The sequence below is a fragment of the Chryseobacterium taichungense genome (genome assembly GCF_900109935.1).
Lineage (GTDB): Bacteria > Bacteroidota > Bacteroidia > Flavobacteriales > Weeksellaceae > Chryseobacterium > Chryseobacterium taichungense.
This window is the reverse complement of record NZ_FOBV01000009.1, coordinates 1-57,671: the sequence shown is the minus strand read 5'-3', so window position 1 is coordinate 57,671 and position 57,671 is coordinate 1. Positions and strand designations below refer to the sequence as shown.

At 38.1% G+C, this 57,671-nt stretch carries 44 protein-coding genes and 1 pseudogene (1 of these 45 running past the window's edge); 16 read left to right on the top strand and 29 right to left on the bottom strand.

All coding sequences use genetic code 11. The annotated features are described in order from the left end of the window. The 15 genes from BMW64_RS17085 to BMW64_RS17020 all read right to left on the bottom strand — a co-directional run. Nucleotides 1-449 carry the 5' end (the start) of a PKD domain-containing protein gene (locus BMW64_RS17085; protein WP_090001343.1) on the bottom strand. It extends 2,530 nt beyond the left edge of the window, so only the first 449 of its 2,979 coding nucleotides appear in the window; the start codon lies at nt 447-449; its stop codon lies off the left edge, out of view. A gap of 13 nt (nt 450-462) precedes the next feature. Further along, nucleotides 463-3,252: a hypothetical protein gene (locus tag BMW64_RS17080; protein ID WP_090001341.1), complete on the bottom strand. Its 2,790-nt coding sequence runs from the start codon at nt 3,250-3,252 to the stop codon at nt 463-465. Nucleotides 3,253-3,277: 25 nt separating this feature from the next. Further along, the gene (locus BMW64_RS17075; protein WP_090001339.1) at nt 3,278-6,328 is read right to left on the bottom strand and encodes a baseplate J/gp47 family protein; all 3,051 of its coding nucleotides are present in this window, start codon (nt 6,326-6,328) and stop codon (nt 3,278-3,280) included. An 87-nt stretch (nt 6,329-6,415) separates the two neighbouring features. Beyond that, complete coding sequence (locus tag BMW64_RS17070) at nt 6,416-6,826, bottom strand: GPW/gp25 family protein (RefSeq protein ID WP_090001337.1); 411 nt, start codon at nt 6,824-6,826, stop codon at nt 6,416-6,418. A gap of 118 nt (nt 6,827-6,944) precedes the next feature. After that, complete coding sequence (locus BMW64_RS17065; RefSeq protein WP_228400943.1) at nt 6,945-7,235, bottom strand: PAAR domain-containing protein; 291 nt, start codon at nt 7,233-7,235, stop codon at nt 6,945-6,947. A gap of 5 nt (nt 7,236-7,240) precedes the next feature. Further along, nucleotides 7,241-8,986, bottom strand: a complete 1,746-nt coding sequence (vgrG, locus tag BMW64_RS17060) for a type VI secretion system tip protein VgrG (RefSeq protein WP_090001333.1) — start codon at nt 8,984-8,986, stop codon at nt 7,241-7,243. A gap of 1 nt (nt 8,987) precedes the next feature. Further along, nucleotides 8,988-9,707 (bottom strand): CIS tube protein, encoded by a 720-nt coding sequence (locus BMW64_RS17055; RefSeq protein WP_090001331.1) that lies wholly within the window; start codon nt 9,705-9,707, stop codon nt 8,988-8,990. Continuing rightward, nucleotides 9,707-9,868, bottom strand: coding sequence for a DUF5908 family protein (locus BMW64_RS20760; protein WP_177175315.1), 162 nt, complete (start codon nt 9,866-9,868; stop codon nt 9,707-9,709). Before BMW64_RS20760 ends, BMW64_RS17055 begins: the two co-directional genes overlap by 1 nt. A 197-nt stretch (nt 9,869-10,065) precedes the next feature. Further along, a complete protein-coding gene (locus BMW64_RS17050) occupies nt 10,066-10,533 on the bottom strand; it encodes a phage tail protein (RefSeq protein ID WP_090001329.1) in 468 nt (155 codons plus the stop codon). 2 nt (nt 10,534-10,535) lie between these two features. After that, on the bottom strand, nt 10,536-10,967 hold the full coding sequence (locus BMW64_RS17045; protein ID WP_090001327.1) for a phage tail protein: 432 nt from the start codon (nt 10,965-10,967) through the stop codon (nt 10,536-10,538). Nucleotides 10,968-11,003: 36 nt separating this feature from the next. Then, entirely contained in the window at nt 11,004-12,320 is a 1,317-nt protein-coding gene (locus BMW64_RS17040) for a phage tail sheath family protein (protein ID WP_090001325.1), read from the bottom strand. A 24-nt stretch (nt 12,321-12,344) separates the two neighbouring features. Then, nucleotides 12,345-12,776 carry a phage tail protein gene (locus BMW64_RS17035; protein ID WP_090001323.1) on the bottom strand — a complete coding sequence of 144 codons (432 nt, stop codon included), beginning with the start codon at nt 12,774-12,776 and terminating at the stop codon, nt 12,345-12,347. A gap of 35 nt (nt 12,777-12,811) precedes the next feature. After that, a complete protein-coding gene (locus BMW64_RS17030; protein ID WP_090001321.1) occupies nt 12,812-14,533 on the bottom strand; it encodes a phage tail sheath family protein in 1,722 nt (573 codons plus the stop codon). Between the two features lie 77 nt (nt 14,534-14,610). Then, nucleotides 14,611-16,326, bottom strand: coding sequence for a phage tail sheath family protein (locus BMW64_RS17025; protein WP_090001319.1), 1,716 nt, complete (start codon nt 16,324-16,326; stop codon nt 14,611-14,613). Between the two features lie 44 nt (nt 16,327-16,370). After that, entirely contained in the window at nt 16,371-16,916 is a 546-nt protein-coding gene (locus tag BMW64_RS17020) for a Pvc16 family protein (RefSeq protein WP_090001317.1), read from the bottom strand. Between the two features lie 471 nt (nt 16,917-17,387). On the opposite strand from BMW64_RS17020, the gene BMW64_RS17015 reads away from it, so the two are divergent. The 8 genes from BMW64_RS17015 to BMW64_RS16980 all read left to right on the top strand — a co-directional run bounded on the left by BMW64_RS17015 (nt 17,388) and on the right by BMW64_RS16980 (nt 25,721). After that, nucleotides 17,388-17,708: a hypothetical protein gene (locus tag BMW64_RS17015; protein WP_090001315.1), complete on the top strand. Its 321-nt coding sequence runs from the start codon at nt 17,388-17,390 to the stop codon at nt 17,706-17,708. 34 nt (nt 17,709-17,742) lie between these two features. After that, nucleotides 17,743-19,197, top strand: a complete 1,455-nt coding sequence (locus BMW64_RS17010; protein ID WP_090001313.1) for a contractile injection system tape measure protein — start codon at nt 17,743-17,745, stop codon at nt 19,195-19,197. An 82-nt stretch (nt 19,198-19,279) separates the two neighbouring features. Next, nucleotides 19,280-20,731 carry an ATP-binding protein gene (locus BMW64_RS17005; RefSeq protein ID WP_090001311.1) on the top strand — a complete coding sequence of 484 codons (1,452 nt, stop codon included), beginning with the start codon at nt 19,280-19,282 and terminating at the stop codon, nt 20,729-20,731. A gap of 42 nt (nt 20,732-20,773) precedes the next feature. Then, complete coding sequence (locus BMW64_RS17000; RefSeq protein ID WP_090001309.1) at nt 20,774-23,692, top strand: peptidoglycan-binding domain-containing protein; 2,919 nt, start codon at nt 20,774-20,776, stop codon at nt 23,690-23,692. Nucleotides 23,693-23,694: 2 nt separating this feature from the next. Then, nucleotides 23,695-24,057 (top strand): hypothetical protein, encoded by a 363-nt coding sequence (locus tag BMW64_RS16995; protein ID WP_090001305.1) that lies wholly within the window; start codon nt 23,695-23,697, stop codon nt 24,055-24,057. Between the two features lie 28 nt (nt 24,058-24,085). Then, nucleotides 24,086-24,790, top strand: a complete 705-nt coding sequence (locus tag BMW64_RS16990) for a DUF7587 domain-containing protein (RefSeq protein WP_090001303.1) — start codon at nt 24,086-24,088, stop codon at nt 24,788-24,790. A gap of 10 nt (nt 24,791-24,800) precedes the next feature. After that, nucleotides 24,801-25,163, top strand: coding sequence for a hypothetical protein (locus BMW64_RS16985; RefSeq protein WP_090001301.1), 363 nt, complete (start codon nt 24,801-24,803; stop codon nt 25,161-25,163). Nucleotides 25,164-25,454: 291 nt separating this feature from the next. Further along, nucleotides 25,455-25,721, top strand: coding sequence for a hypothetical protein (locus tag BMW64_RS16980; RefSeq protein WP_143052722.1), 267 nt, complete (start codon nt 25,455-25,457; stop codon nt 25,719-25,721). Nucleotides 25,722-25,948: 227 nt separating this feature from the next. On the opposite strand, the gene BMW64_RS16975 is transcribed toward BMW64_RS16980, so the two are convergent. Together BMW64_RS16975 and BMW64_RS16970 are read right to left on the bottom strand one after the other, a co-directional pair. Then, the gene (locus tag BMW64_RS16975; RefSeq protein WP_090001297.1) at nt 25,949-27,733 is read right to left on the bottom strand and encodes an alkaline phosphatase; all 1,785 of its coding nucleotides are present in this window, start codon (nt 27,731-27,733) and stop codon (nt 25,949-25,951) included. Nucleotides 27,734-27,738: 5 nt separating this feature from the next. Continuing rightward, entirely contained in the window at nt 27,739-28,869 is a 1,131-nt protein-coding gene (locus tag BMW64_RS16970; protein ID WP_090001295.1) for an alkaline phosphatase, read from the bottom strand. A gap of 275 nt (nt 28,870-29,144) precedes the next feature. Between BMW64_RS16970 and BMW64_RS16965 the strand changes: the two genes are divergently transcribed. Continuing rightward, entirely contained in the window at nt 29,145-31,910 is a 2,766-nt protein-coding gene (locus tag BMW64_RS16965; protein WP_090001293.1) for a SusC/RagA family TonB-linked outer membrane protein, read from the top strand. Between the two features lie 23 nt (nt 31,911-31,933). Continuing rightward, entirely contained in the window at nt 31,934-33,670 is a 1,737-nt protein-coding gene (locus tag BMW64_RS16960; RefSeq protein ID WP_090001291.1) for a RagB/SusD family nutrient uptake outer membrane protein, read from the top strand. Between the two features lie 93 nt (nt 33,671-33,763). Here BMW64_RS16960 and BMW64_RS16955 read toward each other — a convergent pair whose 3' ends face one another. From BMW64_RS16955 to BMW64_RS16945, 4 genes and pseudogenes are all read right to left on the bottom strand, one after another. Beyond that, complete coding sequence (locus BMW64_RS16955) at nt 33,764-34,924, bottom strand: FAD-dependent oxidoreductase (protein ID WP_090001289.1); 1,161 nt, start codon at nt 34,922-34,924, stop codon at nt 33,764-33,766. 24 nt (nt 34,925-34,948) lie between these two features. Further along, the gene (locus BMW64_RS16950; protein WP_090001287.1) at nt 34,949-35,707 is read right to left on the bottom strand and encodes a helix-turn-helix domain-containing protein; all 759 of its coding nucleotides are present in this window, start codon (nt 35,705-35,707) and stop codon (nt 34,949-34,951) included. Between the two features lie 123 nt (nt 35,708-35,830). Continuing rightward, nucleotides 35,831-35,929 (bottom strand): annotated as a pseudogene (locus tag BMW64_RS20960) (AraC family transcriptional regulator); the annotation flags it as partial. Nucleotides 35,930-36,042: 113 nt separating this feature from the next. After that, nucleotides 36,043-37,506, bottom strand: coding sequence for an OmpA family protein (locus BMW64_RS16945; protein ID WP_090001285.1), 1,464 nt, complete (start codon nt 37,504-37,506; stop codon nt 36,043-36,045). 670 nt (nt 37,507-38,176) lie between these two features. Between BMW64_RS16945 and BMW64_RS16940 the strand changes: the two genes are divergently transcribed. From BMW64_RS16940 to BMW64_RS16930, 3 genes are all read left to right on the top strand, one after another. Next, the gene (locus BMW64_RS16940) at nt 38,177-38,707 is read left to right on the top strand and encodes a hypothetical protein (RefSeq protein ID WP_090001283.1); all 531 of its coding nucleotides are present in this window, start codon (nt 38,177-38,179) and stop codon (nt 38,705-38,707) included. A gap of 83 nt (nt 38,708-38,790) precedes the next feature. Then, entirely contained in the window at nt 38,791-39,510 is a 720-nt protein-coding gene (locus BMW64_RS16935) for an ABC transporter ATP-binding protein (RefSeq protein WP_090001489.1), read from the top strand. Nucleotides 39,511-39,560: 50 nt separating this feature from the next. Beyond that, nucleotides 39,561-39,998 (top strand): hypothetical protein, encoded by a 438-nt coding sequence (locus tag BMW64_RS16930; protein ID WP_090001281.1) that lies wholly within the window; start codon nt 39,561-39,563, stop codon nt 39,996-39,998. Between the two features lie 36 nt (nt 39,999-40,034). Here the strand turns inward: BMW64_RS16930 and BMW64_RS16925 are convergent, their stop codons facing one another. From BMW64_RS16925 to BMW64_RS16890, 8 genes are all read right to left on the bottom strand, one after another. Continuing rightward, nucleotides 40,035-40,832 carry a patatin-like phospholipase family protein gene (locus BMW64_RS16925; RefSeq protein ID WP_090001279.1) on the bottom strand — a complete coding sequence of 266 codons (798 nt, stop codon included), beginning with the start codon at nt 40,830-40,832 and terminating at the stop codon, nt 40,035-40,037. Between the two features lie 220 nt (nt 40,833-41,052). Beyond that, nucleotides 41,053-41,667: a PH domain-containing protein gene (locus tag BMW64_RS16920; RefSeq protein WP_090001277.1), complete on the bottom strand. Its 615-nt coding sequence runs from the start codon at nt 41,665-41,667 to the stop codon at nt 41,053-41,055. A gap of 128 nt (nt 41,668-41,795) precedes the next feature. Next, a complete protein-coding gene (gene lpdA, locus BMW64_RS16915) occupies nt 41,796-43,184 on the bottom strand; it encodes a dihydrolipoyl dehydrogenase (RefSeq protein WP_090001275.1) in 1,389 nt (462 codons plus the stop codon). Between the two features lie 179 nt (nt 43,185-43,363). Next, nucleotides 43,364-43,627: a hypothetical protein gene (locus BMW64_RS16910; protein ID WP_090001274.1), complete on the bottom strand. Its 264-nt coding sequence runs from the start codon at nt 43,625-43,627 to the stop codon at nt 43,364-43,366. Nucleotides 43,628-43,721: 94 nt separating this feature from the next. Beyond that, nucleotides 43,722-45,029 (bottom strand): PQQ-dependent sugar dehydrogenase, encoded by a 1,308-nt coding sequence (locus BMW64_RS16905; RefSeq protein WP_090001271.1) that lies wholly within the window; start codon nt 45,027-45,029, stop codon nt 43,722-43,724. 103 nt (nt 45,030-45,132) lie between these two features. Further along, nucleotides 45,133-45,471, bottom strand: coding sequence for a nuclear transport factor 2 family protein (locus BMW64_RS16900; RefSeq protein WP_090001269.1), 339 nt, complete (start codon nt 45,469-45,471; stop codon nt 45,133-45,135). A 131-nt stretch (nt 45,472-45,602) separates the two neighbouring features. Then, entirely contained in the window at nt 45,603-48,224 is a 2,622-nt protein-coding gene (locus BMW64_RS16895) for a beta-glucosidase (protein ID WP_228400942.1), read from the bottom strand. 311 nt (nt 48,225-48,535) lie between these two features. Then, entirely contained in the window at nt 48,536-49,978 is a 1,443-nt protein-coding gene (locus BMW64_RS16890) for an alpha-L-fucosidase (RefSeq protein ID WP_090001266.1), read from the bottom strand. 811 nt (nt 49,979-50,789) lie between these two features. On the opposite strand from BMW64_RS16890, the gene BMW64_RS16880 reads away from it, so the two are divergent. From BMW64_RS16880 to BMW64_RS16870, 3 genes are all read left to right on the top strand, one after another. Then, nucleotides 50,790-52,610 (top strand): T9SS type A sorting domain-containing protein, encoded by a 1,821-nt coding sequence (locus tag BMW64_RS16880; RefSeq protein ID WP_090001261.1) that lies wholly within the window; start codon nt 50,790-50,792, stop codon nt 52,608-52,610. 6 nt (nt 52,611-52,616) lie between these two features. Then, on the top strand, nt 52,617-55,985 hold the full coding sequence (locus tag BMW64_RS16875) for a DUF5977 domain-containing protein (RefSeq protein ID WP_143052721.1): 3,369 nt from the start codon (nt 52,617-52,619) through the stop codon (nt 55,983-55,985). Nucleotides 55,986-56,019: 34 nt separating this feature from the next. After that, nucleotides 56,020-57,671: DUF6443 domain-containing protein (locus BMW64_RS16870; protein ID WP_143052720.1), on the top strand; the 1,652-nt coding region annotated here is incomplete at its 3' end.

Sequence of the window (57,671 nt, the reverse complement as noted above, 5' to 3'; positions counted from 1 at the left end):
AATTCTAAAAGAGGAACTTGTGCTCCATCAATGCGGAAGTGTTTGTATTCGACATCATCGATGTAATTCCGGTAATATTTGTAGGTTTTAGTATCGAAGTTTATAGCAACATCTGATGTTTTGTCTAATTTTTGGCGAAGTGTTATTAAGTCCCCGTCTGTAGTAACGCCGGCACCTTGTGAGATCACAATACCGTCATAATCCACAACACCCAGTTTTTCCATCTGGGGAATTTCTTCTACGGGAGTTCCTGATCCGGGGTTTGAAGACGAGCCTACGTATGTCGATTCAAAACCACATACTATTCCTACTCCACTTAACCGCGTTCTTGACAGCCTGTCCTGATCTTCGAAATAATCAATAAATTCGTTTAATTGCCCATCCGTTAACGCCTGATTTTCGTTGAACTTTCTATATTGGGTTGTTACATTATCTAATTTGGTATTCATTGTTTGTCAATTTTTATAAGTTTGATTGTCCTAATATGATTCTTCCGTCTAAGCTGTCGTTATCATCTTTTGCACAGTCCAGAAGTCTTCCCGGCCGGTAAATATTATTCAGATGGGTAAGGGCAGTAAGTAAATCCTTAATACTGTTTCCTAAATTCGCCGTATTATTTTTCGATTTATCTGAAAGGTATTGTTTAAAAGCAACTTCAAATTCAGACAGGTCGCTTTTAGCGGTCTGGGTTTCAGTAAGACGGTCTCCTACCCAGCAGATTTTTGCCAGGACATGAGCCGGAATTTCCTGCCTGATAACAGTTTCCGCATAGCGTCTGAAATCAGGATCCTGAAAACGGTATGCATAGCCCGGAAGCACCACACTTATACGGTAAGAATAAGGGTCAAAGACATCGGTTTCACAGTCTTCTTCGCAGGAAGACATGAAGGTTTCGGAATATTCTACAGGATCTTCTTCAGCTACATCTTCAATATCATACATTACTTTGAAAGTACGGTCTATCTCCATGCAGCCGATGCCTCCCATAAGCTTGTAATCTTTAACGGTTGGCTTTAATAATAAATGCTCAACGAAGAATATACCCTCTTCCGTAAAATCATATTTGAAATACTTTACCGTTTCCAATATTCCCACTTTCAGTGCTTTCAGATTTGGATAAGGATTGGTTCTTTTGTGAGTGGCGATTACGTTCTGCTCGTCGGTATCATCTACAACATCAAAATAATAATTTCCTCCCCCTGAAAAACGGATTCTCATATTTCCGATCATACAGGTATTGTCTTCGCAAGGTCCCAATTTTTCCAGTGCATTTTCAAGGTCTTCCTGGTCGATCTGAATAATCTGATAAATAGCTTCATTCAGATTTTTGGTGGCAGCATATTCAATCTCGTAGCTTTTTATGGATGATAAGATGATATTGTTTGAAGCATCTTTTACTTTCCAGGTATAGCTTGCTTTATTGCCATTCATTGTTTTAGTAATTAAAACAGGCGATTGGGATACATTTCTTTGGGTATAGTCCTTAATTCCCAGCAAACGGGCAATTCTCTTCTGTGCCCCGGAAATATTATTTGTATTCCAGATATCTGAATCTGCAAACAATGTATAATTGTAGCCTAATCCGCGGTCTTTACTTAATGATGCATATTCATTCAGGAAATTTTGTTTGTTGCTTAGGACAATTTCGTCAGCAGATTTTCCGTACAATGATTTCATCAGGAACATGTAATCGCTGAACGTTTCCGCAAAACGGGAAATCAGGTGATCGAGGATTTCATTTCTGCGTTCAACGCTGTTATCCAGTTCTTCATACAAAGAATCTGTAAGCTCATCATCATTTTCTGCAGGATAATTCGGCACCAATTCCTCAAAGCCTTTGATATTCTTTAATGCCTGCGTGAAGTAGGTTCTTTTTACATCACCACTAACGCTTAATATTTCTTTTACTTTTTCAAGATGTTTAAAGTAACCGGCAAGAATCTGATCAAAAAACAACAAATATCCTTTCATCTGTTTTGCCAGCGCTTCTCTCTCCGGGGTTTTATTTCCTATAATTCCGGAAATTCCTACACCATAAGTATCCGGGAATTCGTTGAGAATAGTTGCGTATTCTGCAATCTCATAGGCCGTTCCGTGTGGTAAAGCCAGTTCTTTATTCTGTCTTGCATCATCTCTCAGGATTTCTTCTTCTCTTTTGAGAGTTGCTAAGTATTCCTGAACTTTTTTGTCGTTTATATTTAATGGAAGCGAACCTTTACTGTAGCTGAAAGAACTCAACTCGCAAAGTTCGGGTTTTCTGCCTTTTTCAATGCAGATCAGCCAGTCGTTGGTCTGCTTGATCACATTATCGCAGCCTGCAATAGAAATTTCGTGAATTTCTTTTACACCATCGATTTTCATGACTTCACTGATGATGTCTGAAAGACGGACTTCTCTTCTCAGCTGACTGTTTCTAAGTTCTTCGGTATCAATAAAACCATTATCCAAAAGCGGACCTTCAAAAATCTGATCGGTTGTCAGACCTTTATCCAGCATTTGCTGTAATGAGTAAAAATGAACTTCAGGAGACAGGTAATTATTAATTGCTTTTAAAACTTTTGCATGTACCAGCTCTTCATCGGCTTTATTTACCAATCCGATACGCGCGCATACAGCCACTTTCTGAATTTCAATTTCTTTAATTTCGGCTAAATCTTCACAAAGGCTTCTGTTGGCGTGATAGCGATCTAAGATTTGAAGGTTTACACTTGATTTTCCGCATCCGTTGTTTTCATCTTCAATATCTTCGGCATAATCAATATACAGATCATATAATCCTTTTATGTTAAAGCTTTGTGTTTTATCTCCGATCGGTTTAAAATCCAATTGACCTGTTTTGCAATCCACATACAATGCTTCGTGATTAGGCACCAGCCAACAGTTTCGGATCGGCCTTTTATGACCAGATGTAAAGTTGATATCGATGAACAGCTTTCTGTAATCAAGCTCGGTTAAAGGCCTTGAAGGAAGAATTTCTGTAGCTTTTAAAAACTGCGTATGAATATCTGTATTTGTATCTTTAGAGGTTAGGATATCCTCCATATTCATATTCATTCTCATCCCAAGGTCTGTGATGGCATAGCTCAAAACTTCCAGCGTGGTGATTCCCGGATCATGAGAGTTGTAATCTGTCCAAAGTTTCCCTCCTAACTTTTCTATGTATTCAATACCTGTTTTGCGCAGAAAGTGAAAATCGGTCTGATCTCCGGTTTCTATATTTTTGGGTATACTAATGTGCTTATTTTCTGACATGGTTATGTTTTATTCTTATTAATTATTAAATACATACTTGTTCTGCAATAGTAATTTGGTGCTGTTTGGCAGATACGAGGATCGATTTCGGATCTACTTCGATCAGGGATTTTTTCTGTACAACATTATTTACCAATATTCTGACCTCTTCAATATAATCCACATAATAGAGTTGTTCCAGATAATTAATCAGCTGATTAACATTCAGTTCCACATTAAAATCAATATCTTTGGAATCGGTAAAAGCCCACGGCGATATGTATTTCTTAATATCTTCATCCAATTGCTGCAAATAGAATATTTCGTCATATTTTTCAAAAATCCTCACTGTTGCCTGTACTTTTGCTTCTTTATAATTGGGATTGATTACCTGAGCCGTAACATGCATCGTATTTAATTCATTGACATAATTCTGAATTTTATTCAGGCTGGCCCTGCTCACTCTCGGCTGATAGACATCAAAAGCATTTTTATTTCTGATATTCGGTACCACCATCAATGTGACATATCCCGGAGCCATATATGAATTTTCAGAAGTATGGTTTAAACATTTTACCTTAAAAACTTCCGGAAATTCCTGCAATACCAGACTTTCATAATCCCATTGTGTAATGGCTCTGTGCTTGTGTCTTAATCTTTCACTTACGCGTCTGTAGAATTCCGTATCTGCCTCTTTGTATTTGCCATCAAATGAATTGTATGGCTGGCTGACAGATTTTACCTGAGGAACCCTAGTTATCAGTTTTGAAATCGTATTGGCTTCCAGACCATTATTCAGATGTGCCAGATCATTGTTCTGATTCTGGAATGTCGCTAAAACAGCCTGTGTATAAATCCCCTGGATTTTGCAAACAGCATCATAACTTCTTTTTGATTTGGCCCTGATCCAAACTAATCCGTCGGTAAGCCTAGTATGACTTGTATTGATCTCTTTGGGAATTTTAAATTTAACAATCCCTGACTCCAGGAACTTTCTCGTTTCGTTTTTCAGCAGATTTTTCGACAGATCAATCCATGTATTATTTGAAAGAATATGCCATTCGATAAACTCTTTTTCATCGAAAGTATCTACCAGAGGATTTTCACTTCCTTCGAGCATCTGGATCAACAGAGAAACGGTAACTTGCGGCATGGCTTCCAGACCAATGTATAATTCCCCTCCGTTTTGGTGTACGGGAACAATGCTTTTGGTTTCCACTTCTTTTTCATACTGTCCGAATGCATCTTCGTGATACACTTGTACGCCTTCACTTTTTGATGCCTCTCCGCTGGAATCTTTACTTAAATAAGAGTATGCATTTTCTTTAGCGCTGTAATTCAACTCAATATCTTCCGCAAATGGAATATACGGTTCATTCGGAATAAGCTTTTCACTCACAGGATTGCTGGATAATGCCAGGGTGTATAATTTAGGATACACATCCTGTAATGCCGACTGGTTCAGTGTCAATCTGATAGCCTCACTTGTCCCCGATTCATTGCTTGTATTGAAAATAGAAAATTGGGTACTGTAGCCGTTTTCTAATTTTTTAAATAACTCAATTCCATTGCCTTTCTCACGCCATATTTCTTTTTCAAAAAGTGCTGCATCAGCTGTGAAATAGGCGTCTGAACGAACAATTGATGAGCTTTTCAGAGCTTCAAAAGCTACCAGGCTAATGTTTTGATTCGGCTGAATCACATATCCATTGTATAAATCTTTTATTGAATCCGGCGCGTTTTTCCAATTGATGGTAATGTCTGCATTCTGCCATTTTTTAGAAAACATTTCAGGACATTTAATGTAAAAATTAGATCCTTTAATGGGCTGTGCTGTAAATGGATAATAAGGTTTTTCGGCATTCAGTGCGCTGCTGTCGTTTTCTATTTCAACAGATTTCACTCCTTTTACATCAACTGCTATTTCTATGTTTTTTACCAGTTTTTCTGAAAGGGCTTCATAGACATCATAATACTTTTCTCCTTCGATCATGAATCTTACCACAGGAAAATTGGTCTGAAATGTTTCCAGTAAAATTTCCTTGTTGTATTGCACCACCGCAGGAAAATCTTTGGATAATGTAAAGGAAAGCTCCAGCTGATCGTCGTTGTTTCTTACACATTTTAAAACGATTCCGGATAACCATTCTTTTTCTCCGCTACAAAGCACTTTGATATTATTTTCAATATCGGTGTTTGATAAATTTTGTAATTTTTGTGTTGAATTTTTAATAAAATCAATCTTGATGGTAATTGTTCGCTCACCTTCTTTTAAATCAAATAATGAGGATACTATTGAAAAACCAAGTTTTGCTTTCGGAAGTTCTTTGTAGATTGATTTTCCTGAAGCTGTTTCATCAGCATTGTATCCGAACGGCCACCAGTAATTGCTTTCTGCCGGAAGTTTATCTCCCAGTCCATCAGCGGAATTGGCTACCGGAGCCATCTTCAGCTCTCTTTTTTTAACATCGTTCAGGAAGCTTTTGATCTCAACGACTTTTGCCTGGTTGGCAATAAGCTCTTCGCCTGTTTTGTAAACGCGTTTTTTTCCGTTGGCATCTTTACCGCCATCCAGCAGGGTTCCGTCCGGAATTCTTTCCTGAATGGCTTTTTTAGCCAATTCGAAAATCACATAAACTTTATCTGCTTTAGCATCATTTTTTTCAATTTGCAGAATTTCGTTATAATAGAAATCCAAATGCCTTTTAGTCAAATCATTAAAGGCCTTTTTTGAGAAATCCAATAATTTTAAAAAGCAGACAAATAATGTAAGGTGAGGTGTCAGGCTGCTGTCTTGTTCGAACTGGGAAATAAGATCTGTAACCTGTTTTTTCATACTTTTATACTCAACGCTTTCTCTACGCGGGATAGGATCGGCATCATTACCCAGGAAGAAGTTCCCCCAGTTTCCTTTCGGTGTTGTATTATCATCTTTATCGAAATAGTTTACACGCTGTGCAAAATTGTTTGCGAATAACAGCCAGTCAAACAAATCGAAATCGTGTAATTCAAGATTGCCCGGATCTAGTTCTGCTAAAAAGCGCTGCATTTGTGATTTTCCTTCACGATAATGTGAAAATGTATCTGTTTTTTTCATTTGTTTATATTTATCTTTCTATGGTCAGATGCAATATCATGTAGGGTTTGGTAGTATGTAAAATGGCTACAGACATCCCGTAATTCATTATATTTCGGTAGCTTCCCTTTTGTAAAAAGGAAAAACCATATTGCTTCTTGTATTGGTATTTCTTACTTCGTAGTCAATCTCTATCAAAACTTCGCCTTCAAGCTCGTCCTGAGCATCAATTTCGATACTCAGAATGTTGATTCTGGGTTCGTGGTATAAAATAGCACGCTCAATGATTCCTTTCATCTGAGTAATCAGCGTCAGGTCCAATGGCTTAAAGAGCATTTCCTGGAGGTCACATCCGTAATTCGGGAACATGACGCGCTCGCCGGGACGTGTTGACAACAGAATCATAAGACTGTTATTAATGTCTTTCACATCAGTGGTCATTCCTAGCGTTCCTTCAGTCTGATTAAACTCAGGCGGAAAACTCCAGCCTATTCCTAAAAAATCTGTATTTATTTTCATACGTTATTTGTTCTATTTAATTGTAACATCTTGCATCTGTAACATAGAGTTTTAGTTGTGATAACCTTTTTGTTATTGATGTTTTTACGTTCTTATTGCAGGAGATTCTATTTAAATGTTATCCACCGATTAAAACAGTAGCTTCCCCTGCGGATATTACCCCTCCATGAGCGGTGGAATCTCCCATTCTGGCTGCCGGTTTTCCGCCGATCAGAACACTTGAAGATCCTGATGCAATGGTATCTAACGGGCCTGTGCAAACTGCTTTATCTCCTACTCTTGCTGCGGGCTTCCCGCCGATCAGTACCGTAGGTTCTCCTGCCGGAATAATAGGTCCGCCTACATGCGGAACATTTCCTGTCACCATAGGACAGGTGTGCATATCTGTAATTCTTGCTGCCGGTTTCATGATGATTAATTGATTTTAACCTGAGATCCTTTAACTACTGTCACTGCTCCTGATTTAAGTTCAGAACCTGAGCTTCCTTCAGCTTTGAACTGTGCGCTGGCTTTCACGTTGATGTTAACGCCTTCCATATTGATATCACCTTTTGCTTTGATCTTGATATCTTTTGAGCTTTCAATAGTGATCCCGTCTTTATTGAGGGTAAGCATATTAGAATGCTCATCTTCCAGTTTAATGACATCTGCATCTTCGTCGACGATTATTTTTTTGCCTTTCGGGGTTTCCAGGGTGTAGGAAATTTTATCGTCATTAAAGATCATTTTCATTTCGCTTCGGGTTACAAATCCTTTTTCGTGATTATCATCCGAGGCTACAATAGGAGCCGGTTTTGTACTGCTGTTCAGCATTCCTAATACTACTGCATCATTGGGGTCATCATTAATAAACCCGATAATCACTTCATCACCGATTTCCGGTCTGAAGAAAGATCCTCTGTTTTCTCCGGCATCCAGAGTGGCAATTCTTGCCCAGATTCCCTCTTCTTCATTGTTAATGATTGGAATCTGTACTAAAATCCTGTCTTCTCCATCCGGATCAGATTCCAGTTGTGAAACGATTCCGACATGGAGTCCGCTTATAGTTGGGATAATTCCAGAACCCGGCATTTCACTCACATCATAAGTTTCAGAAAACCATGTGGGAGAAAGTCCGAACTGTGCATCTACCAACCAGTTTCCATCAAAAATTTCGTGACGGACACCTGTGACGTATATTTTTCCATTGAACCGGTTTCCTACTCCCTGAAGTGTTAATGTAACTCCCGGTTTTACCGATGGAATTCCCTGGAATTTCACTCTTCCTCTGGTTTTGGCCAACTGCTGAAAAGTTGCTTTGGCATCGCCCCATTCCTGCAGCTCACCCTGTGTAAGATTTCCGCCGTGCTTCAATTGTAAGTCTTCAATTCCGAAGACCTTAGCCAGATCACCGGACGAAAGATTTCCATTAAGACTGATAGCCGGATCCTGTGCTTCAACTTCTGTCAGTTCCTGATCGGTATAGTTCCAAGTTTTGGCGGTAATTTTACTGAACTGATCCCTTGCATCAATTTCACCGTCAAATTCATGCACCGATGATCCGTAGACAACAGTTTCTACCGTTTCGCCACTGAAATCAGGTTTCGCTACTTTGATCGTTCCATCATCAACAAAACAAAGCTTTCCGTTAGCCTGTGCTCGGGTCAGCATAAAATCCCAATCTGAAGCTTGGTATTGTACCAGTTCTTTATGGGAATTTGAAGTGGCCTCTACATCAGCAGTGGCACCACTGCTGCCAATCAGCTCTTCGATGATATCGCTGTCTTTACTGTCGTAGAAATATTTGCTTTTTCTTCCCAACGTCATTTTTACGGCCTTATCGCGACATTCGATGATGAGGTAAGAAGATCCGTTTCTGACTCTGATATTGTGCTTTACAACAACTCCTTTAAAAATGGTTTCTTCTTCAGAGTGATATCCAGCTGTAATCTCAATTTCTTTCCCGGGAATTAATAAATCTTCATTGCTTAATTTAAAGTCCTGTTCCGGTACGCTTCCGTCTACGATCACAATGCGGGCATAAGAAATTCTGTTGACTTCTTTTTCTACGACAATGCTTTTCACACCGTACTTTCCGGGCAATTCTGTGCCTCCGGACATCACTTTGAAAGTTATTAAGTCAGGATTTTTTGCTGTTTGTATGTATCCGCTGTTATTCATCTTATGAAACTTTTTCTATGGGCGGAAAGAACAATTCCTGTCCCGGAATTAATTGTCTGAAATTGATCAGACCGTTTACTTTAGCCACTTCCAGGTAGTATTTAGAATCTCCGTAAATTCTTTCGGTCATTAATGGTAGTGTATCTCCATCCTGTACTGTTCTTTTGTGAGTAAGATCTGGTGAGCTACTTTTCTTTCCTGCTTCTTCCAGTTTAGGACTTATAGATTCACTAAACTTTGCTTTTCCGATCGCTCTTAAAGGCTGCCCCTCGTTGTCAAACAATTTATACTCTACAGTAAATTCTGCCAGCACGCCTTTAAATTCAAAATCACCCCAATTAAGAATAACATTATAAGGTTTGTGTATCGGACCAGAAACTTCGCCTGTAGCTTTATAAAAACCATCAACCTGATCTTTTACAGATGTTTTTTTAAAAGCTTTTCCTTTAATTTTATTGATCAGTTTATTACCAGAATAGATTTCTGTAACACCTGTACCATCAAATAAAAATTCTAATTGTAAATCAGTTGAAGGTGATGCAACATATTTTGCGTCAGTTTTAGCAGCTCCCGGTAATAGTGGTTTTTCGAGTTCCGTTTTATAGGTTACAGAATATCCTGTAGGATTTAGAAAAGCTGTAAAGGCATGATTTTCAATCCTTTTATCATAATCAGAGTTTTCATAGGTTCCGATCGTAAGTTTTTGAAGTGCTCCTTTCATTATCTTTCTTTTTTTCGTTGTTGAATATTTACTGCCTGCTCTACACTTTCGCTCACTGCCCGCATGATTTTTTCAACATCTACCGATGCTTCAGTCGTCGCTGCTGCTGTTTTCTCGTCCACATTGATTTTAATGTGAAGCTCTTTTATTTCTATTGGCATTTCGTTTGTTTTTAATCAACTTTTAAATTAAATATTTAAAAATCAATGATTTAACATGTTTATTTTAAAAAATCCAAGCACATAACGGGTGTGTTCAGTCCTGTGATAGACCAATCCGTTGTTTTTGTGAAAAATATTTTTGCTAAAAGTTATCCTGAGGCAAACACACTTTTAAGTGCTCAGATTTGATTTAGAAATTACAAGCCTAAGCTTGCTAACGATGAAGGTATCGTGAAATATCTGTATTTCAGTTCTATTGTTTCAATAGCCAATTTACTCTCTTCTGCATTGAATTCTGAAACCTCCCATCGTACCGGGAAGGCTCCGACAACATTCCAGACCATTAAAGGGGCCGTGGACTGCAGTCCTCCGTAAAGAGAAACGACCAGATTCCTGGGCTCAAATTCGAAGTTTTCCATGGCATTTCTGCACCAGCTTATCAGTCCGGAACTTACGATCAATCCGCGCTTAAGAACTAAATTGGGATACTTTGGCCGCAGAGGAAGCTGATGAAGAAATCTGTTTTCGCCTCCTTCGGCATATTCTTCGGTTGAAATATCTGTGGATAAACCTGATACAGATTGAAATCTGGAGTCAATACCCTCTGTTGTCGAAATCCCATTAACAATAAAAGAGAAACTGGTTGGAGGATATAAAAGAGCCATAATTAGTTATTTTCAATAGTTAATCCCTCGTGTGCAAGTTCCAGGGTTTCGATCGCTACCTCGTTTCCTTCAGCTTTCAGATCTGTAGACTGCATTTTAAGCGGGAAGGCATTCTTCACTTTCCAAGTCACTGCAGGTTCTCCGTTTTCATCTAAAAGAGAAATTGTAATTGATCTTCTCTCCACCGTATTCAACTGAATCGACTGGAACCATTCAAAAAATTCGTTATCTGCCTTGAACGTTCCTCTTTTCAAAGTAATAGGATTGTAAACTTTTAATCCGGGCATTTTCATCTTGCTGAAATCAGGGCTGGCTCCGTGTCTGTATTCGATCAGACCTGCTTCAATATTCAACCCCGATACTTCCTGAAAACCTACCTTTGTTCCGCCCCAATCTACTTCAAAGGCAAACTTTACTAATGGATATGTACTCATAATTTTTTATATTTAATTGTTATTTAATTTAATTTTTTATGCTTCCTGCAATTTGTGTGAGAAACGAAGCACGATAAATTCTGCAGGACGCACGGCAGCCATACCGATCTCGATGTTCATTCTTCCTTCAAGAATATCCTGGGCAGACATGGTTTTGTTTAATCCAACGCTTACATAATACGCTTCTTCTGGCTTGCTTCCGGCTAATGCGCCATCCTGCCATTGCTGATTAAGGAAATTCTCGATCATGGTTTGTACTCTAATCCAGGTGTTGGCTGTATTTGGTTCAAAAACAAAACGTTCCGTTGCTTTTTTCACAGATTCTTCCACCATGTTGAAGAAACGACGTACGGAGATGTATCTCCATTCATTGCTGTTTCCGTCTAATGTTCTTGCGCCCCAAACCAGGGTTCCTTTTCCTGTGAAAGATCTGATCGCGTTGATCGATTTTCCGAATTCAGGATCTACGTTAAGGCTTTCCTGATCTTCATGAGAGATTTTTTCTGTTGGCGCTACCACGTAGTTTAGTCCAACATTGGCAGGTGCTTTAAATACGCCTGACGTACTGTCTACTTTAGCGTATACTCCGGCCATTGATGAGGATGGAGCCATAACGACTCTTTTAGATTCGATAGCATTTTTTGCAAGATTATACAATTCAGAATCATGGGTTTTCCAGTATTCCAGAGTCTGAGCTCCCACCATAATAGCCGGATCATAACTGTAGCTCAAAGCCGTTTCTAATTTTGGATGATAAGCGGCACCGTATTTTAAAGCTTTGGTTACCCCAGCTCTGAAATCAGCAACAGATCCGACTACATCCATGATCACAAATCTGTCTTTTAAATCTTCTGCCTGATCTAAGGCCTGATTATATAGCGGATATGCATTTGCTCCTAATGATTCAGCGTCAGGGAAAACGATAAGTGTCGGCTCGTCTTCTTTCTCTAAAGTTTTTAATCCGAACAATAAGCTGCCGGCAGTCGTTTCAGTTCCTAACGATGGATTTGTTCCATATCCGTTTACAGAAACAATATAACATGGTCCTCCCCCATTGGCAAAGTACATTTGCATCGCATAGTACATTTTGAAAGGACTTGGGCTTGTTAAAGTTGCAACAACACTTCTAGGTGTATTTGAAGTTGCATCAACAATGTTAAATGAAAAAGCTTCATTTTTTGCTTTTCCGAAAAGCGTTTCATATTCCAACATCGAAGAGATTCTTGTCGGCTCATTTCTTGGTCCTTTATCTGTATGTCCGATAAAAGCAGGAATAGCTGTTTCTACTTGTGCTACAGATGGTGGGAATTTTGCGATTTCCTCTACGTAGACTCCAGGTGTTTTGTAATTCATTTTTTTAGATTTTTAAATTAATAATTAGTTATTTTCAATAGTTAATCCCTCGTGTGCAAGTTCCAGAGTTTCGATCGCTACCTCGTTTCCTTCAGCTTTCAGATCTGTGGACTGCATTTTAAGCGGGAAGGCATTTTTCACTTTCCATGTCACTGCAGGTTCTCCGTTTTCATCTAAAAGAGAAATTGTAATTGATCTTCTCTCCACCGTATTCAACTGAATCGACTGGAACCATTCAAAAAATTCGTTATCTGCCTTAAACGTTCCTCTTTTCAAAGTAATAGAATTGTAAACTTTTAATCCAGGCATTTTCATCTTGCTGAAATCAGGGCTGGCTCCATGTCTGTATTCGATCAGACCTGCTTCAATATTCAACCCAGATACTTCCTGAAAACCTACCTTCGTTCCGCCCCAATCTACTTCAAAGGCAAACTTTACTAATGGATATGTACTCATAATTTTTTATATTTAATTGTTATTTAATTTAATTTTTATGCTTCCTGCAACTTGTGTGAGAAACGAAGCACGATAAATTCTGCAGGACGTACGGCAGCCATACCGATCTCGATGTTCATTCTTCCTTCAAGAATATCCTGAGCAGACATGGTTTTGTTTAATCCAACGCTTACATAATACGCCTCTTCGGGCTTGCTTCCGGCTAATGCGCCGTCCTGCCACTGCTGATTAAGGAAATTCTCGATCATTGCCTGTACTCTAATCCAGGTGTTGGCTGTATTCGGTTCAAAAACAAAACGTTCTGTTGCTTTTTTCACAGATTCTTCCACCATGTTGAAGAAACGACGTACGGAAATGTATCTCCATTCATTGCTGTTTCCGTCTAATGTTCTTGCGCCCCAAACCAAGGTTCCTTTTCCTGTGAAAGATCTGATCGCGTTGATGGATTTTCCGAATTCAGGATCTACATTTAATTCATCTTGTTCTTTATTCGAGATTTTTACTGCAGGTGCTTCTACGAGATTAAGACCTAAATTAGCCGGTGATTTCCACACTCCTGAAGTGCTATCTACTCTGGCATATACTCCGGCCATTGATGAGGATGGAGTCAATACCACCTGTTTAGACTCAATGGCATTTTTTGCCTGGTTGTAGAAATCCGAATTTGTTGATTTTAATCCTGCTAAGCTGGAGATACCAAATGTACCGGTAACCAAAACATCATCTTCCTGGTAATCATAGCTTAATACTGTTTTTAATTTTGGATAATAAGCAGCACCATATTTTAGACCCGATGCATTGACTCTGTCTCTGAAGTTAGTATAATTATCCAATACATCCATAATGACAAATCTATCCTTCATCGCTTCTGCCTGATTCAAAGCACTGTTGTACAGAGCGTAAACCTTAGCAATATCAGTTGGGCTAATATCAGAAACTACATCAAAATATTCAACAGAAGCCTGAGCTATAGCTGTAGCAGTATTGAATACTCCATTAAAAATATTGGCTGCGGCCTGAGCAGAAGTTTTGGCACCGGCAGCAGTACTCGCCATCTGAACAGCATTTGCAACAGCTTGGGCAGCCTGATTTTCCGTAACTTCTTCAAGATTGTCAGTATCAGTAACAGGATAGGTAGCAACTTTAGCCGTAGCAGCCGTAATAGCAGCTTCCAGATCACCACCACCATCAACAGCAGTTGCAACAGCGGTCGCAACAGCTCCGGCAGCGGCTTTGGCCTTGGTAGCCAATTCTTCATTATCTTCTGCAACCTGAGAAGCTTGTCCTGCAGCAGTAACATCAGCACCGGAAGGTACCAGCCCCTGAAGATCAGGGAAAATGATAAGTGTCGGCTCGTCTTCTTTTTTAAGTAATTCAAGACCATGTAATAAAGTTCCTACTTGTGTAGCAGAAGTTCCTACTGTCACAGGATCATTGTAATCTCCAACTGAAACGATATAGCAAGGTCCTCCACCATTCGCAAAATACATCTGCAAGGCATAATACATTTTATAATCGCTTACCTTAGTTTGTGTTGCCGTAGCAACGCCGTCTTTGAAAGCTACAGCAAACATTTCCGGATTTGCTTTTCCAAAAAGTTGTTCATACTCCAACATAGAAGAGATTCTTGTTGGTTTATTCTTCGGGCCGTCTGCCGTATATCCGATAAATGCAGGAATAGCCGTTTCAACTTGCGCTACGGAAGGCGGAAATTTTTCCTGTTCCTCCACGTAAACTCCAGGGGTTTTGTAATTCATTTGTTAAAATTTTTAATTAAGATTAATTTACCTCGAAGCAGAACTTCGAATGTTTATTCGTGATTGATTATATTCTTTTAAGATAATTGTAATTTGTGCGAGAAATTTAATACGATAAATTCTGCCGGACGTACCAGTGCTATTTCGATTTTTGCATTTAGAATATTAATATCATTAATTTCATCTTTGGTTCCGTCAACCTCTACTTTGTAAGCTTCTTTCGGAGTGCTTCCTGCTAATGCACCCTCGATCCATTGTTGGTTGAGAAAATTTTCCAACATAGTTTTTGCACGTAAATAGGTGAAAGGAATGGTAGGTTCATCGATAAAAGTTTGCAGGGCAATGTTTATCGACTGTTTCATCATATCACAATAGCGACGTACATGCACATATTTCCATACATTGTCTTCAGTCTCTATTTTGTCTCTTCCATCAAAGGTTCTGGCTCCCCAGACTAAAGTCCCTTTTCCGGTAAAAGTTCTGATAGCATTTATTGATCCTGAATCATTTATATTCAGATCCGATTGCTCTTTGTCCGAAACTTTTTCGGTCGGTGCAATAACATAATTAAGGCTGATATTGGCCGGCGCTTTCCAGACTCCTCTTGTGCTGTCTATCCTTCCGTATACGCCTGCCATTGCTGAAGAAGGCGGTAACACAACATGCAGGGATGCCATTTCTTTTTTTATCTGATTGTATAATGCGGAATTGACTGATTCTAAATCTCTCATCGTGATACCATTTGCTGCTCCTACTTCATCTTTTACAGCAAGAATTGCCGTTTTCAAAGCTTCAAATTCGCCACTGAAGACCGGTGTATCTGCATCTAAATCATCAGGCACCAGAAAATCATCAATTGTTCCGTCATAGATGGCTTCCAATACGGCTTTTGCCTCTCCAATGGCATGAATTAAATTACCTTTTGCATCACCTTCGTCAGCAGTTTCATTGATTTCTTCTGCGATAGCAATCGCCTGGCCTAATAAATCTCCCAGTACAAAACCATTGGCAGGTCCACTTATAATTTCTTCACTTGCCAGGTTTTTTAATTCTTCTAAAGCGGCAATTTCACCTGCATATAAACTGGCACTGGTCTGTCCGTTTTCTTGCAGTCCGGTGTGAATGATAGGTGTATTTGTTTCATCAAACGTATAATTCAGAATGGTTGTTAAGTGCGGAAAATACGCTGCAGCGTGTGTTGTAAGTGCTATTTCTTTTCTGAAATTGCCAATCGTATTAAGATTGTCTGATTGGATGAAAGAATTTCCGTGATACGTGTCTAATAATATAAACCAGTTTTTCGCTAGTGATTCGACCTTATCAATTGCCTGATTATAAATACTGTAAAAATCGGCTTCGGCCATCGACACAGCATCGGGAAAAACAATAATTTTAGGATCAAATGTATCTTTAATCACTCCCAAGCCGGTAGATAAATCGACAAGTTTAATTTCTCCGGAGGTATAATTTCCTACTGAAAAAACCTGACACGGACCACCACCATTAGCAAAGTACATTTGAAGTGAATAATACATTAAAAATTGTACTTCCGGCGCTATAAGTTCTATACCTTTATTTACTTTGTCTTTGATTTGGATATGTTCTCCTTTTGCTTTTCCAAATTTTTTTTCATATTCCAAAAGAGAGCTGATATTCAAAGGCTCAGTATGATCAGCGGGCATCATCTCAGTATATCCGATGAATACCGGAATAGCCGTATCAATTAATGAAACTGAATTGGGAAGCCTGGTAATTTCTTCAACTGAAACACCTGGTGTTGTTGGATTTAGCATGTTTAAAAATTTAAGTTAAAGGTTATTAGTTTTTAGTTTTATGATTAATCGAGTTTGATGCTTTTAACATCTACTTCATCAATTAATTCTATATCGGTTGGTGGTGTATCCGCTGCAATTTTTATTACACTGATTTTATAGAATGCAGAAGGCATTACTTTTCCGCCAAGCAGTCCCCAAACATAGCTTAGTTGCTCAAAAGGAATGGAGTGCAGTTCGATTCTGAACTTTAAATCATTGTATTGCAACACACTGTTTGCCTGAAATATCTCGATAATTTTTGAAATATTTATCAAAGCATTTGAATATCGCGTCCTGTTTGCGGAGATCATTACATATAAATTCAAATAAGCCGGGGCAGGCTCCAATTCATAGCGAACCGGTATATTGTCTACTTTTACCTGATTATATCTTGAAGCGTTTTTCATTGTAGATTCTTCTTCAACACTCACCAATGTGATTACAACTTTATTGTCAAGACCTGAGGTGTCATCTTCATGCTTTCCGATGTTATCCACAACTACAATATCATGTAAATCAGTTGCAACGTTCAGCGTATCTTTTAAAACCGTTAGTACATTATCGATCATAATTTTGCTCTTTATTATTATGGTGCAAACATACAATTACACCCAATCAAAAGACAAATATTTTGAGGCCTCAAACCTGTCTTTGCAGTAAATAAAATTTTAACATTTTATAAAAATTCAAAAATAATAGATTTATAAATCATTATTAATCAATATTTTAAATATTCAAATAAAAATAATAACTCAAATTAAAAATTCCCCTATTCCTGCGATGGTGAAATGATACCGTCTCATTTTGACAGAAAAAAAATGCTTATATGATGGATAAATGTACAAGTAAATTCAATGGCAATTTTTTTAAGAAGTAGTATTCGTTTTATAATCAGACATTTTCTAAAAATTCTAATGATGATTCTTTAAAGATGATTTTGATTTTTACTGCAAAGACAGAACGGAGAGCCCTCATAATTAGTCAGATGGAATTTCTTGCTCTAATTTTGACCCCAATAATAATCTTAAAACTTAAATCGTATGAATATTAAAACACTTTTTGGCAAGCGCAATGAAATCATTGGCGGCCATTTCAATGAATTACGTTCAAAACTGGGCATGGCGAATCAAAATGAAGAAGATATTTTCTCTTTACGTGAAGAAATCTGTAATGCCTGTCCTCTAAAAAACGGCAACAACTGCAACGCCATGAAATGGATGAATCCTGATACACTGGAAGTCGTAGATGCTCCAAAAGACGGATTTATCAGAGGTTGCGGATGCAGATTAAGCGCAAAGCAAAGATCAAAACTGAGCCTTTGTCCGGCTGGTTTTTGGGGAGGAGAATTTGACAAGAAATAAAGCTATCAGTATTGCATAATTAAATCTATTTGAAGTGAAGCAGGATCATATCATTCAGAAAGTTTTTGTTGAAGTCACCGTCAGCAACAAAGAAAAAGCGTATCATATAAAAGATGATATCAGCAGCTTTTTGTCCGTAGATGTTTTCCCCGAAATAGAAAAATACATCAATAGTATTGAGCACAAATTAGGAGGTCACACTTTGCAAATTCCCCGGCTGGAACTGAATCTGAATATAAAAAACAGCTCGCTGAATACTGAATTAAGAGATAAAATTACACAGCATTTTAAAGAAGAATTGTCAGAAATAGCCATGGACAATAAAACGTCCAATTTCGAAGACGAAAAGGATTTTAAAGCATATCGAATTGATAATCAGGAAAAAATGATTCAGACCTTTATCTTTTTTTTGGAAAACGGATCTATGCCCTGGTGGAATTCGGAGAAAAAAGCTATTGGTTTCCTGGAAAAATCGGTATTTGAAAGTCTTATTGCAGCTAAAAACTTTCAGAAAAGTATAATTTATGTTTTGGCAAAGCAACATGTTCAGGACAGAATCATTAATCAGCTTTCTGACGGACAAATTTCCCAATTGTGCCTGGCTATTTTAGAAAATAAAGAATTAAAGATCAATTTGGAAGCTGAAATTATTCGGCGTATATCAAAATTAAATCATCCGCACAGAATCACTGTATGGCGCCTGGTTTTGCGTTTGCTGTCGGAATATCTGAAGTCATCAGGCAGTAATCTTCAGGAATATTTTTTACGACAAATTTTAAAAGCAGGACCCGCAGAATTTTCCGATGTAAAAGATTCTGAAAATTGGAAAACGGTAGTTGAGATCTTCCCTTTTATGAAAGAAAAAGAAATTCTTGAGCGCATTAAAAGCTTTAAAAACAAAACAGAAGATCAGCTTGACAATGTAAAAACTTCTGAAGAAATAATACATCAAAATAATTCAGCAATCCATGATGATGTAAACGTAAATGTAAATGACGGGCAGTACATTCAGAATGCAGGACTTATCCTGATACATCCGTTCATCAAAACCTTTTTTGAACATTGTGACCTTATCCATCCGGAAAACCAGGAACTCACTGATCCTGAATTGTGTGCGCATTTATTACATTATATTGCCACCGGAACAACAAATGCTCCTGAATATGACATGATTTTTGAAAAATTCTTATGTAATATTCCGATGAATCAAACGATTAACAGGCATATTAAACTTTCCCGCAAGCATAAAACACAAGCCAAAAATGTCATAGAAAGTGTTCAGCACAACTGGAATCCGATGAAGAATTCATCCTTAGCATTATTGCAAAATGAGTTTTTTCAGCGTCCGGGTAAACTGGTTGTCACTGACCATGATTATACCCTCACCGTAGAGCGGAAAACGCAGGATATTTTACTCGAAAAACTAGCCTGGGGAATTGGTCTGGTAAAATTGCCCTGGAAGGAAAAATTCATCTTTGTGAATTGGTAATGACAGTTTTACATAAAAAATACAATTTCCGAATATTTCTCCCGCATTTAAAATAGTGTTCCAATAACCTCAACTTATCAGTATGAAATCTCCTGTTACCTACGAAAAATCATTGATGAAAACAAAGATCAATGAAAAAGCCGAAAAATTTAATCATTTATTTCAAATCAATGAAGTAGACCATCATTCCTTAAGTGAAGAAATGAAATGGCTGGAATCGCTTATTGAAATGCGATGCAAACAATTGTTTTTAGAAGATGAAGCAGAATTAAATATTGTGTCTGAAGTTCCTGAGCCACCGAAATCAGATAGTGAATCTCCTTATTCAGTTATTGTAAATACACTTCAGCTCACGGCGATTGACAGGGTAATTTTAGCTCTGGGTATTGCTTCAGCGCATTATCCATCGATATTAAAAACATTTGTGCAAATAGAAGAAAGCAGTAATGCTTTTGCGATTGAGGCGGGTGGCGAATACAATAAGTTTAACCGCAGTTTTAAACCAACTTTCCAGACTGCACTTTTTTTGCTGGCCGGAAAGGATTTGTCATTATGGTCACATTACAGCGCCCAGCTCATCAACGGCAGTATACTCCTGCAAAATGACATTATATATAATCGTTCTTCATCAGAATTCATCCATGGAAAAATTGAATTGGATACGGCCTATCTGAATTATTTTTTATCAGGGAAAAAGCCTCAATTAGACCATGGCTCTTACTTTCCGGGGAAGCTGTATAAATCTGACCTGACCATGGACGATATTATTCTGGAAAATAACGTCAGGGAGCAAATAAAACCCATCGGACATTATATCAATGCTTTGGAAAATGGCTTTTTTAAAAATAATGAACATGGCTTTAAACCCGGTTTTATTGCTTTATTTTACGGAGCGCCGGGAACAGGAAAAACCATGCTGGCCGGAATTCTTGCCAATACGTATGGTATCGACATGTACCATGTGGACCTCTCTCAGGTAGTCAGCAAATACATTGGTGAAACGGAGAAAAATCTTGAAGTGCTGTTCAACCGGCTGCAGGGAAAAAACTGTATGCTGTTTTTTGACGAAGCGGATGCTTTGTTTGGAAAACGTTCTGATGTAAAAGATGCTCACGATCGTTATGCCAATCAGGAAGTTTCTTACTTACTGCAGCGAATAGAAAAATTTGACGGATTAACCATTCTTGCTTCCAACTTTGAGAACAATATGGACGATGCCTTTAAGCGCCGTATAGACGTTTCTATCAATGTCATAAGACCCACAGAAGTTACCAGAGAATCACTTTGGAAGCATTATCTTCCTAATAATATAACCTTTGAAAGTGATGAACTTTTAAAACATTTGGCTAAAGAATATGCGTATACCGGAGCCAACATCCGAAATATTATGAAAAATGTGGCCATGGCACTACATGACCGTGAGGAAACTATAATTACGCATTCATTATTAAGCACTTACCTAACCATAGAAAACGAAAAAGCTTTTGGGAAAAACCAGTCCCGCCTCATTCCGTTTGTACAAAAATCAGAATAAGACTTGGTCTAGCAGAATGAATTTTATCTAATAACCAATACCATGAGCAGACATAAAAAAACATTTGCGCCCAGGGCCAGCAGGTCCGGATCGCAAAATATCCATCGTAAAGAAGATGAAGAAAATCAAGAAAAAATTACCAGCCAGGATGTTACCATCTCCCTCGCCAAAACAGAAGTTACCCAAATAACGTACAGTCTTTTTAGAAACAGAGCATTTAAAAAGGTAGAAAATGGATCAGTCACCATCAAGTTTTTAGAAAAAGGTCCGCATGTTTTAATTCTCCATAAAGCGCTCAATACACTAGGCTATAAAGCCGTTGGAAATGGATCTTCTTTTTGGAAGGAAACGAAAATGGCACTTATAAGTTTTCAACAGAAGAATAATATTACGGCAACAGGAATTTTTAACAGGGAGACATTGTTGAAAATGGATGAGGTGTTGGGGAAAAGTAAAGATGAAAAACCTAAAAAGGATGATGCTGTCTTATCAGCAACAGAAAAACCTAAAACCAATAATTCTATAGATGATGACTCTGTTATTTATACTATTGTTGTAGCAAAAAATCAGAAATTTAATGGGAAACTCATTCAGACCGATGAGGATCTCAACCACTTTGCAGAGCAACAAATGAAGTTGACCCGTCATCTGAAGTGGAATCCAAAATTTACTGATGAAAAGGTGAAAGATATAGTTGCCAAAGGAGGATCTGTAAATTACAGAATATCGGCTAAAGAACATACCATAGAAAAAGAAACTGAAGCTTTATCACCCAATAAAAAACAATTTATTCGGAATCCGGCAAGTACTGCGGATTACATTCAGAATACACGCATCCTTGATCTGTTAAAACAATTATCGGAGGAAGAAATGGCCGATTATAAAAATAAAGTATCGAAGGAAACAAATGATTTAACAGCTATTGAGGAATCGCTGAAATCATACATCAAAGAACGAGACAAAAACCTTAGAAACCGTGATGAATTAGAAACTGTGAAAACTAAACTCTATGGTTTAGAAGATTTATATGAAGAATATGCAGCATACAAATCACTTCTTTCTTACAACAGGCCTGTACATTCCGGACAAAGATTTAGTACATCTAAAATAGAAGACGAACGTATTGAAAGAATAAATGCACGAAACAATGCAGCTGAAGAAAAGCTTACTGAAAATTTAAATAAGAATGGATTTAAGTCTATTTCAGAATTTGAAAGTTTTATAAAAAGATATGAAACAGCCTTTGAAACCGAAACCGTTCGCCTTGGCGTTGAAATGCTGCAAAGTTACAAACATACCTTATACCAGGAAGAAAAAAAATTAAATGATCCCGTCTTTTTAGACCGTCTGTCACAAAGCATTATAAAGTCTGGAGCTAAAGAAAATTATGAAACAGGAACATCAATAAAAAATAGTTCAAAAAAGGTTCTTGAGCATGGGATATCCTATATTGATCAACAGGAATATAGCCTTGGGCAATCCAAAATAGATAATGCCAATAAATCGATAAACCAACTTTCCAGTCAGACACCATTGGTTAACGATCCTGCTTTTGATAAAGAAGAGTTTGCAGAAATAAGTAATAAAACAGATTTAAAAGCATTTTTGAATGAATATATCACTTCACAAAACGAAAAAGTAGATCGTGTAATCAATAATATCAAAGAGAATCCCGAGCATATCTATGAGCTCGATAATTTGTTTAAAGCTTCTTACGAAAAACAACATATTGAAAAAGGAAGTATTTATGATCGTATTATTACCGCAAAATATGACCGTTTAAAAGGTTTAAAAATACTGTTGGCCATTTGCGAAGGGATTTTTGCACTTGCGCTTATCGTGGTAACCTGGGGTGCTGCTACTCCGGTAGTAATTGCAGGTGGTGCCTTGTCATTGGCAGTCAGTATTAATGTCGCTTACGAAACAATAAACGAATACAAAGACAATAAAGAGTTTCATGATGTCGGCTTACTCTCCGATGATCCGAGTTTGGTTTGGGTTGTCGTTGCCATTGCAGGAGTTGCGTTAGATGCAGCAGCATTGGGAGCTGTATTAAAATCTGCGAAGCCTATTGCCGCAGCCGGCAAAGCCTTTAATGAAGCAGAGGATGCCACAAATGCAATAGCCAAACTTGAAAGTGATTTGGCTAAAATTGAAGGTCTTGAGGAAAGAGTACAGCAAAATATTGTAAGACAGGCCAAAATCCAGGCTCAGGAGAAAAAAATATTAGACGGTTTTGTAAAAGCCCGCCAGCTTACTTATGCTACAATTCCCGGTCTTCCCCAGGCAGGCGAATTGTTAGCCAGAGCAGTATTTGCTATTCGAAAAGGAATTGTTACATTTGATAGCTTTATAGCCGAGTTAAAATTAGCTAAAGTAATAAAAGAAACGGGATTAAACCCCGAAGAGCTGCTTGCGGTGAAAAATGCTTTTGAAAAAGCAAGAACTTTAGCCAAAGATGAAAAACTAGTCGCTGAACTTGAGAAAGCTATTGCTGAGAATGATGTGGCGAAGGTGAAGAGTTTGCTGGAGGAAATATCCACCGATGCAAAGAAGGGACATACATATCCTGAGTTAGATGAGCAAAGTATAAGCTTCAATCGTTTTAGAGATAAAAAAGCACATAGAACAGAAATAGCTAATGCCAAACCTGGAGATTATTTAAAACATAAAAAAGCCAAAACAGTAGAACAAGCAATTAAATTTTCTAAAAACGGAGGTGCAGCACAATATTTACCTGATGTTAATATTAATGCTTTAGAAAAATTAGCTTTGCAAAAGGGAACGGTTTTTATTCCTAAAAATAATAAAAATGTAACCTACTTTTTCTATAAATCAAATAGAATTATAGGCTATGACAATGGAATACCAACGGAATGGATTAGGGCAGAAATTTCATCAGGATTTCACCATAGCCATCCAATAAATACGAATAGGTTATCAAAATATATAAATTTTTAATTATGAGAACTCAATTATTTAACGAAAAAGATTTTGAACAAATTACACTTACAGTAAATAATGATTGGAAAATAATATATAATAAATTAACTATTTTTGATCCCGAAATTCATGAATTAACAGAAGAAGAGTTTGATTTTTATACATTAGGTTTATTTACTCAAAATATGACTCAAATAGAATCAAAAGACAAAAAACTTTTAATAGATATAGGATGGTATCCCGACTCAGAAATTAATGGAGAGTTTTTACTGCAAGTGCTTCCAATAAAAGATGGAGATTGTGACTGGTTTAATCCTATTGCAGAATTTAGGACACGCTCACTGAAACAACTAGTTTTAAAAATTGAAGAATTAACCAAATAACACAGTTCCGGCAAGGCTATCCGACTTTTTGGATAGCCTTATTTTTGGAAAAGGAATTGTTAAATTTGATAGCTTTATAGCCGAGTTAAAATTAGCTAAAGTAATAAAAGAAACGGGATTAAACCCCGAAGAGCTGCTTGCGGTGAAAAATGCTTTTGAAAAAGCAAGAACTTTAGCCAAAGATGAAAAACTAGTCGCTGAACTTGAGAAAGCTATTGCTGAGAATGATGTAGCTAAGGTGAAGAGTTTGCTGGAGGAAGGTAAGAAGTTAGCAGATTGGGAAAAAGCATTTGATAAAAAATTTATAGAATATTTAAATCAATATAGTAATAGTATTACTAATCCTAAGGGTATTAATAAAGTGTGGCGAGTTCTTAGAGACGATCAAAGTGCTTATAGTGAAATTATCGCAAAAAGCGAGAATGGTCTTACAAAATCCGGATCACCCTTTACTATAGAAGGTCACGTAGGTACCGGAAGTAGAACAGAAACTCCATATATATCATCATTTCAAGATAAAGGAATGGCTATAGAAAGAGGTTTAAAAGATGGAAAAGCAGTTGTGGAAATTGATTTGACAAAAGTTGAAGGACATTTTTTTGATCTCTCTGATGAAATGGTGAGAAATTCACTAATTAAAAATCCTAGAACTAGACGTTTCGCGCAAGCATCTTCAGAATTTTTAATAGTTACTGACAGAATACCTTTAAATGCAATAAAACCAATAAAATAAATTAATAAAAATGAATAACACAGAAGAACTAGAAAAGAATCTTAATGATTTGCTTTATAATGAAAAAGAAGGATTATTAATGAATTTTCATTTTAACAAAGGGATTGACTACAATAAGTTAGATAAATTGTATGAATATCTAGAACAATTCAAATCTAACTACAAACTTGAAAGTTACGTTCCAAAAAGAATTATGTTTATATTAATAGGAATAATGCCATCTTTATATATGGACATTAATTTATATTCAGACGATTCTCAGGTTCAACAAGAGTATTTTGAAGTGATTTATAAATTAGATACAGCTTTAATGATGTGTTTAAATCCTGATTTGGAGGATCCATTCATTAATACTCCACTAAAAGATTTATAGATTGTAGTCTGATAATTTTTTAGAATTTAACAAGAAGTAGGGAAAATAAAAAGAACGGATGACTCAACAGTTATCCGTTTTTATCATTTAGTACAAAGAATTGTTACATTTGATAGCTTTGTGGCCGAACTTTAACTGGCCAAACTGGTAAGCGATTCAGGATTAAATCCTGAAGAATTAGTTTTAGTTAAACAGACTTTTGAAGAAGCGAGTACATTAGCTAAGGATGATAAGCTGGTTGCTGAACTTGAGAAAGCTATTGCTGAGAATGATGTAGCTAAGGTGAAGAGTTTGCTGGGGGAAGAAATAGGAAGAGTAAAGAAACCTGCTGGAGAAATTGAAAGATACAAAACATTTAGTGATAACTCTCATGTGCCCTCCAGATACTCAAGCGATCCAAGGTTTAATGATTTAGCAACAGACCCTGCTCACGTTGGCAACAAATCTATTAGTGCTGCTTCAAGGCAAGAAGCAATGGCTGGCTTAGAAGCTGAATCACAAGGATTAATTAAAGGGCCGATTGAAAGGGGTCCTGCTGAAATTGAGTTTTATGGGTAGTGTCTCACTAACTGTGTAACTTACACAGTTAGTGAAATACTACCAACAATGATTCCATTTATCTATTCTCGTATGGAGAATATCAGCCGGCAAGATATATGCTGTTTTTAGAGGGTATTTGGAAATGTTATAATGTGTAAATTGAATTAGTCAATACTTAATCTAACAGTTACAATTAAATTGAATAACTTTAACAGATTAAGTATTGACTAATCACATTTTGCCTCTCACTCCTTGATCTTCAGAGACTGTAATATTTTATGAAAAATTTCATTATTTTCATAAACTCCCATAAAATTTTCCGTGCCTGGTCCGTACGAAAATACCGGAATAAGTGTCGCCGAATGGTCTTCTGTCGTAAAATCTCCTTCAATCGTACTCGTTGCCATATCTCCATGCGGAATGCTGAAGCCCCCAGTCTCATGATCTGCAGTGATAACCACTAATGTTCCAGGATTTTTATCGGCAAACTGGATGGCTTTTGTAATAGCCCTGTCAAAATCAATTCCTTCAGTTACAATCGTTCCGACATTATTGGCATGGCCGCCGCTGTCGATTTGTGCCCCTTCAATCATGATGAAGAAGGGTTTATTTTTACTTTTTAAAAATTCGAGACTGCTTTCTACGGTTTCTGCCAGAATATTTCCACGGCCTTTCAATACCTGCGGCACTCCCTTATCGGAAAAGTAATAGGCCAGCCGGTCGGCTTTGCTTTCTGCAATTTCTTTTGTGTTTTCTGCCACTTTAAAATTATTCAGACCGGAAACCTTAGACTTCCCTCCTGCCGCAAAAAAACTTAATTTTGAAGTGATGAGGTCTGATGCGATTTCCTTTTCCATGCCGCGGTCTTTTTGGTGAGCATAAAACGCAGACGGAGTTGCTCCTACGATTTCATCGGTGGTGATGACGGCCGTATTAAAGCCTTTTTCAGAGAGAATTTCGGTCATGTTCGGGATAGCTTTGCCTGAAGGGTCAACACCAATAAAACGGTTGTTGGTCTTTTTTCCGGTTGCAAAAGCACTGGCGCCGGCCGCAGAGTCCGTGGTAAAATTATCAGCAGATGTCGTTTTTATCAATCCAATATTTTTAAGCTGAGTCAGCGTCAGCTGTCCTTTATTTGCTAAAACAGAAGACGAAATTTGCGAAAGTCCGTTTCCGTCGCCGATCAGAAGAATTACATTTTTTACCGGGATATTTTTATTTTCATATAAAAATTTAGGCTGATAAACATCACTGGTCAACGTATTTCTAAAAGTCCTTTCATCAAGTTTTTTAAGATAATCGGCACATTCTTTTGGATGATCTGTGTTGATGTAATCCACTCCTGCATGTGCAAAGAATTCCCACGAAGTTTTACCGTCAGGAATGGCCCAAAACCTGAAAGGCTTATGAAAGGCTTTTGCTTTTTGAATGACTGCCTTTACTTTTGGAAGGTCTTCCACCGTCAGTCCGCCTTTCCCGTTCCAGCCAGAATATTCTTTAAAATTTAAGCTTACAAGTCCCACTCTTTTCCATTGTTCGGGGGTAAGATTCTGTAATGACTGATAATCGAAGGTAATGAAATCCGGATACGACGAAAATTTTTCAGGAGATGGTTTATTGCCGGAAATGACAAAACTGATATTTTTTGAAGCGGTTATGTCAGTATATTTTGAGATCTCAGAAACGATCTTTTTCAGGGTAGCTTCTCCTTCTGTCTTCAGATCAATTAAAATCTGGACCGGCTGATCTTTTATAATACCCAATTCTAAAGCTTTCCGGATAGGTTTGAGATAAAGATTATCGAAAGTTCTTTCTTTTTTAATATCTTTCTGCTCATGCGACACGTAAAGCTGATTATCAACAAGATAAACATCGGCTTCAATAGATGTTGCGCCCGCTTCCAAAGCATACCAGAAAGGAACTTTCTGTTCGTAATCGTTGTGCGAATGGGCAGCGTAATGTTGTGCAAAAACAAAGCTCCCTATCGTTAATGCAACAGCAATATTTATTTTTTTTAAGTTTAAAAGCATAGTTTCTATTTTATGTTAACTCCAGATCTTTTTAAAGCCTCAACCAGTTTATGGTAGATTGTATTATTCGGATATACCCCTGAAAACAGCTCTTCTCCTTTTCCCATGGCGAAAACCGGCACTAAAGCTGCTGTATGCTGCCCGTCGATAAAATTAACCTGAACTTTATCTTTTACTTCCTGCGGTTTTCCTGAAGCATCTTTTTCCATAAATTTTCCTATGCTTGCTCCCCCAGTCTCGTGATCGGCAGTGACCACCAGTAAGGTATTAGGATTCTTCTTAATAAAATCCATAACAACACCCATTGTTTTATCGAAATCAAGGACTTCTTTTACCATCATTTCAGCATTGTTTGCATGGCCTCCCCAATCGATAAACGAGCCTTCTACCATCAGGAAAAAAGGCTCATTTTTCTGCGATAAAAAGTCCAGCGCCATTTGTGTAGCTTCCGGAAGAAAATCTTTTCGTCCCTGTACTTTATTAGGTAGTTCGTCCTGTGCCATTAAATACAGATTTCTCTTTCCTGCTGCAGGTTTTGAGAGAGAGGTCGTATCAATTCTGTAATTTTTTTTCGTCAGATCTTTCAGCAAATCTTTGTTGTCTTTCCTTTTATTAAAGAACTTTAAACCGCCTCCTGCTGCAAAATCAACATCAGATTTTATAAAATCTAAGGCGATATCTTCATGAAGATCACGGTCTTTTACATGGGCATAATAAGCCGCCGGAGTGGCATGAGTAATGCTTGTAAGACAAACCAATCCCGTTTTATATCCCTTATCCTGTAACTGCTCCAAAATCGTGGGAATTGCCAGGGAATCTTTATTTACCCCGATTGCCCTTTTGTACGTTTTTTGTCCCGTTGACAGAGCCGTAGCCCCCGCCGCAGAATCCGTCACACGGTCGCTGGTGCTGGAAGTTTCAGAAAGTCCGACATATTTAAAATTCTGGAAATTTGGTTTCCCATCTCCAAAATAGAAAGCAGAGGTGACCTGCGAAACGCCCATTCCGTCACCGATCATAAAAATGATATTAACCGGTTTTTGGGTTTGGGCACTCAGAAAAGATTCTAAAAGAAGCATTAAAACAACAGCAACCCTTCTTATATTAAGGCTTTTACAAACATAGTACATATTCATTATTATTTTGATAATTAATTATTTTAAAAACAATGGGCAAAATTACATCAAATACAGGTTTTAAAAAGTGGAGTTAATAACACACAAACCAATATTAACAGCTCATTTGCTCATTAGAAGGCAGTTGCCACACTTCGATTAACATAAAGTTCATTGAAATTTAATTTTTCGCAATAAAGTTTACATTTTGTTAAATTTAAAAAGCAGTTACTTAACGGTAATTTAACGACAATTGGAAAGAATCGAACCTAATTTTGCACGAAAATAATTAAGGAATGAAACGTATTTACCTCGTGCCAACTGTTTTGATGGGTTGTGTCAGCTTAACATTTGCACAAAAAAAAGAAACTGATACCATCAAGAGTAAAGACAAACTCAAGGATATTGAAGAAATCGTGATGGTAGGATATGGATCCCAGAAAAAATCTGATGTGACGGGTGCAATAGGATCTGTAAGAAGCGGAGATTTCAATAAAGGATTGGTTGCGAATGTAGGACAACTGTTGCAGGGAAAGATTGCCGGGGTAAATGTTGCGAATGTAAGTGGTGAGCCGGGAGCCAATCAGGATATCGTGATCCGTGGGGTTGGAAGTTTGCGTTCAGGAACAACTCCACTCTATGTGATCGATGGTTTTGTGATCGACAACAGCAGTACAGGAGTTGCCAACAACCCGATGAACTTCATCAATACACAGGATATTGAATCCATTGATGTTCTGAAAGATGCTTCTGCTGCTGCTATTTATGGAGCAAGAGCCGCAAACGGGGTTATCATCATCACCACCAAAAAAGGTAAAAAAGGAAGAATGCAGATGAACCTTTCTTCTAATCTTACCGTTTCTCATTTAGCCAATAAAATGGATGTCTTCAATGCCGACGAATTCAGAAGACAGGTCACCGCTATGGGGGCGAAGCTCGATGATATGGGCGGAAATACAGACTGGCAGGATGAGCTTACAAGAACCGCAATCTCTAATAATGTTAATTTCTCAGCATCAGGAGCTACGGAAAATTCAAACTATTATGCAACGTTGGGATATGAAAATCAGGAAGGTATTTTGTATAATAACAATCTGAGAAGATATTCAGGACGTATCAATGTTTCTCAGAAAGCTTTTGACGGAAGGGTAAATGTTGATTTTAATATCAGTGGCGCCAGAACTGAAAACAACAGACCGAGCGTTACCAGCATGGTTTCTACAATGCTTACTTTAAATCCTACATATCCTGCTTACACCAACGGCGCTCCGACAACGGTTTTCAATAATGGATCTTTCAACCCGCTGATCCGTCAGGACATTTATAAGGATTTTACAACCAATAACAGAATTTTAGCTAATTTTTCGCCTTCAGTAGAAATTATCAAAGGCTTAATTTATAAACTAAACTTAGGTGTAGATTATTCTTCGGCAGAAAGGGTGATTCAGAATATGCCGCACGCTATTCCTCTGGAAATCGGAACTTTAAATTTAAGCAACTATTCCAACAATAATACTTTGGTTGAAAATACGCTTACTTATAAATTTAATCTTGCTACGCATCATTTTAATGTAATGGCCGGACATTCTTATCAAAGATTAAAGCTTACGGCAAGAGGATGGTATTACGAAAATTTCCCTATCAATGGTATCGAGCCACAGTATCAGATTCCTGCCGCCGGAAAAAATAATTCCACCACATCGATTGCTGCCAATAAAAATGAGCTACAATCATGGTTTGGAAGGGTAAATTATGATTTCAACGACAAGTATTTATTGACCGCTACATTAAGAGCCGACGGTTCTTCTAAATTCGGAGGTAATAACAAATACGGAATTTTCCCATCAGTTGCAGCAGGATGGAACATCAGCAAAGAGCAATTTCTTTCCGATGTACAGGAAATCAGCAATTTGAAATTAAGAGCAAGCTGGGGTAAAACCGGAAATCAGGAAATTCCGGGGAAAGTTACCAAAAGAAGTTATCAGGCAGACTCTAACGGAACCGCACAGGCAACCTATCCTTTAAATGATAGTGGAAATTATCCTGTAGGCGTTTATCTGGTAAGAGCCGACAACCCGGACCTGCAGTGGGAAGTGACAACACAGACCAATATCGGATTAGATTTCGGAATCTTTAATAACAGATTAACCGGTACTGTAGATTTCTTCAGGAAAGTTTCCGATAATATCCTATTGGAAATCAACACCGTAGATCCTGTAGAACCTGCACCGAAAATGTGGAAGAATATTCCTGATATGAAGATCAATAATACCGGTTGGGAAATTTCTTTAAACTACAACAGCAATCCGAATAAAGCATTCACATACAGCATCGGAGGAAATGCATCTTTCATTAAAAATGTAATAAAAGATTCGCCTTACAAGGTTATTTCTACAGGAGAAGCGCAGGGCCCCGGAACAACCAATGCGGTTATCAACGGTTATCTGAACGGACAGCCCATCGGGACTTTCTATGTAAAGGAATTTTTAGGATTGAATGCCAACGGAACTAATATTTTCAGAGATGTAGACGGAGACGGAATTATCACGGATAATGACAGAGTTGCTGCAGGAAGTGCTCTTCCCGATTTTACATATAATTTATATTTAAAAGCTGCTTATAAAAATTTCGATTTGGGATTAAACTTTAATGGCGTTGCCGGAAACATGATCTACAACAATACAGCTTCCACCCTATTTACAAGAGGGCGACTGGGACTTTCACAAAATACCACAGATGCTGCCACCCAGTTTCCTAACGAAAGTCCGAACAATACCAATGTAATTTCAACAAGATATCTTGAAAAAGGAGATTTCTTCAGATTAAACAATGCCACCCTTGGATATAGTCTTGATCCTAAAATCTTAGGAATCGGCGATCATGTAAGAAACATACGACTGTCTGTAACCGCTCAGAATTTATTTGTCATCACAAAATATTCAGGTTTTGATCCGGAAATCAATACAGGGATTTCTCAGGGAGGAATTCAGTCTTTCGGTATTGATTACAGTACCTATCCGAAAGCAAGAAGCTTTATGTTCGGTGTTAATGTAGCATTTTAATTTAATTATTTAAAAAGAAAACAATGAAAAATAAAATTTTAATTTCCGTATTAAGTCTAAGCGCATTGGTTGCGGTAGGATGTACAAATCTTGATGAGCAGGTAATCGATGAATCACTTGATGCACAATCCAATAATATCGTAGAGTCTTTTGTTGCCCCTGCGTATGGCCCGCTTCCGGATGCATTTACCCATACTAAAAACTATGGTATGCAGCTGATCAGTACCGATGAGGCTATTTTGCCTCCGAGAGGAAGTGGAAACGACTGGTATGACGGCGGAAAATATATTGAGCTTCATCAGCACACCATGACGACGACTAATGTGGTTGTTCAGCAGACGTGGGATGCTTTCAGATTAATGATTTCAAGAACCATAACGGCGATTGAAAAGCTACAGCCACTTGCCGCCACAGACTCAAATGCGGCAAAGGCACTTTCCGAAATGCGGGCTTTGAGAGCGTACTATAATATGCTGGTTTTAGACTATTGGGGAGTTGCCTTTAAAAAAGATTCTGTCGGTCAGAATTCCCAGATTTTGAGACGACAGGAAGCCATTTCTTATATCGAAAGTGAATTTCTTGCTGTAGTCAATGATCTTGATAATACTCACGGGCCAGGAAGAATATCACAGGCTGCTGTGAATGGATTTTTAGCACAGCTTTACCTTAATGCAGCAGTATATAGAGATCCGTATGGAACACCTACTTTCTCTACCGCTGATATGGATAAAGTTATTGAATATACCAATAAGGTGATCAACTCAGGATTATATGTGCTCTCTCCGGAATATTTTGCCATTTTTGATGATAACAATCACACTAACAAAGAACTGATCTTTGCCATTGATCAGCGTCAGGATCTGAACACGTCTCATAACCGATTGGGATATTGGTCGCTGTCCGGAAGTCAGTATCCATTGGCTGCATTTCCAAAAGCAAACGGAACAGATGGGCCTGCCATTACTCCTGATTTCTACCAGACCTGGGTACAGGCTTACGGAAGCACAGATCCGGCACAGGCAGATGCCAGATTTTATAAAGAAAATTTCACTGTTCCTCAGAATTTAAAAGATCTAACAGGTATTACCCCTGCCAACGATGCCAATCACTATTTCCTTGTTGATGGCCCTACGTATGAAATCAACAGAGGAATCCAGAGAGGAATTCAGTGGGGGCTGAGAAATTCTGCGAACGGACAGCCTTTCCAGACCCTGAACGGACAATACAAAATCTATCCGATGATCGAGCAGAGAAACGGATTTACAAACTACGTAAACCACGTATTGGAAGTAGACCTGGAAGATCCTACCCATAAAGATTATGCCGACGGATACAGGGTTTCAAAATATCAGTTCAGCAGAACTTCGGATACGGGAAGAAACAGAGGAAACGCAGATATCGTTCTTTTACGTTTGGCCGATATTTATTTAATGAGAGCCGAAGCGCAGCTAAGAAAAGGAAATGCCGCGGCTGCATTATCAGACGTAAATTTTGTAAGAGCATCAAGAACTGCCAGACCTTCAGTTACGCCTCCTGCATTGACCAGTATTAATTTAAATACCCTTTACCGGGAAAGAGGTTTTGAGTTTTACTGGGAATATTCGAGAAGAACCGATATGATCCGTTTTGGACATTATGAAGACACATACACGTCAAAAACCAATACAGATGTAAGAAAAAGACTTTTCCCGATTCCTCAGACGGCTATTGACGGTGCTTCCAGTGTTCCGGGCTACCTGGTACAGAATCAGGGGTATTAATATTTAAACATTGATACAATTTATTTTGAATTATAAAAACAACCTCTCTTAGTGAGAGGTTGTTTATTTTAAAGATAGCTGCTGAACGGCCTTTTAATGCCTTTCGAACATTTTGACCATCGACTGCAACGCATTTTCCGAATGCATAAACTCCCCATTGGCCAGAGATTCACCTGCGATCAACGATGCCCTTTTACGCATAGATTCTTCATAGCCAATGATAGCCTGAAGGATATCTGTAAAATTGTCAGAAAGCAGATTGCGGCTTAATTCCAATGCATCCAGCATGGCCATGTTAACTCCTTCTCCCGCAAATGGCGGCATGACATGGGCAGCATCCCCAATGATGGTTACATTAGATTGAGATTCCCAATACTGATCCAGTGGTATACAGTAAATAGGTCTGGGTATAAAAGGAGGTACGGTCGCTATAAAAAGCTCATCCCAAATGTTGCTCCAGTCACCGTAAGAATCTTTAAACCATCGGAATACCTCATCATTATTATAATGGATGATACCGTTCTGTGTTTTCCAGTCTTCCGGAGCACGGAAGCTCGCATAAAAACCTATTTCCCAATTTGCCTTCTGACCCATCAGCAGATTTTGATTGTTTCCGAAAGCCATGATTTTACCACCTTCCAGCAGCGCATTGATACCGGGAGCAGTTTGAGAAGCATTGGGAATATTGCCTTCAAGCATCATAATTCCGGTATAAAAAGGCCTAATTTCTGTGACGTACGGACGAATTTTACTGTTTGCTCCGTCTGCGCCAATCACAAGATCTGCATATACGGATGGTTGATCTTTAAAATGTAAAAGCCAACCGGCGTTTTGTGATTCCATTGAAAGAAAATGACTGTTCCATATAACAGTTTCCGGTTCTAATGACTGCAATAATATCTTTCGTAGTACACCACGGTCGATCTCAGGACGGAAATATATGTTATTAAAATCTTCTTCCAGCTTATGACCATGATCACTAAAAAAAATTTCAGCCTTTTCATTCATGATTTTTTCACGATCTGCTCCGGGAAGAAAGTTTTTCTTAAACTCGTCCAGCAAATTGGCTTCACGTAAGGCAGCCAGACCAGAATCATAATGAAGGTCAAGTGGTGAACCCTGCACTCTGGCATTTTCATCAAAATCCCGTTCATAAACCTTGACATTGATGTTTTTCTGTTGTAGCAATTTGGCTAATGTAAGACCACCGGGACCTCCGCCAATTATCGCTACGCTTTTGTTTTCTAACAGCATAATTGAATTTTATATACTGCAAAGCTATTTCTTACCGTACACCAAAAATTGTAAAAATCGGCTGTTCTCATTTTTATTCAGCTCTTTTGGGGAAACACCGGAAAGCTTTTTAACCTCTTTAATGAAATGCGATTGATCGGTATAGTTCAGTTGTGGATAAAGATTTCCCTCCCAGATATGTTGCAGTGAAGCCTGAAATCGTAAAATATTGCAATAGGATTTTAATGAAACACCCAACTGCCGGTTAAAATATTGGTTGATCTGGCGGGGACTCCATCCTATGTTGGCGGCGAGTTCGTTAACTTTAACATCTCCATCAGCCACTATGATTTGATTAAATAAATTCCGTTTACGCTGATCAACAGCATCGGGAAGAAGAGAGATTACCTTATCGGTAACCTTTAGGCAAAAGGCTTCAAAATCAGTAAGATCATCAACAGTGAAATCCCAGAAATTATCGGGTAATATCCTGCCGGTATTGAGCAGTTTTGCCACAGGCATTTTAAGAATGTATTCAACAGCGAGAGGATGAAAGCTGACGGAGAAAAATTTTGATATGGGCTGCTTGGGTGCAATTTTGGGCTGTGTTTCCAATCCTAAAAGGGTAATATGAAAAGCTCCATTTTCATTTAAAGACAGAATAAGATCTATCTTGCCGTTTGGGATAATGATTCCTTCCTCTATTGTCGACATATTACTGAAAGAGGAAAAACAATATACAAAATCAGCAATCTGATGATGAGGTTCTATCAAATGAAATTGTAATGATTGTTTCGCTGTCATTTTTTAATAATAATCTATAAAACATCAATATTAGTTAAAATATTCATATATCACTTTCCTCCTTCAAGCCATTCTTTAAATATACTAACCTTTAAGCGGCTGACAATGGGCTGATTTTCAGATTTAACATAGTTTACTGAATGACTGGAAGTGTTCAAAACCCAGTTCATAAGCAATTTCACTTATAGATAAATTGGTTGTACTCGCTTTTCTTTTGTTTTTCTTCGTTTTCCATTATAAGTCTATTTTCTGTCAACTTATTTTAGGACGGGACAAGAAATAAAAAAAGACTGCCATTAATATGGCAGCCTCTTACTTTAGAAGTTATTTATTATTTATTTTGCTTTAAAATATACTCTTCTATTAGCTCTGTTTTTCCATTCAGGACATTTTGAAGCCGGGTCACATTCAGGATATTTAAGATCTTTTTTTCCGTTACCCTGAGCATCAAGTTTACCAGACTGTACTCCGTTCTGAATAAGATAATTTTTTACATTATTTGCTCTTTTCTCAGATAATCTCTGGTTGTAAGCTTCAGTTCCTCTAGTATCCGTAGCACCTACAACAGTATAAGAACCATCTGAAGAGTTGATATAGCTCACTGCATTATTCAAAATCGGCGTGTTTGAAGGTAAAATTCTGTCTGAATTAAGATCAAACTCGATTCCTTCTAATTTAGTTTCAGTCTCAGCTACAGCTCCCTGTCCCTGAGTTTGGTCAGGACATCCATTATTTTCAACGCTTCCAGGAACCGTTACACATTTATCGTAAAGATCGATTACTCCATCTAAATCTACATCTAATGCTACGCCAGAACCGTCAACTCTTGCACCTGCAGGAGTATCAAGCTGTCTGTCCCAATCGTCGCAAACTCCGTCATTATCGGCATCTCCGTTTTTACAAACAACAAGATCAGTGATTTTAGATTCAAGTACATTTATTTTATAGTAAGCTTCCTGCAAAGGATCATGCCACATTAGGTGAGACTCATGCTTCCCTAAGTTTACAGTAAGACCTAAAGTTGTGTTGATGAAGTTATCTGAGCTCTTATTATTTTTTCTGTTAATAGCGCTATATTGATTACCACCACCATCAAATGTATCATCTGTAGTTACTACATACATTACTCTTCCTTCAAGATCTAATCGGTTGCTGATCTTATATTTCAAACCGGCTCCTGCCTGCCCGAACAAAGATCCGAACTTAAATGGTTTAACCTCTTTCGTCATTCTTTGCCCCGTCTCATCTTTAAGATAAGCTCTGTATGCCAAAGTACCAATACCCGCATAACCATGCAATGCCCATCTGAATGGTGACTTATTATCAACTCTTCTTAGTAAGTTCGAGAAATTAATATCTCCCAAAATAGAGATCGCATCGTATTGCGTTCTTGCTCCGTACTGCATATTAGCAGCTGCATTTGCCGGTGCAGCATCTTTTGTGTTGAAATATCCTTGTCTAGTTTCACCACGGTCATATTGCAATTTTAAACCGAATGCATGAGTAATTGCTTTATCAACACTTACATACGCAGAGTATCCAAACAAATCTTTACCACTTCCCTTGCTTGTTTTAATAGATACCAAGTCTGCACTTTGCATTAATGGAACACCTGCCCCAAATGAAATTGACCAGTCATTGAATCTTTTTGAAGAGTTTGTGAACGGTTGTACATCAGCAGATCCCGAAGAAAAAGTATTCGGATATTGCGTATTATTCATTACCTGAAGCGAATCCTGGGCAAAAAGGCATGTGGGTAATGCGATTGCCAACGATAAGATTGATAGTTTTGATTTCATATTATTTTTTTTAATGTTTCTTTAAGAAAAGCTGTAAAAAATAAACCTAAATTCGTTTTATTCTTAAGTTTCAGCTTGTGCTCATCATTATTCAATTATTATACCATTTATCGATTTGAGAGGCATTTGAGAGGCTTAAGAACGATATTAAACAGCGAAAAATTTTAAAAATATGGTACCTAAACTACCTTACAGATCAGCGGTTTATATCATTTGTTATGTGTAGCATATTAATTCTATATTATTTAAATTTAATTCTTCTTTTAATATTAAAATTCAACTACAATACATGTTTTTTGAAGATTATTATTTCTTGAATTGTAAATAAAAATTAAAAAAATACACATTAGAGATTTTAATCAGTCTGAAAAAGATTAACAGTTGTTAAATGAATATTACATATAATATTATTAACATTTGTTAATTTTAAACTTAGAAAATTTACAGTTTTCGGAAAACCAAAACCTTTATTCACCAAAAAAAACAGTCTGTAAACAAATTATATTTAATAAACATCATACTATATATATGTATTAAATAAATAGTATAATTGAATCTCAAAATTGAAGTGGATTTTTTTTTTTACATTTGCTCAGAGGAAATATAAAAAATTGTTTTTTCGTTTGTACTTTTACAGACAACCAAACTTATAAAAGCATACAATCACCTTATGAGAAAAATAATTCTACTATTTACATGTTTGTTAGGTATTTCGGCTTTCTCACAAATTAAAGTGCTGAAAAACGAAAGTGTTGTGGAAATTGGTAAAGATAATTCCGTAGGTTTATATAAGAAAGATGATAAATTTACCATAAACTATCAGGACCTGAATACAGCTAATCTGAATACTTTCCGCTCATTCTCTTTTCAAAACCTCAATAAAGACGTATCAGGATTATACGAACTGATCATCAATGGATTTATAGATTTGCCAGTAAGCAATATCGTGCTGGAACTTCCTAATGATATTGTTGAACTTCATTTTGAGAAGAACTTCGGGCAGCCTACCGTACAGTTTATTCAGTATATCAACAAAAACAGAAAATATGTTGGTAAATCTCAGTTTCTGAACAAAAAGCAGGTTGACAAAATATTCGGAAAACTCAACGGAAAATCATCGCAGTATGAAAAACCTGATCCCGCAACTAATGCGAATGCATCAGCAAAGAATTCTCATCCAGAAAAAAAAGCGAAGAAATAATCAATTTATAGAAATATTAACCAGGCTCATTCTACGGAATGAGCTTTTTTATTTTTATTTTTGCAAAAAGATCATTATTTATTATGTCTCTTCAAATAAACAATTTAACCAAAAAATTCGGTGAGCAGACAGCACTGAACAACATCAATATATCGATCGACAAAAATGAAATCATCGGGCTTCTGGGGCCTAATGGTGCCGGAAAATCTACCTTAATGAAATCTATTGTCGGAGCCTTAAAAATTGACGAAGGAGAAATAATTTTCAATGGTAAAAATATCACCGACAACGAAATAGAAAGCAAAAAAAATATAGGTTTCCTTCCGGAGAACAATCCGCTTTATCTCGAAATGTTTGTAAAAGAATACCTGCAGTTTGTGGCCAATATTCACAATATCCCGGTATCGCGAGTAGATGAGGTAATAGAACTGGTAGGAATTACACCGGAAAAAACAAAGAAAATCGGACAGCTTTCTAAAGGATATAAACAAAGAGTAGGCTTGGCACAGGCCATTATTCACCAGCCGGATCTGCTGATTCTTGATGAGCCTACGAATGGTCTGGATCCCAATCAGATTATTGAGATCAGAAATGTTGTAAAGGAAATTGGTCAGCAAAAAACCGTATTGCTTTCCACCCATATCATGCAGGAAGTGGAAGCGCTTTGTTCACGCGTAATCCTCATTCATAAAGGAAATATTCTTCAGGATTGTCCGATCGGAGAATTTAAAGGAAAATTCGAAAATCTTGAAAAGGCTTTTGCTTATTATACCCAGTCAACACCCGCTGAAACTGATCTTTAATTGGCTTTAAATTTGATACATTTGAGGGACTAACCACAAATATTATCAAAATGATTAAAAAGATTCTGCTGGGAGCAATATATATGACCAGTATCAGCATGATAAGCGCTAAAAGCATTCATCAAACTGAACCTAAAGACGGGCCCAAAACTGAAATCAGGCAACAGGTTCCGAAATCAGTAATTATCAAAACTCAAAAATTCAAAATAAGAATTGATAAGCAGCCCAATGGCAAGTATTTGTATCAATCCTGGCCGGCTAAAGGAAAAATCACCAATAAACCGAGTATGATCATCAGTGACGGAGAACTTATTCCTGACGGATCCGGAGGAAATTATTACTTTGAGTTCCATAATGAAGGATATACCTATAAAGTCTGGAGAAATTATCTTACCGATTCTCTTAAAAAAGCTCCTTATACGCTTACGGTAGAGGACCAGGACGGAAAAACAATTGTTAATCAGGACGCAATCGTTGTAAAAAGCTAGGATAAAAGAAAACTCTCATTTAAAGTGAGAGTTTTTTTATGCACCTGATTGCCTGGCAAGATAAAAGCTGCTTTCGTTAAAGCTTTCCTTTGCAGCCTCATATCCGATCGTGAAAATTTTTTCAAGACGGTCTTTTCTTCTCTCAAATGTTCCGTAGGTGGAGAGCTCCTGAGAAGATATAAACCAATCGCAATAGTCAAATTTTATTTTTTCTACTCTGTACGAAAGTAAATCGTAAGAACGGGAGACAATAGATTTAATTGATTTCAGATCATCAATTTTAATATCATGGGGTGGGGAGACAAAAACACCGATCAGCTTATCACACTCATCCCTGATGATGTCAGCAGGAAAATTATTGAGTACTCCTCCATCACAATACATTTCGTCATTGATAGTATAGGGCGTCGTAATTCCCGGTATCGAGCATGAAGCAATAATGGCATCTACGACTTTAAAATCCTGATCAAAGATTTTTTCCGTTCCGCCGACCAGTTCTGTGGCTACAATTTTCACTTCTTTATCCAGATCTTTCAGTTTCATATCTCCGAAAATAGGATTGAGATAATTCCTGAAAATAACCGAAGAGACCAATCCGGGCTGATTGAAAGCAAAATGTTTCCAGTTGAAAAAATATACCGAATTGAAAAATTCCAGGATCTCTTCCGGGGTTTTCCCCACAGCATACATAGAACCGACAATGGAGCCTGCGCTGCAACATGACAGTACATTAACATCAATATCTTTTTCCTTGAGGAATTTTAGAACTCCGGCGTGTGCGATGCCTTTGGTACCGCCACCCGATAAAACAAGTCCTATCTTTTCAAAATTCATTGAATAAATGTAAGAAAATACCACAAAATAGAAAGTCTGTTTTTACTAAATTTTTGTTAAATAGTAACTGGCAACAGAGGTGACTAGGGCAGATGACAATGAATTAATACTTTAAATATTTTCATCAATAAAAATTATCTCTATAAAATTTAATCTAAGTATTACTAAAAAAGCTATTATAAAAAAGCCCGAAATTTCGGGCTTTTAAAGTTTTATCATCTTAATTATTAATATATTTTTCAAAAATCTTTGAGAAGTCTTTCTGATTGTACTTATCAAAGCTGGTCGTATTCCAGGCGAAAATGTATTCATTAATCGTTCTTAATTCCTGGCTTTTCGATACATTTTCCTGTTTTCCTGAGGCTACAGTAGTGATCGCTTTCTGCAGGCTGTCATTCGAAAAATTCAGCAGTGACTGATTGTGATGCACCACTTGCTGAATCGCCAAAAGAGCTTTATAAAGATCTTTCAGCTGATCAATCTGACTTTTTGTAACACTAATCATTAACGGAACATTCCCGATATTAAAAGAAATCTCAACGTCCAGGTCGATGGTTCCCGCTGTCTGCAAGGCAATATTTGAGAAAGGAAACTGATAATATTCGTATCTTCTCAGTACTCGTTTTTTATCCAGGGCACTTGCGCCGTCAATATGGATCAATGCTCTGTTGGTAAAGCAATATTCATCTCTTTTGGATTTGATGAGGAAGAAAATCTTTTCATTGTCTTCCGATAAAATGTAATCGTCTGAATCTACTTTATCATAATCATGAGAAGGAATAATTTTACCAATATCCCCTAATCCTAAAGCTTCTGCAGCTAATTTTTTGAACATAATTTATTTTAATTTGTATTATTTATAACTTAATAAAAATAAGAAAATAAGTGATACAAATTATTTAAGAAAAGAAAAACCACAGACAGAATCTGTGGTTTAACAATATTTAAAAATTGATTGTCAAATTAAATATGAATCACTTCACCATAAGCAGCAGCGGCAGCTTCCATAATAGCTTCTGACACTGTTGGATGCGGGTGAATTGATTTGATGATCTCGTGACCTGTAGTTTCCAGTTTTCTGGCAACAACGGCTTCAGCCACCATATCTGTAACGCCTTCTCCGATCATGTGGCACCCTAACCATTCGCCGTATTTAGCATCAAAGATCACTTTAACGAAACCATCTGTATTACCGTTAGCCGTCGCCTTTCCACTTGCAGAAAGAGGGAATTTTCCAACTTTGATTTCATATCCTTTCTCTTTAGCCTGCTTTTCGGTAAGACCAACAGACGCAACTTCTGGGTGACAGTACGTACATCCAGGAATATTGCCATAATCTATTTTTTCAACGTGTAATCCTTTGATTTTTTCAACACAGGTAATTCCTTCAGCAGAAGCAACGTGTGCCAGAGCCTGAGTAGGAATAAGGTCTCCGATCGCGTAGTAACCAGGAACCGAAGTTTCGTACCATTCGTTTACCAAAACTCTGCCTTTATCCGTCTGGATTCCCACTTCTTCAAGTCCGATGTTCTCAATGTTTGCAGCAATACCAACCGCAGACAATAAAATATCAGCTTCAAGCGTGATGTTTCCTTTTGCCGTTTTTACGGTAGCTTTCACCCCTTCTCCGCTGGTGTCAACACTTTCTACAGAAGCATTGGTCATAATTTCAATCCCCGATTTTTTAAGAGATTTTTCAAGGTGCTTAGAGATTTCTTCATCCTCTACAGGAACGATATTCGGCATAAATTCTACAACCGTTACTTTTGTTCCCATGGTATTATAGAAGTCAGCAAATTCAACCCCGATCGCTCCGGAACCTACCACGATCATCGATTTTGGCTGTTCAGGAAGAGACAATGCCTGTCTGTATCCGATTACTTTTTTACCATCCTGAGGAAGGTTCGGCAATTCTCTTGAACGAGCACCAGTAGCGATGATAATGTGCGTTCCTGTATATTCAGTTACTTTCCCGTCTTTATCAGTAACGGAAACTTTTTTACCTTTCTGAATTTTGGCAGTTCCCAAAATCACATCGATCTTATTCTTTTTCATTAAGAATTCGATTCCTTTGCTCATTTTGTTGGCTACCCCACGGCTTCTCTGAATTACGTTTGGAAATTCAAAACTTCCTTCCACCTTGTTCAAACCATAATCTTCAGCGTGATTAATATAATGAAAAACCTGAGCAGATTTCAGCAAAGCTTTTGTCGGAATACATCCCCAGTTAAGGCAGATCCCTCCCAGACTTTCTTTCTCGATAATTGCAGTTTTGAAACCCAATTGTGCTGCTCTGATTGCAGTAACATATCCACCAGGACCACTTCCGATGACAATAATATCGTAATTCATTAGCTTAAAATTTTTATGCGAATTTAAGGAAAAATATTGGATGTTCCACGTTTCTTGCACTGCAACTGAGATCAGGAAGTAAGACTATTTTAAACAAAAAAGAGAACGCTCAAAGCATTCTCTTTTATATTGTGTTTTTTGATGGGAACAAAGAATAAATTTTCTTCATTCATCAGATTTTATCTTGTTGCTCTTAGCAGCCTTTTTTCATTTCTGTATCTTTCATTCAACGCTTTCAGCTGGTCATTCTTCATTCGTTTTGTTGCCAGCGGATGGTTAAGGATGAGCTTTTTCTCCTGATTATATTTTCTGTCAAGTTCCCTGGCTTTATCATTATACAACTGTGCTTTTGAAGGATGCGGCGGTGCCGGCGGACGTCTCTGGGAAAATGCAGTTGAAGATAATCCTACTATTAAAATGGCTGATATTAAAAACTTTTTCATGACATTCTATTTTGTGAATGATCTTACTCATTCCGGTTTACATGAATATTTGCATATTTCATACCAAAATAAATCAGCAGTTTTCAGATATAAATCACTTTTTATAAGCTACTCTCCATACGATTCCACTTACGTCATCCGCCACCAGCAATGATCCGTCTGCAATCTGCAGAATGCCCACAGGTCTTCCGTACACATCTCCTTTGGCTTCATTGGCAATAAACCCTGTTAGAAATGGCTGATAGGGTCCTGAAGCTTTACCGTTAGCAAAAGGAACGAATGCTACCTGATAACCAACCAGTGAAGAGCGGTTCCAAGATCCGTGCTGCCCGATAAAAGCTCCGTTTTTATACTTTTCAGGAAACTGACTGCCGGTATAAAATGTAAGCCCTAAAGACGCCGTATGACTTCCCAGCGGCACATCAGGGACAATAGTTTTTGCCACGAGATCCGGTTTTTCACCCTTTCTTCTTGGATCTTCATTTTTTCCGAAGTAAGCGTAAGGCCAGCCATAAAAAGCGTTCTGCTTTACGCTGGTCAGATAATCGGGAACCAGCTCATCACCAAGCTCATCCCTTTCATTCACCACCGTCCAGAGTTCGCCTTTTACTGGGTTCCAGCTCATGCCTACAGGATTTCTAAGACCTGCTGCATAAATTTTCTCTCCGCTTCCGTCAGGATTAACTTCAAGAATATTGGCTCTTCGAACTTCATTTTCCATTCCGTTTTCGCCAACGTTACTTCCAGATCCCACGCTGATGTAAATTTTCGACTGATCTTTATTGGCAATTAAATTTCTCGTCCAGTGATTATTATATCCTCCTGCAGGAAGGCTGACGATTTTCTTTCCGGGTTCCGTAATTTTTGTCTGTCCTGTTTTATAAGGATACACCCAAAGCCCATCGGTATTGGCTACGTAAAATTTATCCTTAATAATAAGCATTCCGTAAGGTTGGTTGAGCTTGTCCAGAAATACGGAAGACGACTCAGGAACGCCATCTTTGTTGGCATCACGATACAGGATAATCCTGTTGGCCGATTTGCCTCCTACTTCAGCATCACTTTTTCCGCTGATGTCATTTTTTATTTTTTCCGTTGTGGAACGTTCTGAATTGGAAAGAACGACAAAAATATCCCCGTTTTCAGCCTGAATCATATTTCTCGGGCTTTTGATATGTTCAGCAAAACGGGTAACGGTAAATCCTTCCGGGGCAACCGGTGTTTTACCTTCAGGCCAGCCGATCACATTGCTGAATTTATTTTTGGAATTCTCGTCGGGAGCGGGTAATTTCAAAGTGTCTGTTTCTGTAACCACCTCTTTTCCGGTTGTGGTGCTTTCCTTTTTATTTTCTTTACAGCTGAAAAAGATCAGTGCAAAAGCAGGGAGAAGATAATTTTTCATAGATTTCAGTGATTAATGGTTGGTAACTGACTTGCAAAAAGCGTTCCTTAAGAAATCTGCAACTTTACTGGATTTTGAAAATGTATTATTTCACAAAGTAAAATCAGCTGACTACAAAAGCCTTCAATTCGGCTAATTTTCCGTCTTCAAATCTCCAGACGTCACAATATTCATAGCTGATCCACTCTGAATTTTCGTTTAGTAAACTAATAGTTCCCATAGCGGACAGATAGTTCCCCTCTTCAATCATTAAAGCAACTTCAAACTTTGGAGGCTCTTTGTATGCTTCATTCATATAGGCTCTTACCTCATCAATTCCGTTAAGCGTACGGTCGCCAATAAAAGTCCAGCGGGTATCTTTTGTACAAAATTTTAAAAATCCTTCGTGGTCGCCCGCTGCAATACAGGCATTCGCTTTCTGTAATATCAACTTTAAATTCATAGTGCTTTTTTTAAGTTTTGTATAGATAAAAGTTGATGATACTGCTGCTAAAAATGTGCCGACCTATATATGGTTGCAATACTGATGGCGTCTCAATTAGATCTTCACTGTAACCGATCTCCGTCCCAACATTACTCAACCTCAATATTCTGTTTCATCGGTAAATTTTTTGAAGAATTCCCGACAAAAATCCGGTATGTACCTTTTTCAACAATCCAGTTCATTTTTTCGTCTAAAAACTGCAGGTCTTTCACCGGAACTTCAATAGAAACCTGTTTTGATTCTCCCGGCTTTAAATATACTTTCTGAAATCCTTTTAGTTCAATAACCGGTCTTGAAACCGAGGCCAGCAAATCTTTCACATACAGCTGAATGACCTCACTTCCCGCTTTTGAACCAGTATTCCTTACATTGACTGTAGCAGTAATCGTATCATTTGCTGTAAACTGTAGTTTATTTAACCGTAAATCTGAAATTTCGAAAGTCGTATAGCTCAATCCGAAACCAAAAGGATACAACGGTTCGCCACTCAGATCATAATAGTCATTTCCCCTTCCTGTGGGATGATGATTGTAAGACAGCGGCAATTGTCCCTCCTCTATCGGAAAAGTGATTGGCAGTTTACCCGAAGGATTTTCTGCCCCGAAAAGAACTTTGGCCACCGCATTTCCGCCTTCCTCTCCCGGATACCAGACGTCTAAAATAGCTCCGACTTTATCTTTCCAATCAGTCGTTTTTATAGCAGAACCACCCACCAGCACAACTGTTATTGGCTTATTCAATGTTGAAACTTCATGAATAAATAGTTCCTGATTTCCGGGAAGGGCAAGCGAAGAGCGGTCCTGAAATTCTCCTTCGTGAATTCCAGCGGCTACGATAATATAATCTGCATTTTGAGCTTCCTTTACAGCTTCATTAAAATCTTTTTGGTAGTCTGGTAAACCATAATTCCAGATCAGTTCAATATTCGCTTCTCCCCGGTTTTCATGAAATTCCACGACAATGTCGTATTGTTTTCCTTTCACGAAATCAAGTTCAATCGTTTTGGTTGAATAACTCAACTTTTCCCATTGGTCGATCATTAATTTTCCATTTAAAAACAATCTGAAACCATCATTTCCACGCAGTCCCAACTGATATTTTCCGGAATTGGGTGCTTTCAGTTTTCCTGTCCACCGTACGCTATAGTTATCGGACTGCAACTTTTCCGGATCCGGGGAATATAAAGTCCATTTAAAATTCAGCTGTTCATTCTGTTTTTCAACAACGGCATTACCTTTTAAATCTGGATTAGAAAAATACCTTCCTTTTAATCCCTTTTGATTTTCAAAGGATAAAAACTCAGCAGGAACGGTGGCAAACTTCTTCAGATTCCAGTCGATTCCTTTTACATAATTAACTTCGATATTTTTATTTTTAACAAAATTTTTAATTCCCTCCAGCATACTGACCTTCTTATTTCCCGGACCGGAATAACCGCCTAACCTTGCATCCACCGCATCAGTTCCCACCACTAAAATCTTTTTAACATTTTCCGGAATGGGAAGCGTTTTATTATTGTTCTGAAGCAAAACAAAAGACTCTATGGCTGCTTTCTCGGCTAAAGGTTTATGATTAATTTTCTTTAATTCTTCAATATCTTTATCGGAAACATAAGGATTTTCAAATAAGCCCAGTTCAAATTTTGCTCTCAGCACCCTTGAGACTGCATCATCAATTCTCTCTTTTGAAATTCTACCATCCAGAAACGGTGGGATGAAAAGCTTATAATGCTGATATTCTGTTTGAAAAATCACATCAAGACCTGCATTCATGGCCTGTGCAGAAGCATCGTCATAATCTCTTGCTGTAAAATGCAGCACATTAGCCCCACCAACCGCACTGGCGTCACTGATGACGAAGCCGGTAAAATTCCATTCTTTTTTTAATTTTTCCGTCAACAACCAGTGATTGGCTGTCGAAGGCCTTCCGTCAAGCAGATTATATGAAGTCATTACCGAGCGGCTTTTTCCCTGATGAAAAGCTTTTTCAAATGGAATTAAATGCGTTTCCTCCAGATATCTTTTGCTCCAGTGAATCGGATAAGAATCTCTTCCTCCTTCTCCAACATTTGCCAGAAAATGTTTTGGAGTCGTAATAATTCCCTGATTTTCAAAAGAGCTGACAAAATTGACACCCATCACGGAAGTCAGAAACGGATCTTCACCGTAGGTTTCCTCGGTTCTTCCCCAACGGACATCACTGGCAAGATTTACTACAGGCGTCAAAATCTGGCGAATGCCTCTCAACTTCGATTCTTTTGCAATCGCCGTAGAAACCTCTTTCATCAGTTCCGGATTAAAGGTGGCCGATAAACCGATCGCTTGCGGAAAAGCTGTCGCGCCTTCACGCATCAAGCCGTGCAATGCCTCATCAAAAGGAATGATCGGGATTCCCAATCGTGATTCTTCGACAAAATATTTCTGGATCGCATTAATTTTTTTCGCCAATCGTTCCGCATCTTCATTGGCATTATATGTCAACAATTGTCCTGCTGCTCCGCCACCCTGGTTTCCTGCGCTCACCTGTAAACCAAAAATTCCGTGTGCGTACTGGTCTTTTGGGACATGATCCAGATCTCCGGGAATCATAAAGCACTGCCAGAATTTTTCTTCAGGAGTCATTCTTTTTAATAAATCCTGAACTCTGGCTTCAATAGGTTGCTTTGGGTCTTTGTATAATGGTTTTTGAGCGGCAATAAATGTTGTGCTCAATAATGAAATTATTATAATTTTAAATCGCAGTTTAAAATGCATTTTAAGAATAATTTAATTTAAGATTTGTTCTTTTACCTTGAAGCAAAAGAACCAAAAGTTCAAGACTTGGAACTCTTTGCTAAAAATAAAATCTGTTCTCTAAAAATTCTAAAACTCGCGCGAATTTAATATTTGTTCTTCGTTTAAATATTGTTATCGCGCTCAAACAGTAGAATTTTCTTAACGCTCACAGATTTCATTTTTTTAACGCTACGATTTCCTAGGTCGTTTTAACAACAATAAACTTTTTTAAACAGACTTAATTCTAACTATTGTGTAATTTGAATTACGGTTGAATATTTCAATTGATTTCTTTCTACCGGTAAATCAACTTTAATGGTATTTCCTGATTGTTTCCAATGAATTTTATTTTTTAATCCTAAAACTTTCAATGATTTGGGTTTAACATTCTCCGGAATTGTAAAATGTAATGTTGATGGAGCTTCATAATTCGTTTTTTCATCCAAATGAAAAATATTCATTGTTTTTCCGTCTTTGCTTTGGGTATAGTAAAAATTTCCGTCGTGGTAAGGCGCTACACTTCTTGTGGCAAAAACGGCCGTCTGGTTTTGATCCATCCAGCCGGAAATCTCTTTTAACCTTTCATAAACCACAGGATCGTAGTCTCCATTAGGCCCTGGAGCGATATTCATCAGGTAATTCCCTCCTCTGGAAATAATTTTCACCAGTGTTTCAATGATCTTCTGAGATGATTTGTAATTGTCATTCGGAACATATGAAAACGAATCACCCATCGTAATACAACTCTCCCAAGGGATGGAAAGTGCTTTTTCCGGAATAGCCTGTTCGGGCGTAACATAATTTTCCCACTTTCCGGGAACGGTGCGGTCTACAATGATGATTCCGGGCTGATTTTTCCGGGCCATGTTTCCAATCTTATCCATATCGATATCCTGTTCGACTTTGATCGTTCTCTGCCATTCAACATTCGGATCGATGATATGAAACGGACGCACCCAGCCGCCGTCCAGCCACAGAATATCTATTTTACCATAATTCGAAGTGATCTCATTCAACTGATTAAAAGTAAAATTCTTAAAACGGTTCCATTTCTCAGGATATTTTTCCGGATCATAATTCACGTTACGGTCTTTTGGCGGAAAATACGACCACCAGTAATCATCCGAATGCCAGTCGGGTTTTGAAAAATAAGCGCCAATTTTGAAGCCTTCTTTTCTGAAGGTATTGAAAATTTCCCTTGTGACGTCCGCTTTGGGATTCTTGGAAAAAGGAGTTTTTGGGGAAGTAATTTTGTAATCAGACTGTTGTGTATCAAACATGGCAAAACCATCGTGATGCTTTGTGGTAAAAACCACGTATTTCATTCCTGCTTTTTTCACGGCGTCTGCCCATTTTTGAGGATTAAACTGCACAGGATTAAAAGTCGTCTGAAGATTTTCATAATTTTTCACGTATTCGTAGTACGATTTTCCATGCTCCGGCTTTCTTTGCGTCCAAGATTCATCTTCGGGGCAAAGGCTCCAGCTTTCAACAATTCCCCACTGGCTGTAGGTTCCCCAATGCATGAATAAACCGAATTTCAGGTCCTGCCAGTTTTCAAGATTTTGAACTACCAGCGGATCCGTAGGTCTCTGATAGCCTTCTGAAACATTGTGTGCCTGGGAAAATAACGCAGATGAGATGAGTAAAGACGAGAGAAATACGGTTTTAGTTTTAGGGCTGATGAGCATGAAGTTTAGTTTTGGCTAATTTAATCATCCTTTGATGAATCCGCAAGCGGTTGACGCTTTATGAAAACTATGACGGGATTTGACGCGTTTTGACGGGATTTGACGTATTTCGGAGGTACTTTCTTCGGGTCTTCTTCGGATCACCTTCGGGTCGGCTTCGGAAAAACGGTACTTTTTCCGAAGAGCTTCCGAAGAACTCCCGAAGGATTGTCAAAGAAATCTGCGTATTTTTTGATTTTTTGGCATGTTAATTTTAAACAATGTATCATTGCTTTATAATTTTTTCATAATTTTGCCGCGGATTTAAAAATATTACGAGCCTGTTTAAATTATAATTTTTTTTAACATTAAGAAATTAAGACTCTTTAGCTTAAAAAACTAATAAAAATCAATGTATTAATTCTTTAATTAAATAGCGTTTAATTCACTGAAATTGACTACGTCGAATCTAAAGATTTCTTAATGTTAATTAAAGAATAAACAAAGTTTATTTAATTTAGAAAATTAAGGAAAAACTATAAAAAACTTATTTAGTAAAATTAAAACGGCTCTATACAACCTTAAGAATAAAAAATGCATTTGTCATAATAATACGACAGGATTTGTCGTTTAAGAGATTTAGTTTTGTATAACAGGTTACTATTTGAATCCAAAACTTGAAAAATTAATAAAAACAAACCATGATAACAACCATTTCTATCCAGGCAATTTCTAATGATTGCTCCACTTTTTTAAAGACAAACAAATCTTTAGTTTCTTACAATTAACTTCATCACACGAACAATAATATTTAACTCTTTCAACACTACGTATGAAAAGACTCTATTCCAGTGCATTAACTTTATGCACATTTCTGAGCATTTCTGCCCAGGAAGTAGTCTGGCAGAAAGACATTAAATCCTCAACGCAGGATTTTTTAAGCCAGATGACCACGACTATTGACCAGCAGTATTTGATAACCGGAAGCAGCATCCCTTCGAGAACCTCAGGGACCACTCCTTCGACAGGCTCAGGGACCGCCCTTTCGAGAGCCTCAGGGATCTCCTCCCTTTCGAAAGCTGGAAGTACCCTTCCCTTCGGCTCCGCTCAGGGTAAACTGGCTCAGGGGCCACAAAACAACGGTTACGATTTCCATTTAGTTAAACTCAATCAACAGGGAGAGGAAGTCTGGGAAAAATATTTCTCGGGACAGAACCATGATTTTCTTTCTGCAACCGTAAATACACAGGAAGGTGGGTTTCTTCTTGCGGGCACTACTTTTAGCGGGAAAGGCCTGGACAAAAAAGAAGATTCGAAAGGAGGTTCGGATATCTGGCTGATCCGCATCAATGAATTTGGAGATGAACTGTGGCAGAAAACGATTGGTGGTGCTTCGGATGAAGAGGCCAGAGCGGTGATTCAGACGACGGATATGGGATTTTTTGTGGCGGGAAATGTTGCCTTCGGCTCTCTCCCCTTCGACTCCGCTCAGGGAACGGAACAAGGTTCCCTTCGAGAGCCTCAGGGAACGTCTGGGACACAAGGAACGAGAGGTTACGGATCAAAGGATGTTCTGGTGGTACGACTGGATAAAAACGGAAAGGAATTATCGCAATTGGTTTTGGGTGGAAAAGGTTTGGATGAGGTGGAGAAGATGATTCCAACGAAAGATGGCGGGGCTTTGTTGGGCGTTTATTCAAGGAGTAATGCTGTGGAAGGAAGCGGGATGCCGGATTCTGGAAGCAAAGCCATCAGCCAAAAGCCAAAAGCCAGCGGCAACTACGGTGAGGGTGACTACTGGATCATCAAGCTTTCCAAAGACGGCAAAATGGAATGGGAAAAGAACTTTGGGGGAACAGGTGATGATCACTTAAGAACGCTGGCGTTGACTTCTACAGGATATTTAATCGGTGGTGAATCAAGATCGGAAAGATCGGGAAATAAAGCCGTCGGCATCGAAGAAGGAACTGATTTATGGTTGATTTCACTCGATGAAAGAGGGGAAGAAATCTGGCAGAAATCCTACAACTTTAAAAACCGGGATGTGCTGATGGGGATGAGTGTGATATCCACCCCTAACCCCTCCAGAGGAGGGGAATCCACCCACCTGACCAAAGGTATACTGCTGGGAGGCTATACTCAAGCAGAAGGTAGAATTGAAAGTGACGATGAGACCTTCTGGATGCTGTACCTCGATCAGAACGGAAATGAGCAGTGGAGAAAGCATGTGAAAGGTGAATCAAAGAAAAAAGAAGAGAGACTGTCCGATATAAAACTGAACAGGGACGGTTCAATTGTATTGGCCGGAACAAGTGCTGAAGAACTGGGAAAAGAGAACTGGAAGATTGTGAAGCTGGGAGACAAGCAGATTGATCAGCTAATCGAAAAACAGGATATTAAGATTTATCCGAATCCGGTGAGTGAGTATGCGTATGTGGAAATCAATATGGATGATGGAAGCGGGATGCTGGGAGATGGGAAGACGGAAGCGGAGATTACGGTGTATGACATGGGCGGAAGGCAGCTGCAGAGCGTGAAAACCAAGAATAAAGTGACGAAGATTAATACGCAGGCACTGATTCAGGGAGCATATCTGGTGAGCGTGAAAACAAATGATAATAAAACAGCAAGTGCTAAACTGATAAAAAAATAAGCTAAGATGAGGAAGAATATTTATAAAATTTTATTTGTGGCAAGTATGCTATCATTCGGTACATACAAAGGCCAGACAGAAACAGCCGAGTTTCAAAAAAATACTTTTCTGACTAATTCAGAGAGTAATATCCATACCGGGGTTCCTAATATAAGTCTGCCATTAACCAATATAGCCGTAGCTTCTGATAACATCAATATTGGTGTATCATTATCCTATTCTACTGAAGGAATATCTGCTTTGAAGATGATCAGTGATGTGGGAAAAGGATGGAGCCTTCAATATGGAGGAAGTATCTTTAGAGGTACCAGCTTATATGATAAAGATTATATCGTTGAAAGTGCTTATCCAAATGAAACGATATCACTGATATATAGTTACAATTTTTTAGGAAATTCCGGAAAGTTTTATATCAGTAAAGATGAAAATATAGGGCAGTTAATTGCTGTGCCGTTGCAACCGTCGAATAATAAGATAACACTTGTCAAAGACAACAGTAATCCGGGTAAGATTTTATCATTCACGATTACTGACGACAATGGAAATATCTATCTTTTTGATAAGATCAATATCGCTTATATGAAGTTCCTTGATATGTCAGGTAATAATTCGAGCCAGGAGAAACTTTATAACAGCGAATTTTTATTAACCCAAATCAGAAATAGCAAAAACCAGCAGGTCGCGACATTTGAATATGAAACAACAACTGAACTGGTAAATCAGGCCTTAGGAACTATACAGGAACACAAGATTAAAAAAATTAATGTTAATAATTACGGAAGCATCAATTTTTCATATGTTCCTAATAATACACCTCATTCTTTAAAAAATAAAGGAGATAAGGACTGGTATCAGATGGATAAATTGATATTAAAGGATAAAAGCGATAATATCATCAGTCAATATTCATTCTCAATGGGTTTAAATAGCCTATTAGAGGGGTTATCCAGTTTGGATAAAAATAATAATGTCCTTCAGAAATATTCTTTTGACTATACCCCCAATAATGGTTCCGGAACAGATGCTTCCGGATACGTGAATGGTTTTACTCCATGCAATATAAGCGGAGGTGTTTTAATGACTCCGGACATCACTACTCCGAGTACAGTCGCTTCAAATTCCTTGAAAAGCATTACTCTGCCAAGCGGAGGGAGAATAGAATATGAATTTGAGAGCAATTCTGTAGCCGTAGATCCTACTCCATGTACAACCGGCAACTGCTACAATTATTATGACCTGGATAAAATATATACATGGACTTTCGACAGCTCACAATCGGCTTCCAGTGAGGTTTTCAACTTCCCGGGCGGATATCAGGGCGATGTGTATGTAGTGCCTCATATTTCATCTTATCCGCCGCTTCACGCACCGCCTCCTGGAGTTACCTATTCTGTAGATGTGGATCTGCAGAATTTAAGCGGTAATGTCATAGGTTATGAGCCTTTTGTTAATGCCAACAATTCATTCAATTGCACTTCATCGATAAGAGTTTATAAAGTTCCTTTGGCTCAAATCAATAAAGGTATTGTAAGAGGAAATATCAAAGGATATGGCACAGTCGATTTTTATTCAACTAAACAAATAAGCCAACGTAAGAATGCGTTTGGTAGCGGCTTGAGAATAAAAAGTATCAAAAACTTTGATGCAGGCGCAACAACTCCGGCTAAATGGGTACAATATGAGTATAACAAATTTTCAGATCCTTCAGTTTCCAGCGGATTGACTTTAGTACCGGACAATTTGGGAGAAATGGCAATTCTGGGAGGGAATAATGATATTAATGTCATGCAGTATGCCAATGTAAAAGTTACCAATATGCTGGATAACAGCTTTACGAAATATACCTATTATGATGAAACAGATCTGAATAACTTAACAGGATTAAGCAACACCTTAATTGATCTTGGGAGTTATTTAAAAAGAGACGGATTGTTAAAAAAACAGGAAGTCTATGGCATTACTAATAATCTCCTACAGGAAACAGTATTTTCATTTGAATTGGGTGTCATCCCAATAGCTAATATAAAGTATCACGGAGAACCTGTAAAGAGAGTTTCTATTAAAAAAGAAACTAAAACGATAAAAAACTATGTAAACGGAAGTACACAGGCATTGACAAGCTCCGGTGAAAAAACATATGAAAGCCAGTACAATAACCTGGTGTACAGTAAAGAAAATCTGTATGATGGAACTGTTGTTGAAAAAAGCCTGAAGTATGCCTTAGAGAAAAATAATCAGAAGCTTTTGAATGCCAATATGGTCAGCACTCCTTTGGAAACCGAAATTAAAAATGACGGAAAGGTGATCAGTAAGGCAGAAACCAAACTTGATGATGCTGCGACCTTATACCCTACTTCTGCACTCAGCTATGATATTACCAACCAAAGCTCATCAAAGAAAATTACTTTTGATAATTATGATGACAAAGGCAATTTACGCGAATTTAAGTCAGAAAACGGAATTCCTACTGCTACGATCTGGGGATATCACGGGACACAGCCTATTGCTAAAATAACAGGAGCAACCTATGCTGCTGTTTCAAATCTAAGTTCAGTAACAGCTGCTGTTTCCGCATCAGATGCAGATGATACTAATCCTGCGAACGAGCCTGCTTTAATTCAGGCACTGGATAATGTAAGAAAAGATGAAGCTCTCAAAGGGTATCAGATTGAAACCTACAGCTATGATCCTCTTATAGGGATTACCAGTAAAACCTCAGCAAATGGGTTAAAGGAAACCTATGTTTATGATTCTTCCCACAGAATATCCAAAGTTTTGGATAAGGATGGGAAAACAATCAAAACGTATGATTATCATTATTCTCCGCAGATTTTTGCTAATGACGCTATGAGCGGTGATTATGTTGTCACCAATTGCGGAGCCGGGCATTTACCCAATACTTATATCTATACTGTTCCTGCCAATACCTATTTCTCCTATATCAGTAAAACTGATGCCAATCAGAAAGCATTTCAGGATATTGAGACGAATGGTCAGAATGTTGCCAACCAACAGGGAGGATGCACACCGGTATCATGTACCATTACCAAAGGATATGACATTGCGACTTTACTTAGTGGCTCTATTACCATGCCGGATTCTTCTCATTACAGACTGCAGATGAGTTTTCCTTACGACAGCAGTATCAGTTGGCTAGCAGAGAAATCAATCGGAAAACTGGACGCAAATTGCCTTACTGCAACAGGCGGAACTGTGGCAAGAAGTATAACCTCCGGAGACTGGAAAATCACCATCTATCCCAACGGAAACATCAGAGCAAAACGTCCTTCAACCACTGCTATCCCTAATGGCACCATCATTACGATAGATAGTACCACTCCTGTAGACTATATTCCTGATATTGATGTACCTTAAATAGAGCCTCTGTTTAAATATTAAATAAAGAATTATGAAAAACATACTAATAATCGGAGGTTTGTTACTGTCGCTAGGGCAATTATCAGCCCAAAGCATCTCTCCTACCGATACCAAAAATTATATCTATACCAAAAACTGCCTTGATGCGGATTGCGTAAAAAAAGCGGAAACCGTGCAGTACTTTGACGGTTTGGGGCGCCCCAAACAAACGATTGCCATCAAAGCCTCTCCTTCACAGAAAGACGTGGTAAGCCATATCGAATATGATCAATACGGAAGACAATCCAAATCTTTTCTGCCGGTTCCTCAAACCGGAACACAAAACGGTGCATTCTATGAAAACGCTTTGGCTAATGCGACCAATCCTGATATTTACGGAACAGAAAAAATATATGCTGAGCAAATTATCGAGAATGCTCCTTTAACGAGGGTAAAAAAAAGCTACAATGTCGGAAACGCATGGGCAGACAAACCCGTTACCTACAATTACAACACCAATACTTCAGCCACTGAAGTTAAAAAGTTTGCGATAACAACAACATGGGTAGAGAGCAGAACAGATTCTCAGTTGAATTTCCCGGGAACCTACTACCCTGTCAATTCCTTAATGAAAACCGCTGTTACCGATGAGGATAATAATACAACAACAGAATACCGGAACGGGAAAGGACAGACGGTACTCATCAGAAAGAATGACGGGACACAGAATGTTGATACATATTATGTCTACAATGAGTACAATCAGCTGGCTTTTGTGATCCCGCCTCTGGCAGCAGCGAAGACAACCATTGATGAAACCACGCGAAACAGCCTGTGTTACCAGTATCGTTATGATGAATTTGGAAGATTGGTTGAAAAGAGAATACCGGGAAAAGGATGGGAATATTTGGTCTACGACAAGCAGGACAGAGTTGTACTGACGCAGGACGCAATGCTCGGAACCACCACCAATACCTTTACCAAAAAGGGCTGGCTCTTTACTAAGTACGACAAATTCGGAAGAGTGGTCTATACAGGATTTTTTGCCAGTACCGCTACAAGGTCAGCCATGCAGACGGCTGTTAACAATGTGACTGCTAATCCCGCAAACAATGAAGAAAGAAGCACGACTCCGTTTACCTTAAACGGGATGAATGTGTATTACACAAAAAATGCTTTCCCGACAGTAAGCATGACGATTCTAAGTGTAAACTATTATGATACCTATCCGCCGCTTCCGGCTGATGTAAGTATTCCTACTCAGGTACTGGGACAGACTGTTTTAAGCCAGGACGCGCAGAATGCTGCTGTGAGCACCAAGACTTTACCTACGGCTTCTTATGTCAAGAATATAGAAAATGATAACTGGACGAAAGATTTTATATGGTATGATGAGAAAGGAAGAGCTATTGGCTCACACTCCGTCAACCATTTAGGAGGCTTTACGAAAACAGAAACTCTGCTGGATTTTGCAGGGGCTATTCAGAAAACCGACACCTATCATCTGAGAAAGCAGGGTGAAAGCGGAGTGACCGTAAAGGAAAGGTTTGTGTACGATTCCCAGAACAGAATGCTCAAACATTTTCATCAGGTGGATAGCATGCCTGAAGAATTACTCACTGAAAACACCTACAATGAACTCTCGGAACTTACAAACAAAAAAGTAGGAAACAATCTTCAGAGCATCGACTATGCTTACAATAT

Bases quoted from the DNA above. Each gene is read 5' to 3' on its own strand.
- BMW64_RS17080 (WP_090001341.1), bottom strand. From the start codon at position 3,252: ATGTCAGAAAATAAGCACATTAGTATACCCAAAAATATAGAAACCGGA.
- BMW64_RS17075 (WP_090001339.1), bottom strand. From the start codon at position 6,328: ATGAAAAAAACAGATACATTTTCACATTATCGTGAAGGAAAATCACAA.
- BMW64_RS17070 (WP_090001337.1), bottom strand. From the start codon at position 6,826: ATGAAAATAAATACAGATTTTTTAGGAATAGGCTGGAGTTTTCCGCCT.
- BMW64_RS17065 (WP_228400943.1), bottom strand. From the start codon at position 7,235: ATGAAACCGGCAGCAAGAATTACAGATATGCACACCTGTCCTATGGTG.
- vgrG (WP_090001333.1), bottom strand. From the start codon at position 8,986: ATGAATAACAGCGGATACATACAAACAGCAAAAAATCCTGACTTAATA.
- BMW64_RS17055 (WP_090001331.1), bottom strand. From the start codon at position 9,707: ATGAAAGGAGCACTTCAAAAACTTACGATCGGAACCTATGAAAACTCT.
- BMW64_RS20760 (WP_177175315.1), bottom strand. From the start codon at position 9,868: ATGCCAATAGAAATAAAAGAGCTTCACATTAAAATCAATGTGGACGAG.
- BMW64_RS17050 (WP_090001329.1), bottom strand. From the start codon at position 10,533: ATGGCTCTTTTATATCCTCCAACCAGTTTCTCTTTTATTGTTAATGGG.
- BMW64_RS17045 (WP_090001327.1), bottom strand. From the start codon at position 10,967: ATGAGTACATATCCATTAGTAAAGTTTGCCTTTGAAGTAGATTGGGGC.
- BMW64_RS17040 (WP_090001325.1), bottom strand. From the start codon at position 12,320: ATGAATTACAAAACACCTGGAGTCTACGTAGAGGAAATCGCAAAATTC.
- BMW64_RS17035 (WP_090001323.1), bottom strand. From the start codon at position 12,776: ATGAGTACATATCCATTAGTAAAGTTTGCCTTTGAAGTAGATTGGGGC.
- BMW64_RS17030 (WP_090001321.1), bottom strand. From the start codon at position 14,533: ATGAATTACAAAACCCCTGGAGTTTACGTGGAGGAACAGGAAAAATTT.
- BMW64_RS17025 (WP_090001319.1), bottom strand. From the start codon at position 16,326: ATGCTAAATCCAACAACACCAGGTGTTTCAGTTGAAGAAATTACCAGG.
- BMW64_RS17020 (WP_090001317.1), bottom strand. From the start codon at position 16,916: ATGATCGATAATGTACTAACGGTTTTAAAAGATACGCTGAACGTTGCA.
- BMW64_RS17015 (WP_090001315.1), top strand. From the start codon at position 17,388: ATGAATATTAAAACACTTTTTGGCAAGCGCAATGAAATCATTGGCGGC.
- BMW64_RS17005 (WP_090001311.1), top strand. From the start codon at position 19,280: ATGAAATCTCCTGTTACCTACGAAAAATCATTGATGAAAACAAAGATC.
- BMW64_RS17000 (WP_090001309.1), top strand. From the start codon at position 20,774: ATGAGCAGACATAAAAAAACATTTGCGCCCAGGGCCAGCAGGTCCGGA.
- BMW64_RS16995 (WP_090001305.1), top strand. From the start codon at position 23,695: ATGAGAACTCAATTATTTAACGAAAAAGATTTTGAACAAATTACACTT.
- BMW64_RS16985 (WP_090001301.1), top strand. From the start codon at position 24,801: ATGAATAACACAGAAGAACTAGAAAAGAATCTTAATGATTTGCTTTAT.
- BMW64_RS16975 (WP_090001297.1), bottom strand. From the start codon at position 27,733: ATGCTTTTAAACTTAAAAAAAATAAATATTGCTGTTGCATTAACGATA.
- BMW64_RS16970 (WP_090001295.1), bottom strand. From the start codon at position 28,869: ATGAATATGTACTATGTTTGTAAAAGCCTTAATATAAGAAGGGTTGCT.
- BMW64_RS16965 (WP_090001293.1), top strand. From the start codon at position 29,145: ATGAAACGTATTTACCTCGTGCCAACTGTTTTGATGGGTTGTGTCAGC.
- BMW64_RS16960 (WP_090001291.1), top strand. From the start codon at position 31,934: ATGAAAAATAAAATTTTAATTTCCGTATTAAGTCTAAGCGCATTGGTT.
- BMW64_RS16955 (WP_090001289.1), bottom strand. From the start codon at position 34,924: ATGCTGTTAGAAAACAAAAGCGTAGCGATAATTGGCGGAGGTCCCGGT.
- BMW64_RS16950 (WP_090001287.1), bottom strand. From the start codon at position 35,707: ATGACAGCGAAACAATCATTACAATTTCATTTGATAGAACCTCATCAT.
- BMW64_RS16945 (WP_090001285.1), bottom strand. From the start codon at position 37,506: ATGAAATCAAAACTATCAATCTTATCGTTGGCAATCGCATTACCCACA.
- BMW64_RS16940 (WP_090001283.1), top strand. From the start codon at position 38,177: ATGAGAAAAATAATTCTACTATTTACATGTTTGTTAGGTATTTCGGCT.
- BMW64_RS16935 (WP_090001489.1), top strand. From the start codon at position 38,791: ATGTCTCTTCAAATAAACAATTTAACCAAAAAATTCGGTGAGCAGACA.
- BMW64_RS16930 (WP_090001281.1), top strand. From the start codon at position 39,561: ATGATTAAAAAGATTCTGCTGGGAGCAATATATATGACCAGTATCAGC.
- BMW64_RS16925 (WP_090001279.1), bottom strand. From the start codon at position 40,832: ATGAATTTTGAAAAGATAGGACTTGTTTTATCGGGTGGCGGTACCAAA.
- BMW64_RS16920 (WP_090001277.1), bottom strand. From the start codon at position 41,667: ATGTTCAAAAAATTAGCTGCAGAAGCTTTAGGATTAGGGGATATTGGT.
- lpdA (WP_090001275.1), bottom strand. From the start codon at position 43,184: ATGAATTACGATATTATTGTCATCGGAAGTGGTCCTGGTGGATATGTT.
- BMW64_RS16910 (WP_090001274.1), bottom strand. From the start codon at position 43,627: ATGAAAAAGTTTTTAATATCAGCCATTTTAATAGTAGGATTATCTTCA.
- BMW64_RS16905 (WP_090001271.1), bottom strand. From the start codon at position 45,029: ATGAAAAATTATCTTCTCCCTGCTTTTGCACTGATCTTTTTCAGCTGT.
- BMW64_RS16900 (WP_090001269.1), bottom strand. From the start codon at position 45,471: ATGAATTTAAAGTTGATATTACAGAAAGCGAATGCCTGTATTGCAGCG.
- BMW64_RS16890 (WP_090001266.1), bottom strand. From the start codon at position 49,978: ATGCTCATCAGCCCTAAAACTAAAACCGTATTTCTCTCGTCTTTACTC.
- BMW64_RS16880 (WP_090001261.1), top strand. From the start codon at position 50,790: ATGAAAAGACTCTATTCCAGTGCATTAACTTTATGCACATTTCTGAGC.
- BMW64_RS16875 (WP_143052721.1), top strand. From the start codon at position 52,617: ATGAGGAAGAATATTTATAAAATTTTATTTGTGGCAAGTATGCTATCA.